At 69.1% G+C, this 57,671-nt stretch carries 44 protein-coding genes and 4 pseudogenes (2 of these 48 running past the window's edge); 31 read left to right on the top strand and 17 right to left on the bottom strand.

Annotated features, from left to right (window positions below; translation table 11 throughout):
- From nhaA to OG622_RS13120, 6 genes and pseudogenes are all read left to right on the top strand, one after another.
- Positions 1 to 1,080 carry the 3' portion of a Na+/H+ antiporter NhaA gene (gene nhaA / locus OG622_RS13145; protein ID WP_371575995.1) on the top strand. It extends 237 nt beyond the left edge of the window, so the window shows 1,080 of its 1,317 coding nt (coding positions 238-1,317); its start codon lies off the left edge, out of view; the stop codon is at positions 1,078 to 1,080.
- Between the two features lie 9 nt (positions 1,081 to 1,089).
- A complete protein-coding gene (locus OG622_RS13140; protein ID WP_371575994.1) occupies positions 1,090 to 1,422 on the top strand; it encodes a hypothetical protein in 333 nt (110 codons plus the stop codon).
- 124 nt (positions 1,423 to 1,546) lie between these two features.
- A complete protein-coding gene (locus OG622_RS13135) occupies positions 1,547 to 1,813 on the top strand; it encodes a hypothetical protein (RefSeq protein ID WP_371575992.1) in 267 nt (88 codons plus the stop codon).
- A 214-nt stretch (positions 1,814 to 2,027) separates the two neighbouring features.
- Positions 2,028 to 2,702: pseudogene (locus OG622_RS13130) on the top strand (PP2C family protein-serine/threonine phosphatase); the annotation flags it as partial.
- 34 nt (positions 2,703 to 2,736) lie between these two features.
- Entirely contained in the window at positions 2,737 to 3,270 is a 534-nt protein-coding gene (locus OG622_RS13125) for a MarR family winged helix-turn-helix transcriptional regulator (protein ID WP_371575990.1), read from the top strand.
- Positions 3,271 to 3,576: 306 nt separating this feature from the next.
- Entirely contained in the window at positions 3,577 to 4,248 is a 672-nt protein-coding gene (locus OG622_RS13120) for a hypothetical protein (RefSeq protein WP_371575988.1), read from the top strand.
- Between the two features lie 33 nt (positions 4,249 to 4,281).
- On the opposite strand, the gene OG622_RS13115 is transcribed toward OG622_RS13120, so the two are convergent.
- The 5 genes from OG622_RS13115 to OG622_RS13095 all read right to left on the bottom strand — a co-directional run bounded on the left by OG622_RS13115 (position 4,282) and on the right by OG622_RS13095 (position 10,434).
- Positions 4,282 to 5,040, bottom strand: a complete 759-nt coding sequence (locus tag OG622_RS13115) for a DUF4142 domain-containing protein (RefSeq protein WP_371575986.1) — start codon at positions 5,038 to 5,040, stop codon at positions 4,282 to 4,284.
- 946 nt (positions 5,041 to 5,986) lie between these two features.
- On the bottom strand, positions 5,987 to 6,241 hold the full coding sequence (locus OG622_RS13110) for a hypothetical protein (protein WP_371575984.1): 255 nt from the start codon (positions 6,239 to 6,241) through the stop codon (positions 5,987 to 5,989).
- Between the two features lie 494 nt (positions 6,242 to 6,735).
- Positions 6,736 to 7,989: a cation:proton antiporter gene (locus OG622_RS13105; RefSeq protein WP_371584085.1), complete on the bottom strand. Its 1,254-nt coding sequence runs from the start codon at positions 7,987 to 7,989 to the stop codon at positions 6,736 to 6,738.
- Positions 7,990 to 7,994: 5 nt separating this feature from the next.
- Positions 7,995 to 8,480 (bottom strand): cation:proton antiporter regulatory subunit, encoded by a 486-nt coding sequence (locus OG622_RS13100; protein ID WP_371575982.1) that lies wholly within the window; start codon positions 8,478 to 8,480, stop codon positions 7,995 to 7,997.
- A gap of 418 nt (positions 8,481 to 8,898) precedes the next feature.
- The gene (locus OG622_RS13095; RefSeq protein ID WP_371575981.1) at positions 8,899 to 10,434 is read right to left on the bottom strand and encodes an alanine/glycine:cation symporter family protein; all 1,536 of its coding nucleotides are present in this window, start codon (positions 10,432 to 10,434) and stop codon (positions 8,899 to 8,901) included.
- A 459-nt stretch (positions 10,435 to 10,893) separates the two neighbouring features.
- Here OG622_RS13095 and OG622_RS13090 point away from each other — a divergent pair, with 459 nt between their 5' ends.
- A complete protein-coding gene (locus OG622_RS13090; protein ID WP_371575979.1) occupies positions 10,894 to 11,466 on the top strand; it encodes a DM13 domain-containing protein in 573 nt (190 codons plus the stop codon).
- A gap of 153 nt (positions 11,467 to 11,619) precedes the next feature.
- Here OG622_RS13090 and OG622_RS13085 read toward each other — a convergent pair whose 3' ends face one another.
- Positions 11,620 to 11,856, bottom strand: a complete 237-nt coding sequence (locus tag OG622_RS13085) for a hypothetical protein (protein WP_371575978.1) — start codon at positions 11,854 to 11,856, stop codon at positions 11,620 to 11,622.
- Positions 11,857 to 12,190: 334 nt separating this feature from the next.
- Between OG622_RS13085 and OG622_RS13080 the strand changes: the two genes are divergently transcribed.
- From OG622_RS13080 to OG622_RS13060, 5 genes and pseudogenes are all read left to right on the top strand, one after another.
- Positions 12,191 to 13,405, top strand: coding sequence for a lactonase family protein (locus OG622_RS13080; RefSeq protein WP_371575976.1), 1,215 nt, complete (start codon positions 12,191 to 12,193; stop codon positions 13,403 to 13,405).
- A 625-nt stretch (positions 13,406 to 14,030) separates the two neighbouring features.
- A complete protein-coding gene (locus OG622_RS13075) occupies positions 14,031 to 14,198 on the top strand; it encodes a hypothetical protein (RefSeq protein WP_371575974.1) in 168 nt (55 codons plus the stop codon).
- 354 nt (positions 14,199 to 14,552) lie between these two features.
- Complete coding sequence (locus tag OG622_RS13070) at positions 14,553 to 15,869, top strand: cation:proton antiporter (protein WP_371575971.1); 1,317 nt, start codon at positions 14,553 to 14,555, stop codon at positions 15,867 to 15,869.
- Between the two features lie 126 nt (positions 15,870 to 15,995).
- On the top strand, positions 15,996 to 16,133 hold the full coding sequence (locus OG622_RS13065) for a hypothetical protein (RefSeq protein WP_371575970.1): 138 nt from the start codon (positions 15,996 to 15,998) through the stop codon (positions 16,131 to 16,133).
- Positions 16,134 to 16,169: 36 nt separating this feature from the next.
- A pseudogene (locus OG622_RS13060) lies at positions 16,170 to 17,209 on the top strand (IS630 family transposase).
- An 11-nt stretch (positions 17,210 to 17,220) separates the two neighbouring features.
- Here the strand turns inward: OG622_RS13060 and OG622_RS13055 are convergent.
- The 4 genes and pseudogenes from OG622_RS13055 to OG622_RS13040 form a co-directional block, all read right to left on the bottom strand.
- Positions 17,221 to 17,379: pseudogene (locus tag OG622_RS13055) on the bottom strand (transposase); the annotation flags it as partial.
- Between the two features lie 681 nt (positions 17,380 to 18,060).
- Positions 18,061 to 19,590 carry a helix-turn-helix domain-containing protein gene (locus tag OG622_RS13050; protein WP_371575968.1) on the bottom strand — a complete coding sequence of 510 codons (1,530 nt, stop codon included), beginning with the start codon at positions 19,588 to 19,590 and terminating at the stop codon, positions 18,061 to 18,063.
- Positions 19,591 to 19,731: 141 nt separating this feature from the next.
- Positions 19,732 to 19,929 carry a DUF4236 domain-containing protein gene (locus OG622_RS13045; RefSeq protein WP_371575966.1) on the bottom strand — a complete coding sequence of 66 codons (198 nt, stop codon included), beginning with the start codon at positions 19,927 to 19,929 and terminating at the stop codon, positions 19,732 to 19,734.
- A gap of 327 nt (positions 19,930 to 20,256) precedes the next feature.
- Positions 20,257 to 20,979, bottom strand: a complete 723-nt coding sequence (locus OG622_RS13040) for a VOC family protein (protein ID WP_371575964.1) — start codon at positions 20,977 to 20,979, stop codon at positions 20,257 to 20,259.
- 398 nt (positions 20,980 to 21,377) lie between these two features.
- Here OG622_RS13040 and acnA point away from each other — a divergent pair, with 398 nt between their 5' ends.
- The 7 genes from acnA to OG622_RS13005 all read left to right on the top strand — a co-directional run bounded on the left by acnA (position 21,378) and on the right by OG622_RS13005 (position 31,238).
- On the top strand, positions 21,378 to 24,095 hold the full coding sequence (acnA, locus tag OG622_RS13035; RefSeq protein WP_371575962.1) for an aconitate hydratase AcnA: 2,718 nt from the start codon (positions 21,378 to 21,380) through the stop codon (positions 24,093 to 24,095).
- A 178-nt stretch (positions 24,096 to 24,273) separates the two neighbouring features.
- On the top strand, positions 24,274 to 25,002 hold the full coding sequence (locus tag OG622_RS13030; RefSeq protein ID WP_371575960.1) for a response regulator transcription factor: 729 nt from the start codon (positions 24,274 to 24,276) through the stop codon (positions 25,000 to 25,002).
- 65 nt (positions 25,003 to 25,067) lie between these two features.
- Complete coding sequence (locus OG622_RS13025; protein WP_371584084.1) at positions 25,068 to 26,603, top strand: sensor histidine kinase; 1,536 nt, start codon at positions 25,068 to 25,070, stop codon at positions 26,601 to 26,603.
- 369 nt (positions 26,604 to 26,972) lie between these two features.
- Positions 26,973 to 27,464 carry a hypothetical protein gene (locus OG622_RS13020; protein ID WP_371575959.1) on the top strand — a complete coding sequence of 164 codons (492 nt, stop codon included), beginning with the start codon at positions 26,973 to 26,975 and terminating at the stop codon, positions 27,462 to 27,464.
- Entirely contained in the window at positions 27,461 to 27,736 is a 276-nt protein-coding gene (locus OG622_RS13015; RefSeq protein WP_371575957.1) for a hypothetical protein, read from the top strand. Before OG622_RS13020 ends, OG622_RS13015 begins: the two co-directional genes overlap by 4 nt.
- Before the next feature lie 330 nt (positions 27,737 to 28,066).
- Positions 28,067 to 29,140: a lytic polysaccharide monooxygenase gene (locus OG622_RS13010; RefSeq protein ID WP_371575955.1), complete on the top strand. Its 1,074-nt coding sequence runs from the start codon at positions 28,067 to 28,069 to the stop codon at positions 29,138 to 29,140.
- 352 nt (positions 29,141 to 29,492) lie between these two features.
- Positions 29,493 to 31,238 (top strand): recombinase family protein, encoded by a 1,746-nt coding sequence (locus OG622_RS13005; protein ID WP_371575953.1) that lies wholly within the window; start codon positions 29,493 to 29,495, stop codon positions 31,236 to 31,238.
- Between the two features lie 128 nt (positions 31,239 to 31,366).
- Here OG622_RS13005 and OG622_RS13000 read toward each other — a convergent pair.
- Positions 31,367 to 32,047: pseudogene (locus tag OG622_RS13000) on the bottom strand (discoidin domain-containing protein); the annotation flags it as partial.
- 472 nt (positions 32,048 to 32,519) lie between these two features.
- On the opposite strand from OG622_RS13000, the gene ngcE reads away from it, so the two are divergent.
- The 9 genes from ngcE to OG622_RS12955 all read left to right on the top strand — a co-directional run bounded on the left by ngcE (position 32,520) and on the right by OG622_RS12955 (position 45,016).
- Entirely contained in the window at positions 32,520 to 33,992 is a 1,473-nt protein-coding gene (gene ngcE, locus OG622_RS12995) for an N-acetylglucosamine/diacetylchitobiose ABC transporter substrate-binding protein (protein WP_371575951.1), read from the top strand.
- Between the two features lie 137 nt (positions 33,993 to 34,129).
- Positions 34,130 to 35,059 (top strand): carbohydrate ABC transporter permease, encoded by a 930-nt coding sequence (locus OG622_RS12990; RefSeq protein WP_371575949.1) that lies wholly within the window; start codon positions 34,130 to 34,132, stop codon positions 35,057 to 35,059.
- Positions 35,060 to 35,078: 19 nt separating this feature from the next.
- Positions 35,079 to 36,011, top strand: coding sequence for a carbohydrate ABC transporter permease (locus tag OG622_RS12985; protein WP_371575947.1), 933 nt, complete (start codon positions 35,079 to 35,081; stop codon positions 36,009 to 36,011).
- Between the two features lie 201 nt (positions 36,012 to 36,212).
- A complete protein-coding gene (locus tag OG622_RS12980) occupies positions 36,213 to 37,412 on the top strand; it encodes an ROK family protein (RefSeq protein WP_371575945.1) in 1,200 nt (399 codons plus the stop codon).
- A gap of 123 nt (positions 37,413 to 37,535) precedes the next feature.
- Positions 37,536 to 38,639 (top strand): sugar ABC transporter substrate-binding protein, encoded by a 1,104-nt coding sequence (locus OG622_RS12975; protein ID WP_371575943.1) that lies wholly within the window; start codon positions 37,536 to 37,538, stop codon positions 38,637 to 38,639.
- 315 nt (positions 38,640 to 38,954) lie between these two features.
- Positions 38,955 to 39,746 carry an ATP-binding cassette domain-containing protein gene (locus OG622_RS12970; RefSeq protein ID WP_371575941.1) on the top strand — a complete coding sequence of 264 codons (792 nt, stop codon included), beginning with the start codon at positions 38,955 to 38,957 and terminating at the stop codon, positions 39,744 to 39,746.
- Positions 39,743 to 41,083 (top strand): sugar ABC transporter permease, encoded by a 1,341-nt coding sequence (locus OG622_RS12965; protein WP_371575939.1) that lies wholly within the window; start codon positions 39,743 to 39,745, stop codon positions 41,081 to 41,083. Before OG622_RS12970 ends, OG622_RS12965 begins: the two co-directional genes overlap by 4 nt.
- Positions 41,084 to 41,419: 336 nt before the next feature.
- Positions 41,420 to 43,339: a 1-deoxy-D-xylulose-5-phosphate synthase gene (gene dxs / locus OG622_RS12960; RefSeq protein WP_371575937.1), complete on the top strand. Its 1,920-nt coding sequence runs from the start codon at positions 41,420 to 41,422 to the stop codon at positions 43,337 to 43,339.
- Positions 43,340 to 43,492: 153 nt separating this feature from the next.
- Positions 43,493 to 45,016 (top strand): amino acid permease, encoded by a 1,524-nt coding sequence (locus OG622_RS12955; RefSeq protein WP_371575935.1) that lies wholly within the window; start codon positions 43,493 to 43,495, stop codon positions 45,014 to 45,016.
- 136 nt (positions 45,017 to 45,152) lie between these two features.
- Here OG622_RS12955 and OG622_RS12950 read toward each other — a convergent pair whose 3' ends face one another.
- The 5 genes from OG622_RS12950 to OG622_RS12930 all read right to left on the bottom strand — a co-directional run bounded on the left by OG622_RS12950 (position 45,153) and on the right by OG622_RS12930 (position 53,049).
- A complete protein-coding gene (locus tag OG622_RS12950; RefSeq protein ID WP_371575933.1) occupies positions 45,153 to 45,527 on the bottom strand; it encodes an NTP pyrophosphohydrolase in 375 nt (124 codons plus the stop codon).
- A gap of 484 nt (positions 45,528 to 46,011) precedes the next feature.
- Positions 46,012 to 48,150, bottom strand: a complete 2,139-nt coding sequence (locus OG622_RS12945; RefSeq protein WP_371575932.1) for a 3-hydroxyacyl-CoA dehydrogenase NAD-binding domain-containing protein — start codon at positions 48,148 to 48,150, stop codon at positions 46,012 to 46,014.
- On the bottom strand, positions 48,147 to 49,373 hold the full coding sequence (locus tag OG622_RS12940) for an acetyl-CoA C-acyltransferase (protein WP_371575930.1): 1,227 nt from the start codon (positions 49,371 to 49,373) through the stop codon (positions 48,147 to 48,149). The genes OG622_RS12945 and OG622_RS12940 overlap by 4 nt, the downstream gene beginning before the upstream one ends.
- 239 nt (positions 49,374 to 49,612) lie before the next feature.
- The gene (locus OG622_RS12935; protein ID WP_371575928.1) at positions 49,613 to 50,668 is read right to left on the bottom strand and encodes a LacI family DNA-binding transcriptional regulator; all 1,056 of its coding nucleotides are present in this window, start codon (positions 50,666 to 50,668) and stop codon (positions 49,613 to 49,615) included.
- Positions 50,665 to 53,049: a glycoside hydrolase family 2 protein gene (locus OG622_RS12930; protein WP_371575926.1), complete on the bottom strand. Its 2,385-nt coding sequence runs from the start codon at positions 53,047 to 53,049 to the stop codon at positions 50,665 to 50,667. The genes OG622_RS12935 and OG622_RS12930 overlap by 4 nt, the downstream gene beginning before the upstream one ends.
- A 160-nt stretch (positions 53,050 to 53,209) precedes the next feature.
- Here OG622_RS12930 and OG622_RS12925 point away from each other — a divergent pair, with 160 nt between their 5' ends.
- From OG622_RS12925 to OG622_RS12915, 3 genes are read left to right on the top strand one after another with little or no spacing between them, the layout of a single operon-like run.
- Positions 53,210 to 54,526: an ABC transporter substrate-binding protein gene (locus OG622_RS12925; protein ID WP_371575924.1), complete on the top strand. Its 1,317-nt coding sequence runs from the start codon at positions 53,210 to 53,212 to the stop codon at positions 54,524 to 54,526.
- The gene (locus OG622_RS12920; RefSeq protein WP_371575922.1) at positions 54,526 to 55,497 is read left to right on the top strand and encodes a carbohydrate ABC transporter permease; all 972 of its coding nucleotides are present in this window, start codon (positions 54,526 to 54,528) and stop codon (positions 55,495 to 55,497) included. Before OG622_RS12925 ends, OG622_RS12920 begins: the two co-directional genes overlap by 1 nt.
- Entirely contained in the window at positions 55,494 to 56,351 is an 858-nt protein-coding gene (locus OG622_RS12915; protein WP_371575921.1) for a carbohydrate ABC transporter permease, read from the top strand. Before OG622_RS12920 ends, OG622_RS12915 begins: the two co-directional genes overlap by 4 nt.
- A gap of 36 nt (positions 56,352 to 56,387) precedes the next feature.
- On the opposite strand, the gene OG622_RS12910 is transcribed toward OG622_RS12915, so the two are convergent.
- Positions 56,388 to 57,671 carry the 3' portion of an HRDC domain-containing protein gene (locus OG622_RS12910; protein ID WP_371575919.1) on the bottom strand. It continues 18 nt past the right edge of the window, so 1,284 of the gene's 1,302 nt are visible here — the last part of the coding sequence; its start codon lies beyond the right edge, outside the window; its stop codon occupies positions 56,388 to 56,390.

The raw sequence follows: 57,671 nt of genomic DNA, 5'->3' as shown, positions 1-57,671 counted from the left end.
AGTGACGGGCTGCTGACCGTCTTCTTCCTGGTCGCCGGGATCGAGCTGAAGCGTGAACTGGTCGTCGGCGAACTGCGGACCCCGGCCACCGCCGCCCTGCCCGTGATCGCCGCCCTGTGCGGCATGGCGGTGCCCGCCGCCGTCTACCTGGCCACCACCGGGCTCGGCGGGGGGAGCGGTCAGGGCTGGGCGGTGCCGATGGCCACGGACATCGCCTTCGCACTCGCCGTCCTCGCGGTGCTCTCCACCCACCTGCCCTCGGCCTTGCGGGCCTTCCTGCTGACCCTCGCGGTGGTCGACGATCTGGGCGCGATCCTGGTGATCGCGGTCTTCTTCAGCAGTGACCTGAACTCGGCCGCGCTCGCCGGGGCCGTGGCCGGGCTGGTCGTGTTCTACGTGCTGCAGCGGTTCCGGGTACGCGGCTGGTGGTGGTACGTACCCCTCGGCGTGGTGACCTGGGCGCTGATGTACAACGGCGGCGTGCACGCCACGGTCGCCGGTGTGGCGATGGGCCTGATCCTGCGGACCGTCCGCGACGAGGGCGAGGACGCCTCGCCCGGGGAGCGGACCGAGCATCTGCTGAGGCCGGTCTCGGCCGGGGTGGCGGTGCCGCTGTTCGCGCTGTTCGCCGCCGGGGTGAGCGTGTCGGCCGGCGCGGTGGGTGAGGTGTTCACGCGTCCGGAGCCGCTGGGGGTGGTGCTCGGTCTGGTCGTGGGCAAGACGGTGGGGATTTTCGCGGCCACCTACCTGGCGGCCCGGTTCACCCGGGCCCGACTCAACCCAGACCTGGCGTGGGCGGACGTGTTCGCGTTGGCGGTGCTGGCAGGCATCGGCTTCACCGTCGCCCTGCTGATCGGCGAACTCTCCTTCCCCGACCCGGCCGACGCCGAGCACATCAAGGCCGCGGTGCTGCTCGGCTCACTGATCGCCGCGACGCTCGCGGCGGGGCTGGTCAAACGCCGCAACGGGATCTACCGCCGCCTGTGGGAGGACGAGACACGGGACGAGGACGCAGACGGCATCCCCGACATCTACCAGCACACAGCCCCCTGCCGCGACGGCGGCGAGGGCACAGCCTGAAGGACGGCCATGAGCGCACGGGATCTCGCCGAGCCCTGCCCCTTCGTGACCACGGACGACGACGCGACGAGCGAGGCCCGCCCGCCGCCCGAGCAGCCGCTGCCGGCCCTGCCGGTCCTCGACACCGACGGACAGCCGTACGCCTTGGTGCCCGGCTCCCAGCTCACCGGGCGCTCATCCCCGTCCACGTCGCCGAGGACCCGACACTCGCCCGAGTCTCAGGCGAACAGCATGATGCCGAACTCGCCGAACGGCTGGTCGGACTCACCGCGGCGGAACGGGCGCCACGTCGCCTGTACCCACCTTCCGTCGTCGGCCCCGACGCCCGCCCCTTGGAGGTAGCCGCCCTCATGGCCCGCACCCACAGCCCCCTGGTCGCCGTCGTCGAACGCGAGGGCATGAACGTGACGCGGCTCGGCATGGTCACTGCCGCCCGACGCATGCGGCACTTCCTCGAAGGCACGCCGTGAACCCGGCCGCGACGTCACTGATGCCGGTGGTCGTCGTCATCGCCGCACTGGTGATCAGGACCGCGATCGGCGAGATCCGCAGACCGGGCAGCGCACGGAAACAGTGGGCGTTCGTCGCCAGTGGCCGCGCCATGACCGCAGGGTTGGCCACGACATTGGTCATCGCCGTGATGGGCTGGCAGCAGGCCGGGGCCGCGATCCTTGCGTGGGCGCTGCTGGCGGGCGGTCTGGTCGCCTTCCTCCTGGATCCGCCTCGCACGTAGGGCCTGGTCTCTGGCCTATCGGCGTTGCGGGGGTGGATGCGGATGCTTCGGCGAGTGCGAGGAGCCGACGGGCCGGTGTGATGAAGGCTCACGATCTGCTGCCCGTCCGGAGTCGGGCGAGGCGTGATCGATGCGTACGGTCGGCCCGGAGTGCGGGCCGTACCGCGTCTCGGCCGGAGGGTCCATGCGAGCCACCGCTGGGCAGGGTGACGGCCGCACGGAGCCGGAGCTGGACGGGCGTGGTTCTCTCGCCGAGATCGCCCAGTGGGTGCTGCGGACCGTGCCCCTGACGACGGGTCCGCTGCAGGTGGCGGTGTCGGACACCTCCGCCGTCGCCGAGGCGCGGATCGGTGGCGATCTGTACGAGGTGGTCGCCTCGCCGCACGGCCTCCGGGCGATCGTCGGCGATGTGCAGGGCAAGGGACTGGCCGCGGTCGAGACGGCCGCCGTGGTGCTCGGCGCCTTCTGTGAGGCCGCCCACGACGAACCCGCCCCGGTGGGGCTCGGCGAGCGGCGGGAGCGCAGTGTGGGCCGGGAGTCGGAGAGGGAGAAGTTCGTCACGGCGGTCCTCGCCGAGTTCGGCTCCGACCGCGAGATCGTGTTCCTCAACTACGGCCATCCGGCCCCGACGCGCGTACGCCGGGACGGCACCGTCGACTTCCCAGAGCCGCCCTCCTACGCCTTACCGCTCGGGTTGGGTGCCCATGGAGGCGATGGCCCGAAACCGTACCCGGTGGCGTTCCAGCCCGGTGAGCAGCTGCTGCTGTGCACCGGCGGTGTCGCCGAGGCCCGCGACGAGCACGGCTCGTTCTGCCCGCTCGCCGACCGGGCAGACCTCCCGCTGCGCCACCACGGTCATGGAAAGGGAAAATCTGTTCCGGCCGATTGAGCGCACGGGTGCCTCGGCGCGTAGAAAGGGAGGCATGGCGGAGCGTAAGGCCCCTGTGGGGGACGTGGATGATGTCGATGCGGTGACTCGTGCGGTGCTGACCGCGTCGCGGTTGTTGGTGGCGGTCTCGGCGCGCTCCCTGGCCGAGGTCGAGGAGCGGGTGACGCTGCCGCAGTTCCGCATGCTGGTGGTGTTGTCCACCCGTGGTGCCACGAAACTGGTCGTCCTCGCGGACCTGCTCCAGGTGGCGCCGTCGACGGCCATGCGCATGGTCGACCGGCTGATCGCGGCCGGGCTCGCCGACCGTCAGGTCAACCCGGACAACCGCCGCGAGACCATGCTCCAGCTCACGGAGGAGGGGCGGCGCACCGTCGCGGACGTCACCGCCCGGCGTCGTGCCGAGATCGCGGCGATCGTCGAGCGGATCGCTCCGGACCAGCGGTCGGCGCTCGTCGGGGCGCTCACCGCGTTCAACGAGGCGGGCGGGGAGCCACCGGCTCCGGCGGCGGACGACGCGGAGCCGTATCCGCTGGGCTGGGTGGACACGGCGGTGGGGCGCGACGCCTGAGGGCGCGTCATCATCCCCGGCTCCTGCCGCCGTTCGACGTGTGTGGGCCGCCCCCGCCCCGCCCGATGACAGATTTTGCATAATGCAAGAGAGTCGTGAAGGGTGGCTGGGGGATGGCGGTGCGGGGTTTGGTTGCCGGAGCCCGGCAGCGTAGGCCGTTCCCGTATGTGCTGGTGAAGACGGTGCGGGCCGTTGCCCCTGGGCGCCACGATGGGGCGTCGCGATTCGCGGACAGTGGACGACCCGGGGGTGGAGTGGCGGATGCACAGACTGTGTCGGCAACCCTCCGTGGCGGAAGCGGGACTGATGTCCCATCTGAGGACTGCCGTGTGGGGGCCCGCCGAGTTCGTCGGCCTGCCGCCGTGGTGGCTCCTCGCCGAAGGACTGTTCGCGGGGCTCCTGGCGTCCGGCGCGATCGTCGGTGTGGGGACGTGGGGGGTGTGGACCGGGCGGCCGGCCCTCGCCAGTGGGGAGGCAGGGCTGGTCGCCGCCGCCGCGCTGGGCGTGTATCTGCTCGTCACCGGGGCCGGACGGGCGCTCGTCGGGATCGTCACGGTGCTCGGGGTGTGCCTGGCACTGCTGACTCCGCAGGCCGCCGCGGGACTGGTGCTGGAGCAACGCGGCCGGGTGCGGCCGGTGGTGGTGACCTCGGTCGAGGGCGGGCCGGGTGCGGGCACCCGGGACGGCCGCTACCTGTGCTCGGTGACCAGCTCCGAGGGCGTTCCTCTCAGTACGAGGATCTGGCGGGGCTGCGGGGGATCGACCCGGCCGGGGGACGGGCTCATGGTCGCCTACGACCCGGAGGGCAAGGTTGTGCCCCGCGGCGTGGATCTGGAGACGGAGCGTGGCCGACTGGCGGGCGTCGCTGCCCTGGCCTGCGCGCTGGTCGTCGGGTGCGCGGTCGCGGTCGTGCGCTCCTTCCGGCTGGGCCCCGCCCCTACGGCAACGGGGATCCGGCCTCGTCCTCCAGCCGATTGAGGACGAGGCCGGCGCGGTGAACCGGTGGCCGTGTCACTCCGCCGGCGACGGCGACGCGCCGGCTGTCGGACTGGCCGTCGGGGCGGCGGTCTGCACGTTGAGGTCCGGGCGAGGCGTCAGGACGACCATCGGGGCTCCCTGCTGGGGCACGGGCGGGGTGGCCTGCTCGCTGGGGATCTTCGGCGGGTTGGTCTGCTGGTAGTTGACCTGGTCGTGGTTCACGAGACCGGTCTTCTCCAGCACGGTGATGTGGTCGAGCACGGTGTCGTTGGCCAGGTCGGCGAGCTGGCGCACCATGGTGTTCCTCGTGCTGGCCCGGATCTTGGCGATGGTCGGGAAGATCTGACCGTGCGTGACGCGCATGATCTGCACCGCGGTGGAGTCGAACTCCTTGCCGGTGGCCGCGTCGACGGTCGCCACGAACTGCTGCTGTTGCGGGCTCGCCTGGTTGTTGAGGGTGATGTTCAGCTCGGGAGCGATCTTGCGGCACAGCTCGTCGAGGCCGGCGTGCCCGACGACCAGATGCTTGCCGGCCTCCTTCATCTCCGGCGTCGTACCACGCTCCATGGCCATCTCGCCGAGCGGGTACTCCCACAGCCCGGCGGCACGCACCTTGACGACGAAGTCCCGGTCGGCCTCCGTCAGCGGGCCGTACCGGGTGTTGGCGATGATCCGGTCCGAGCCCGTGGCCGCTTTCTCGACCCCCACCATGGCGGGGTAGGCGAGCGCGGCGACGGTCAGCAGGAGACCACCACTCACGAAGATCGTTCCGATGCTCCACGTACGACTCATGGCATCTCCTGGCTGCGGGTGGCCGCACGGCGAGTCCGACGTGGTGTGCCGGACTCGCCGTGCGGCTGGGTCGCCAGGAGATACGGACGGGACGGGCGAATGAATCATTGCGCTGGGTAAAATTTGCAGTGTGCTCGGGCTGGGCGCGTTGCGGCCAGAACGCGATCCGCTCCGACCTGCGAGAACGCGGAATGGCCGTCCCTCTACCCGTTCGAGCCCCTGTCGCCTCGAACGGGCCGTCCCGGGCTGATCCGCCGCCGGGTGTCCCGGTGCGCAGGGCGAGGTTGCCGCCGTGCTCGACCGTTTCCCGAGTGTCGGGTGACAGGCGTGGCCCGTCGCTGCGGTGGGGGTCGGGATACACCTTGACGCCGTGTTCCAAAGGGCAGGGACGGGCGTCGGCCTTGCAGGAGAAGAGGGTGTCGGAGCCGAAGGCGGCGACGAGGCCGTCGGCAGGAGCAGGGTTCGGTGTCAATTGGCGGCGGGTGCGGCCGAAGTGTTGACCCCTGAGGGGTGCGCCACCGTTTGGCCGTCGTGCTCGCTCTCACCGCACGCGCGTTGGGTGCAGCGACCTCGCTGTCGGCGGTCGGCGAATGGACCGCTGATGCGCCTGGGTTTGGGCTGGAACAGGTCGGTGCCGACCTCGATCCGCTTCTGCCCCAGGCGGGTCCTGCCCGCCGAGATCTCGTTCCGCCGACTGCTGGCCCGCCTCGACGGCGACGTGCTGGACCTGGCTATCGGGAGTGGGCTCGCAGACCGCCGCCCGAAGGCTACCGGGCTGCGCGGCTTCGCGGTGGACGGCACCCAGCGCGAGCGTGCCGACTACCTCCTCGCCCAGGACGCCCAATACACCGCGCCGGAGCCGAGAACTCCGGATGCTTCATGCGGGTCGGCTACGAGTACGCATTCGAAGGTAGAGATCATCTTGGCGTCCACGGGCAGCTCAGAATTAGGCCGTTTCGTGTCGATTGGCGCGCGCCCCAGCCATCAGGAGCAGCCATGCCGACGTCGCTACAACGAAGATCTCGATGAGTGGCGACAGGCTGCCTCGCTTGAGGAAGAAGATGAACGTCTCGGGTCCGTTCGTCAGCGCGACCAGGCCCAACAGTGTCAAGGAACCGATGGCGACTATTCCGAACAGCCGCTGTGCCCAGTAGCGAGCTACGGATCGGGCTATCGCGCGGTCCCGATGGTTCATCTTCATGCCTCCTCGCGCTCGATGAGTCAGATCCTGTCAGCTACGCGCGGTCACGGCTACAAGCCCTTACCGTGCAGTTATGGCCCCTATCCCGTGGGGCAAGTTCCCCACTGTCGCAGAGCATCAACTGGCTCGCCGGTGGCTGCAGTTCACAGCCAACATCGGGCGAGCACCCAACACGAACGACGCATACGGGCGGGCGGTCGAGGACCACCTGCGGTTCTGTGCAGCGGAAGGAACGGACCCGCTGCCGGCCCGCGCGGACACCATCGCTGCCTGGATCAGGCACATGCTGGACCGGACATCGCATCGGCCGTTGAAAGCTCCGCCTCGGACCGAAACGGGTTTGGCGAACGCAACCATCCAACAGCGCATGGTTGCTGTCCGGAGTGCTGGTGGGATCCATCTGCGTGGTCGCATCGATCTCTGTGAAATGACGGCCTGGAGTCCGCGGCCTGAGGCTCGGGCTTGTCTGCTGCAAGCAGTCCCACGCGCGATCGTCACGCGTGGCCGACGGCGTCCTGATCGCTGATGGTCTCGTACGCGTCCGCCGGCGGCGGTGTGGTGTCGTCGGGCTTCGGGGCGGGTCGTGGGCGGCGATGCCTGAGCAGACGTGTGGCCAGCGGTTCGGTGTAGCGGGCGGTGAGTGGGCCGAGGAGGACGAGGATCAGGACGTAGGCGGTGGCCAGCGGGCCGAGGGACCGTTCGATGCCGGCGGCGACGGCGAGTCCGGCGATCACGATGGAGAACTCGCCGCGCGCGACGAGGGCGCCGCCGGCTCGCCAGCGGCCCTTGGCGGCGATGCCGGCACGTTTGGCGGCCCAGTAGCCGGTGGCGATCTTCGTGCAGGCGGTGACGACGGCCAGGGCGAGGGCGGGCAGCAGGACGGGCGGGATGCTGGCGGGGTCGGTGTTCAAGCCGAAGAAGACGAAGAACACCGCGGCGAACAGGTCCCGCAGCGGGGCCAGGAGGCTGTGCGCGCCGTCGGCGACCTCGCCGGACAGGGCGATGCCGACGAGGAAGGAGCCCACGGCGGCGGACACGTTCAGCTGCTGGGCGAGTCCGGCGATCACCAGGGTCAGGCCCAGGACCACGAGGAGGAGCTTCTCGGGGTCGTCGCTGGAGACGAAGCGGGAGATGTGGCGGCCGTAGCGGACCGCGAGGACCAGGACGAGGGCAGCCGCGCCGAGGGCGATGGCGAGTGTGACGCTGCCTGCCGCCAGGCCGGCCCCGGCCAGCAGGGCGGTGAGGATGGGCAGGTAGACCGCCATGGAGAGGTCTTCGAGGACGAGGATGCTCAGGACGGTCGGGGTTTCGCGGTTGCCCAGGCGGCCGAGGTCGCCGAGGACCTTGGCGATGACGCCGGAGGAGGAGACCCAGGTGACGCCGGCCAGGACGACGGCGGCGACCGGCCCCCAGCCCAGCAGCAACGCCATGGCGGCGCCGGGCAGGGCGTTGAGGAGGGCGTCGACGAGACCGGCGGGGTAGTGGGTCTTGAGGTTGGAGACCAGGTCGCTGGCGGTGTACTCCAGGCCCAGCATGAGCAGCAGCAGGATGACGCCGATCTCGGCGCCGATGGCAACGAACTCCTCGCTGGACCCCAGCGGCAGCAGCCCGCCGTTGCCGAAGGCGAGTCCGGCCAGCAGGTACAGCGGAATCGGGGAGAACCGGAAGCGTCCGGCGAACCGGCCGAGCAGCCCGAGGGCCAGGATGATGCAGCCGAACTCGATCAGGAAGACCGCGGAGGAGTGCACGACGGTCACTCCCGCCCGAGTATCGCGGCGGCCGTCTCCACGCCTTCGCGGGTGCCGATGACGATGAGCGTGTCACCGCCAGCGAGCCGGAAGCCCGGTGTGGGGGAGGGAATGGCCTCGGCCCGGCGCAGCACGGCAACGATCGAGGCGCCGGTCTCGGTGCGCATCCGGGTCTCGCCCAGCAGGCGCCCGTTCCAGTGCGATGCGGCCGTCAGCTCGATGCGCTCGGCCACGAGCCCCAGGCCGGTGGTGGACAGCAGGTTCGGGTTGTGGTGGGCCGGCATCAGAGCGTCGATGAGGGCTTCCGCCTCCTCGGCGGTCAGCTGTACGGACAGGGCGCACGCGTCCGGGTCGTCCTCCCGGTACGCGCTGATCGTGCGCGGCCCGTCCCGGTGGGCGACCACGGACAGGCGGCGGTTCTCCCGCGTCGTCAGGTCGTAGCGGACACCGATTCCCGGCAACGGTGTGCTGCTCAGGCGTGGCGCGCCCATGCTCTCCCCCTTCTGTCGGCGGCGTTCCTCGCGGCTCGCGTGCGGAAGCCGCCCTGAAGAGTGACCGGATCCGGATTGTGAGGCTCATCTTATGATCCGCAGGTGTGCGTCGCTTCGGAGCGGCTGGAGCTGCTGAGCCATCAGCGATGGCCGATGCGGACCTGGCCCCTCAGTGGTTCAACGCGCTCTCCAAGCTCAGCGACGGCGCGCTGGACGTTGGTGAGGTGGAAGAGGCGGCCCGGCTGCTGGTCCTCAGCCACGGTCCGGGTAGGTGTTCTGGCCGGCCGGCGGTCCGCCGAACAGGCCCGTACAACGAGCGGGTCCGTACACAACCAAGGCGCGATGTGCACGGACCCTCCCCCAGCCTTCGGCCGGGGCCCCCATCTCGCTTCGCTCGGGAGCCGGGCCGCAGGGGCGGTCAGACGGTGGTCTTCACCGACTCCTGGTCATCGTCGCCATCGGTGATCTCACCGGCGTCGCGGGCGCGGACGAACTCCAGGAAGGAGTTGAGCTCGCGCTTGACGACGGGGGCGAGGAGGTACAGGCCGATGATGTTGATGACGGCGAGCATGAAGAGCACCGCGTCGGCCATGTCGATGAGGGTCTGCAGGGTCAGCAGCGAACCGGTGATCGCGAACAGGGTGTAGACGACCTTGTACGTCAGCTCGCTGGCCCTGCTGCGGCCGAAGAGGTACGTCCATGCCTTGAGGCCGTAGTAGCCCCACGTCAGCACGGTGGAGATGGCGAACAGCATCACCGCGACGGTGAGGATGTAGGGGAACCAGGGCAGGACCGTCTCGAAGGCGTCGGAGGTGATGGTGACGCCGCCGATGGAGTTGTCGGTGCGGGCCTCGGCCCAACTGGCCGGGTTGGCGATGACGATGGTGAGCGCGGTCATCGTGCAGATGACGACGGTGTCGATGAACGGCTCCAGCAGGGCGACCAGGCCCTCGCTGGCAGGGTGCTTGGTCTTCACCGCGGAGTGGGCGATCGGCGCGGAGCCCAGCCCCGCCTCGTTGGAGAACGCGGCCCGCTTGAAGCCGATGATCAGCGCGCCGAGTACGCCGCCGGCGACACCCTCCGGGTTGAAGGCGCCCTCGATGATCGTGCCGATCGCGGACGGGACGTCGGTGACGTGCACCAGGATGACGACCAGGCAGGCCGCGATGTAGATGCCGGCCATGGCGGGCACGAGCCTGCTGGTGACGTTGGCGATGGAGCGGATGCCGCCGAGCAACACGATGCCGACGAGCGCGGCGACGAGGATGCCGAAGAACAAGGCGCCGGCGGAGGAGCCGATCAGGCCGTCCTCGCCGCCCGTGACGGAGACCAGCTGCGCGTAGGACTGGTTGACCTGGAAGAGGTTGCCACCGAAGAGTCCGAAGAAGAGGATCATGAAGGAGGCGAGGACCGCGAGGACCTTGCCGAGCTTCTTGCCGTTGGCGCCGAATCGGTCGGCGAGGCCCTTGGGCAGGTAGTGCATCGGGCCGCCGGAGACCGTGCCGTCGGCGTGCACCTCGCGGTACTTCACGCCGAGGGTGACCTCGACGAACTTGGTGGCCATGCCGAGCAGGCCGCACAGGATCATCCAGAACGTCGCGCCGGGACCGCCGATGGAGACGGCGACGGCTACACCGGCGATGTTGCCGAGGCCGACCGTGCCGGAGACGGCGGCGGTCAGCGCCTGGAAGTGGTTGACCTCGCCGGCCGACCCCTTCTCGTCGTACTTCCCGCGCACCACGTCGACGGCGAGTCTGAACTTGCGGACCTGCACGAACCCGAACCAGCCGGTGAAGACCAGGCCGGCGACGACGAGCCAGGCGACGATGAGGGGCAGGTCCGTTCCGCCGACGGGAACGGCGTAGAAGACGACTTCCCCGAGCCACTTGGCTATGGGTTCGAAGAAGTCGCTGACGGCTTCGTCGACGGACTGGGTGACGGAGTCGAGTGACACGGTGGCTACCTCGATGGTGCGGGACCGGGGCACGGGGAGTGCCGTCGGTTGGCGGGCGGTCTCTGAACGAACGTCGTCGTCCGATCGGCGACGCTGGGCCTGCGATCCGCGCATGCGGATCGTGAACGCCCTGGTCGTGCTGCCGGTGCATGCCGACCGCTCCGCGCTGCGGCGACGAGCGACGCCACCTGCGGAGTTGCGCAGTTCTACCACGCCCTTTACTCACTCTTTAGTGACGCGGATCACGTAACCTGCGGTTACCGCCGAAACTGCCAGCGAGCGAGATCGGACCGTTATGCGGAGGTCGAGAACCGTTCACCGGACATCTACGGGATGGGCACGTGCAATGGGGCACGGCCGCGGCGACGTAAGTGTTCCGTCATCTCTCGCGGGTTTCATGGCGTCTTCCTGGCCCGTTGAATGGGGAGCGACGGAAAGTTCTCTGGAAACGGGGCGGGCATGGAACGTGTGCGGAAGCTGCTGGGCAGGCCGTTGGTCATCGGGGGCCTGGTGCTGGCGGTCGTCGGCGTCGGTCTCGGGCTGTACTGGTTCCAGCCGTGGAAGCTGTGGCAGGACGAGACCGTGGAGGAGGCGCTGCCCGGTGCCGTGGCCACGTCGGCCTCACCCACGGCCGGGCCCTCGGCATCCCCCTCCATGTCGCCCTCACCGGTTCCCGGGCCGCAGACGCTGGCGAGCGGTGAGCTGATCAGCCACGAGCACGCCACCTCGGGCACGGTGAAGCTCGTACGGCTGGCCGACGGCTCCCACGTCGTACGGCTGGAGAACCTCGACACCAGCAACGGCCCGGACCTGCGCGTGTGGCTGACCGACGCACAGGTGAAGGAGGGCACAGCCGGCTGGCGCGTCTTCGACGACGGCGAGTACGTCAACCTCGGCAAGCTCAAAGGCAACAAGGGCAGTCAGAACTACACCGTGCCCCCCGACGTCGACCCTTCCCGCTACACCAGCGTCAGCATCTGGTGCGACCGTTTCGACGTGTCCTTCGGCGCCGCCGAACTGGCCGACGCCTGACCGCGTTACTCGTCCGCGGGCTGTGCGGCGTGCCGGCGTGAATCAGCCGTGGAGCGGTACCGACTGCACGGCTGGGCACCGGCCCGGCTGTTCGCCGGGCCGGGCCTCTCCTATCCGGTCGCCTGGAGTCGGTTCGCTCGGTGTGCGCCGGTGTCACACGGTGGCCCTTTCCTCCTTCGCCGTCCGGGTTCCGCGGAGCGTGCGCACGGTGAGGACACCCGCGCCCACGATGACGACGACCGCCACCGCAAGCATGGCCAGGGCCGCGGTGCGGCCGAACCCCAGGAACGTGTCTTCCGTAACAGGGCTCGCGTCCCCAGCCGGCGCCGGCAGGGTCAGGTCCTGGCAGGCGGACGGGGCGGTGACGGGCCGGGCCGACGGCAGCCGCACATGCGGGGCTTACTGTCCGGCGTTCCGGTGGCCGACACACCGACCTGCGCCTCGATATTCTGCCGTCGTCACTCCTGGGCACCGGGCGGTGAGCCGCCGGATGGGCCCCCACTAGATAATTGCACAGCGCAAAACGGGGGGCGCCAGGGGCGTGACCGTCAGCGCCGGAGCCTCTGCGGTGCCCCGATGGGCCGCAGTGGTCGTCACGTAGTCGTCAGGGTTATTACGAGAACCTGACGCGGAGTCGGAATCCCTTCAGCCACAGGCCTCTCGTCAGCAACTCTGGCTCCGCCCACCACCGTTCGGGGTGGCGGAGGGGTCTGAGGAGCGACGTATGAGCAGGCACACCAGGCGCAGGTCCTCGCTACAGGTTCGGCTGACCGTCGGTGCAGCCGCGGTCCTCGCCGCGGCGGCGGCGGTAGCCACGGTGACCGTCGCCTCGGCGGGGGAGACCGGCCGCCGGTACGCGGGGTCGGGGGAAGCCGGCGCCGATCACGCCGTGTTCGTGCAGGGCAACGAACTCGACGGCAACACCATCCACGTCTTCAAGCGCGGCGACGACGGCACGCTGACCGCCGCGGGCCGATACGCCACCGGAGGCAAGGGCGGCGACCAGATCGACGCGCCGACCGACTCCCTCGCCTCCCAGGGCTCGCTCGTCTACGACGACCGGTCGGGGCGGCTGCTGGCGGTCAATGCGGGCAGCGGCACGGTGACCTCGTTCCGGGTCGAGGGCCAGAAGCTGACGGACCGGCAGATGGTGGCTTCCGGGGGCGACTTCCCGGCGTCGATCGCCGTCTCCGGCCAACTGGCGTACGTCATGAACGCGGGCGGAGAGGGAAATGTCCAGGGCTTCCGGATCACCGCCGACGGGCTGAAGCCGCTGCGGGGTTCGCAGCGCTCCCTCGGGCTGGACAACGAGAAGGTGCCGCTGTTCAGTAGCTCGCCCGGCCAGGTCGCGTTCACCCCGGACGGTCGTGCGCTCGTCGTCACCACCAAGTCCGCGAACACCGTCGAGGTCTTCCCCTTGCGGCCTGACGGGCGCCCTGCGCGGCGGCCGGTCGTCAACGACTCCGCCGGTGGGGTGCCGTTCGCCATCACCTTCGACCAGGGCGGCCGGATGCTGGTGGCCGAGGCGGAGAAGTCGACGGTCAGTACGTACAAGGTGCGTGCCGACGGCACACTGAAGGTCGTACAGAGGCCGCTGGCCAACGGCCAGGAGACGCTGTGCTGGCTGGAGCGTGCCGGTGACTTCTTCTATGGGGGCAACACCGGCAACTCCACGGTCAGCGGCTACCGCATGGACAAGCGCGGTCGCCTCGCGCTCACCAACGACGTCGGCGTGGCGACGCCGCCGTCGGCCCTGTCCCAGGGCGTCATCGACCTGGCCGTGACCGAGGACGAGAAGTTCCTGTACGTGCAGAACGCCGTCTCCGGCACGGTCGACGGCTTCCGCGTCGGCAGGAACGGCTCCCTCACCAAGGTCACGACCGCGACGGGACTACCCGCCTTCGCCGAGTCCGGCATGGAGGGCATCGCCGCGGTGTAAAGGGAAGGCGGCCACCGCGGTGCGGCGCCCCGGAGTTCCTCCGGGGCGCTGCGTTGCGTCAGAGGAGGCGACACCCGACAGGGCCGTCGCCCGGTCCGGGGTGGCCGACCCGCCGTGTGTGGGTACGGTCCTCCTGGGTGCACCGGCCCCCCGTTTTGCTGGAGTCGCTTCATGTTCGGTCCCTTCACCAGGCGCACAGCCGTACGTCCGCTTGCGGCCGCCGGTGTGTCGCTCACTCTCTGCGGCGCGGTGATGTGGGTGCTGCCTGGGCCCGGTCTTCCCGTTCTGCTTCTCGGCATCCTGTGTCTTGCGGCTGCCGGAGTGGTCGCAAGAGCGCGCGGCGGGCACGACGGGTGAGATGACGGGACGCCGCGCGGACCCGGCGGTCGATGTGGCAGACCCGGCTCCCTCCAAGCCCGCACGGCAACGCATGCCTGGGCTCACCCCTGTTCGACGAGCTTGGCTTCGAGGTCGCGCAGGTCCTTGGCGAAGTTGGCGAGTTGGCGCGGACCTGGCGGGCCAGGAGCGGGGCGGCGAGACGCTAGAAGCCCGGCCTCGCCGCCGCGGACGTGGATGCGGGGCGGCGGTGCCGTCCGAGTGGGGTTCGAAGGTGTAGGTGACGTGCATGGGTCTCGGTCTCACCGACCGGCGCCGTGCCGAGATCACCACGATCGTCGGCCGGAAGCCGGTGAAGGGCTTCCGCCAAGCCGGCAGCCGCTCGCGCGTCGGCTCGTGGGCCGCTCTCGGCATTCTCGCTGACCGCTCGGACGCGGTCAGGCGAGAGGGACCGTAGCTCTGTCCGGGTTCGGCCTGCGGCCCCTCCCTCCGGACCGTTGCAGGGTTGTCCCGTCTCATGGCTCTCCTGTGTGGTCCGCGGCCGGAAACAGCAATGATCTCTGGGACCCGACCACGCCCGGGGCGGCAGTCGCTCCTTCACACACCAGCCGCGTGGGCGTTTCTCTGGTGAAATGCGGCGTTATGTATGCATGGTCCGTTCCGTAGTGCCGTGTTGATGAATTGGGTACGCGGGGCGGGGCCGATGTCGCGTCGGCCTTCTACGGGCGTGGGATCGGGAGCGAAGCAGGCCGCGGTTTCGTGCGGCGCGCGGGTTCGTTCGGTGGCGTGGCGGAAGGACGGGCGCAGCGTAGTGACGATCGCCGATGGGGTATTCGCGTGGTTGGGGGTGGGAGCGCTGCTGGCGGCGGTGCTGCCGCGGTTGGTGGCTGGACGGCCGTTGTCGCTGCCGCTGGTGTTCCTGGTGGGCGGCATCGGTGTGTATCTACTGCCGCTGCAGCTGCCGGTGATCGATCCGGTGGATGACCGGCTGCTGGCGGAGCACGTCACCGAGATCTGCGTGATCATCGCGCTGATGGGCGCCGGGCTGGCGCTCAACCGGCCTGTCGGCCGACGTCGTTGGGCCACGACCTGGCGGTTGCTGGGCGTCACGATGCCGTTGACCGTCGTGGGCACGGCTCTCGTGGCGTGGTGGCTGCTGGACTGGCCGCCGGCCGCCTCCCTGCTGCTGGCGGCGGTGCTGGCGCCGACCGATCCGGTGCTCGCCTCGGAGGTGCGGGTGGGGGAGCCCACGGAGGACCCGCACGATGAGGACGAGGTGCGGTTCGCTCTCACCAGCGAGGCGGGCCTCAACGACGGGCTCGCCTTCCCGTTGACATACGCGGCTGTGGCGCTGGCCGCCGCAGCGGGCAGCGGCTGGTCGGCCGACTGGGTCGGCGCGTGGGCGCTGGAGGACGTCGCGTTCAAGTGCACGGTCGGGGTGCTGTGCGGGCTGCTGGTCGGCCGGCTGCTGGGCTGGCTGTTCTTCCTTACCCGCTCGCCCGTCCTGCGGCTGTCCGAACACCGCGAGGGCTTCGTCGCGCTGGGCGCCACGTTCTTGTCGTACGGGGTGACCGAGCTGGCGGGAGGCTACGGGTTCCTCGCGGTGTTCACGACCGCGTGCGCCATCCGGGCGGCCGAGCGCGCCCACGGCTTCCACAACGTCCTGCACGACTTCGTGGAGCAGATCGAGCGCCTGTTCACCGCGGCGGTGCTGTTTCTGCTGGGCGCCTTCATCGCACTGGGCGGCCTCGCCTCCCTGACCTGGCAGGGAGCCGTCACCGCGCTGGTACTGCTGGTGGTGATCCGGCCGCTGTCCGGATGGGCAGGGCTGCTCGGGGGCCGTCCGAAGGATCGGGAGCGCTGGGTGATCGCCGGCTACGGCATCCGCGGCATCGGTTCGTTGTACTACCTCGCCTACGCACTGGGACAGCATGACTTCCCGGTGCCGGAGCGGGAACTGTGGGCGGTGGTGACGTTCACCGTACTGGCCTCGGTCGTGCTGCACGGCGTCACGGCGGGACCGGTCGTGGCCCGGCTCGACCGGCTACGGACTGCCACACCCCCGCGACCAGAGGGCACAGACGGAAACGGAGGAACGGACAGCACCGGACCCGGCCCGGCAACATGATCGTCTCGACAGGAGCTCAGGCCGTGGGGCCTTGACCAGCGTTTCCTCGGGTCGCGGTACCACCGCAGTCCTGCCTACCGACGCCTACGCGGCGAGAGCGGACGGCATCGACTACGCGCCGACGCCGTGTCTGTCGGACTGGCCGACCATGCCCTCTTCACCACCGGGGACATCGAGCACCTGCCCTACGAGGACGCAGGCTTCGAGACCGTGGTGTGCGACTCCGCCTTGTGGATCAGTCGTGTTATTGATCCGAAACGGTAAGCGTTCTGGGTTGTTGAATGCTGCGTGAGTGAACTGGTGGGGGACGCACGGCAGTTGTCGCCGTCGGCGCAGGAAGCGTTGCGGCTGCGGGCGGTGGCCGCGCTGGTGGAGGGCCGGGGCCGCGAGGATGTCGCGGCGGTGTTCAAGGTCTCGCTCAAGGCGGTGGACGGCTGGTGGGCGAAGTGGCAGGCCGGTGGGCGTGAGGCGCTGAGGGCGCGTCCGCGTGGGCGGCGCGTGGGTGAGCATCAGGTGCTGTCCGGGGTCGAGCAGGCGGCGGTGCGGCAGGCGATTTTGGATCATCTGCCGTGTGACCTGGGTCTTCGTGGTCAGTTGTGGACGCGTGGCCAGGTGGGTGAGCTGATCGCGAAGCTGTATCGGGTGCGGATGACCGAGCCCGGGGTGGGCAAGTACCTGCGGCGCTGGGGACTGTCGTTCCAGCGGCCCGACAAGCGCGCGGTCGGGCAGAACCCGGAGGCGGTGCGGACCTGGCTGGAGGTGACATGGCCGGCGATCCGGGCGACGGCGAGGGCCGGGAACGGTGAGGTGCTGTTCGCCGACCAGGTCGGTATCCGTTCCGATCAGGTCACCGGTCGCACCTGGGGCGAGAAGGGCCGTACCCCCGTCGTGCGCCGCACCGGCAACCGGTTCTCCGTGAATGCGATGTCCGCGATCAGCACGAGGGGCCGGATGCACTTCATGGTGTTCACCGAGACCTTCGACGCGAAGGTCATGTGCCGCTTCCTCGACCGGCTCATCGGCCACTTCGACCGCAAGATCCACCTCGTGGTGGACGGTCACTCCGCACACCGCTCCCGCGCGGTCCGCACATGGCTGGCCGACCACGCCGACAGGATCGAGCTGCACTTCCTGCCCTCGTACTCGCCCGAACTGAACCCCGACGAACTCGTCAACGCCGACCTCAAACGCAGCCTGCCCATGAGCAGCAGGGCCCGCGGCCAGGCCCGACTCGCAGCCGAGACCCGAAGGTTCTTCCACCGCCGCCAGCGCCAGCCCCACATCGTCCGCGGCTACTTCGGCGGCCCCACGTCCGCTACACCCTCGAAGAAAACCCTTGAGTTTCTGATCAATAGAGGGGTGCGTCGAATACGTCGCGCTGTTCAACTTTGGCCGGCTGCCCCGTCGGGCGGCGTTCGAGGCGGGCCGTTCTCTAGGCCGTCAATGTCGGCTCAATCAGGGCCCATCGGGCGTCGGACAGGTCGCTGGGGTACGGCTTGCGCTCGTTCACGGCGCAGCGTGATCATGAATACGACGGAGGAGCGGGTTCCGCTGGAACTCGGGCGATTCTGGGGTCTTTAAAATCAGACGGGTTTTCGGGTGTAAAGCCACACGAGACGGACAGTCGAGTGCTCGGCCCTGCAGAGTGTGAATAGCTCCTACCTGTTGAAGACGCCCAAAGCGGGACATGGGTAAAACTCGCATACCGAAAAACGTTATGTGAACGCCCGGGGGAGCGTCGGAGGGTTGCTGCGTGAGTCGATTCATGGTGATCGCGGTGCGGTGCGAGAGTCAGTACAAGCAACACCCATCCAACTGGTGACTTCAGGCCGACGGCCGAAGGGCATTGTCGAATCGGCAAGGGGCGCCGCCTCGGCACCGTAACGACTACCGGGGTGGCTTGCCGGGTCTTCGGCGTCGGTGCCGAGGGTCGACCAGACGTGGTCGGCGTGACGCGACCGACATCGGACGTTGCGAGGCCACTTTGGCGACAACCCTCCGTGAAGGCTGACGGATGCTCAGGCAACTCTGACGTATTGTCAACCATTCAAGATCATCTTGCACGTGCGTTGCACAAGGTGCCGAAAAACAACAGTGATCAGTGAAGGGTCGTGAAGGTGAGTATCAGCAGGTCAGCTGGCATGTTGAGGTGTCGTGCCCCTTGCTTCAAGGGGCACGGCACCAGCGCCGCTCAGATGTCCCGGAAGATCTCGATCTGCGCCCCCACCGTGTTCAGGCGCTCCGCGAGGTCCTCGTAGCCGCGGTTGATGACGTAGACGTTGCGGAGGACGGACGTGCCGTCGGCGGCCATCATCGCCAGAAGGACGACGACGGCGGGGCGCAGCGCGGGCGGGCACATCATCTCGGCGGCGCGCCAGCGGGTGGGGCCCTCGACCAGGACGCGGTGGGGGTCCAGCAACTGGAGGCGGCCGCCGAGGCGGTTGAGGTCCGTCAGGTAGATCGCACGGTTGTCGTAGACCCAGTCGTGGATGAGCGTCTGGCCCTGCGCGGCGGCGGCGATTGCCGCGAAGAACGGGACGTTGTCGATGTTCAGGCCGGGGAACGGCATGGGGTGGATCTTGTCGATCGGTGCCTGGAGTTTCGAGGGGCGGACGGTGAGGTCGACCAGGCGCGTACGGCCGTTGTCGGCGAAGTACTCCGGTGAGCGGTCGTGGTCGAGGCCCATCTCCTCCAGGACTGCCAGCTCGATCTCCAGGAACTCGATCGGCACCCGGCGCACGGTCAGTTCGGACTCGGTGACGACCGCGGCGGCCAGCAGGCTCATCGCCTCGACCGGGTCCTCGGAGGGCGAGTAGTCGACGTCCACGTCGAGGCGCGGCACCCCGTGCACGGTGAGCGTGGTGGTGCCGATGCCCTCCACCCGTACGCCGAGCGCCTCCAGGAAGAAGCAGAGGTCCTGGACCATGTAGTTCGAGGAGGCGTTGCGGATGACGGTCACGCCGTCGTGGCGGGCGGCGGCGAGCAGCGCGTTCTCGGTCACCGTGTCGCCGCGCTCGGTCAGCACGATCGGCCGGCCGGGAGTGACGGACCGGTCCACCTCGGCGTGGTACAGCCCCTCGGTGGCCGTGATGTCGAGGCCGAACCGGCGCAGCGCGATCATGTGCGGCTCGATGGTCCGCGTCCCGAGATCGCAACCGCCCGCGTAGGGCAGCTTGAAGTGGTCCACGCGGTGCAGCAGCGGGCCGAGGAACATGATGATCGAGCGGGTGCGGCGGGCCGCCTCCTCGTCGATCGCGTCGAGGTTCAGTTCGGCCGGCGGCACGATCTCCAGGTCGACACCGCCGTTGATCCACCGGGTGCGTACGCCGATGGAGCCGAGCACCTCCAGAAGGCGGTACACCTCCTCGATGCGGGCCACCCGGCGCAGCACTGTGCGCCCCCTGTTCAACAAGGTGGCGCACAGCAGCGCGACGCACGCGTTCTTGCTGGTCTTCACGTCGATCGACCCCGACAGCCGGCGCCCGCCGACCACCCGCAGATGCATCGGCCCCGCGTAACCCAGCGAGACGATCTCACTGTCCAGGGCTTCACCGATTCGGGCGATCATCTCAAGGCTGATGTTTTGATTACCGCGCTCGATACGATTCACCGCGCTCTGACTGGTGCCGAGCGCCTCCGCCAGCTGCGATTGAGTCCAGCCTCGATGCTGCCTTGCGTCACGGATGAGCTTGCCGATGCGTTCGAGGTAGTCGTCTGCCATGGGCCCGAGGTTATCTCAGATATGAGATGGCACCTCTTGGGGGGTCCGTTGGGGGTGGTGATGATGGCCCGTTCAGGTGACGGGGTGTCAGCCGTGGGACTCGGACGCCTTCGTCGGCGGTGGGCGGGCCGCCGGTGAGGCTCAGTGGCGCCTGGCCCCGCGTGTGCGGCGCCAGCCGAAGGGACCGGGCAGGTCCATCGAGGTCGTACGGCGTCCCGTGCTGCTGTGGGTGTGCCGGGGGCCGTTGCGGCCACCGGTGGTGAGGGACCAGGAACGCTTGTTGATGTTCAGTCGCACACCCGGCAGGATGCGGAAACTCTTGCGGAACGTGAGCGGCATGTGTGCCTCCTTCCGATGCACACCGGGTACCCCTTTCGGCGCTTCGCATCCCTACCGCCTGTCGACAACTGCGGCTTCCGTGCGGGGTATTGGCGGCGAGCCGGGGTCGGAGGCCCGGGTGTGTCGGGCGGCAGCGGAGTGTAAGGGGCAAGGCCGGGGCGGGGGCTGGGCGGCGGAAGCGGTCTGGTCACCGCCCGGATCGGGAGGTCTCGCCCGGATCGGGAGGCCCTGCCCGGCACGGTCACGTGCCGCCCGCGTGGGTCACGCCCCGCCCGGATCGCGGGAGCGCCCCGCCCGGATCCGTGGCATCGGCCCCGGCCGTTCGCGTCAGCGGGGTGGCAGTACGCAGAACTCGTGGCCGTCGGGGTCGGCCATCACCACCCAGTCGACCTCGCCCTGGCCGATGTCGATCCGCGTCGCACCGAGGGAGACGAGACGGTCGACCTCCGCCCGCTGATCGCCGTCGGAGGGCGGGGCGAGGTCGAAGTGCAGGCGGTACTTCCCGGGCTTCGGAGCCAGCGGCGGACCGCCCCAGGTGATCTTCGGACCGCCGTGCGGTGAGCGGATCGCGGTCTCCTCGTCCTGGTCCCAGACCAGGGGCCAGCCCAGCGCCCGGCTCCAGAAGTACCCGGCCGCCTGCGAGCCGTCGCTCGCGAGCGCCCCGATGAATCCGCAGTCCGCGAGGAAGTTGTTGCCCGGCTCGATCACACAGAACTCGTTGCCCTCGGGGTCGGCGAGGACCACATGCTCCTCGTCCGGGAGCTGGCCGATGTCGATGTGCCGGCCGCCGAGTTCGAGCACCCTCGCCACGACCCTCCGCTGGTCGTCGAGGGACTTGCTGGTCAGGTCGAAGTGCATCTGGTTCGCGACGGTCTTCTTCTCCTGGCTCGGCAGGAAACGGAGCCGGAACCCGGTGTCGTCGTTCGGCGCGAGCGCGATGCCGTCGTAGGGGTCGTCGGCCGTCTCCCAGTCCAGGACGCCGGCCCAGAAGCGCGCGAGACCGACAGGGTCGTTCGCGTCGAAGGAGAGCGCGTGGAGGTGAGAAGTCATGCCCGGGGATCTCCGATCCGCTGACTCACAGCCGCGGAGGGGCTCGTCCAGCCGCAGACGGGACCTGTCCAGCCGCGGACGGGGCTCGTCCCCCTGCCCATGAGGGCCACAATGCTAGGAAGCCCGGGAACGTCCGTGCAACGCAAATAAAACAGCCCCGGCGCCGTGCCCGGTCGCTCGGCGAACCCTCGGAGATTGGCGTACGCCACATCGGGCCGGGCATGACCAGCCCGCGCCCATGTACTACTGTTATCTCGACATCGAGATATCTGCCGAGGCGCACTGCGGCCGCCCACCCCGGTAAGGGGTACCTAACTTAGCCTTACCTTAGCGGATCGGCCAAGAGGGCCTGGCGGCAGGATGCGGTGGTACGCGCACATGGAATGAAGGAGACTGTCGTGTCGGCGAACAGCTTCGACGCCCGCAGCACGCTGCAGGTGGGCGACGAGTCGTACGAGATCTTCCGGCTGGACAAGGTGGAGGGCTCGGCTCGCCTGCCCTACAGCCTCAAGGTCCTGCTGGAGAACCTGCTCCGCACGGAGGACGGCGCGAACATCACCGCCGACCACATCCGGGCCATCGGCGGCTGGGACTCGCAGGCGCAGCCCAGCCAGGAGATCCAGTTCACGCCGGCCCGCGTGATCATGCAGGACTTCACCGGCGTGCCCTGTGTCGTGGACCTCGCCACCATGCGTGAGGCCGTCAAGGCCCTCGGCGGAGACCCGGCGAAGGTCAACCCGCTCTCCCCGGCCGAGATGGTCATCGACCACTCCGTCATCGCCGACAAGTTCGGCACGCCGGAGGCCTTCGGCCAGAACGTCGAGCTGGAGTACGGCCGCAACAAGGAGCGCTACCAGTTCCTGCGCTGGGGCCAGACCGCCTTCGACGACTTCAAGGTCGTCCCGCCCGGCACCGGCATCGTCCACCAGGTCAACATCGAGCACCTCGCCCGTACGGTCATGGTCCGCAACGGCCAGGCGTACCCCGACACCCTGGTCGGCACCGACTCCCACACCACCATGGTCAACGGCCTCGGTGTGCTGGGCTGGGGCGTCGGCGGTATCGAGGCCGAGGCCGCGATGCTGGGCCAGCCCGTCTCGATGCTCATCCCGCGCGTCGTCGGCTTCAAGCTCACCGGTGAGCTGACGCCCGGCACCACCGCCACCGACCTCGTGCTGACCATCACGGAGATGCTCCGCAAGCACGGCGTGGTCGGCAAGTTCGTCGAGTTCTACGGCGAGGGCGTGGCCGCCACCTCCCTCGCGAACCGCGCCACCATCGGCAACATGTCGCCGGAGTTCGGTTCCACGGCCGCGATCTTCCCGATCGACGGCGAGACCATCAAGTACCTGAAGCTGACGGGCCGCGACGCCCAGCAGCTCGCGCTCGTCGAGGCGTACGCCAAGGAGCAGGGCCTCTGGCTGGACCCGGCCGCCGAGCCCGACTTCTCCGAGAAGCTGGAGCTCGACCTCTCGACGGTCGTCCCCTCCATCGCCGGCCCGAAGCGCCCGCAGGACCGTATCGTCCTCGCGAACGCCGCCGAGCAGTTCAAGGTCGACGTCCGCAACTACGTCGACTCCGTGGACGAGGCGGGCCAGGAGTCCTTCCCGGCCTCCGACTCCCCGGCCGTCGCCCCGAACGGCGCCCCGTCCAACCCGGTCACGGTGACCGCCCCCGACGGCTCGACCTACGAGATCGACCACGGCGCGGTGACGGTCGCGGCCATCACCTCCTGCACCAACACCTCGAACCCGTACGTCATGGTCGCCGCCGCGCTCGTCGCGAAGAAGGCCGTGGAGAAGGGCCTGACCCGTAAGCCGTGGGTCAAGACCACCCTTGCCCCGGGCTCCAAGGTCGTCACCGACTACTTCGACAAGGCGGGGCTCACCCCCTACCTCGACAAGGTCGGCTTCAACCTCGTCGGCTACGGCTGCACCACCTGCATCGGCAACTCCGGCCCGCTGCCGGACGAGGTCTCCAAGGCCGTCAACGACCATGACCTGGCCGTGACTTCGGTGCTCTCCGGCAACCGTAACTTCGAGGGCCGGATCAACCCCGACGTCAAGATGAACTACCTGGCGTCCCCGCCGCTCGTCGTCGCGTACGCCCTCGCGGGTTCCATGAAGGTGGACATCACGCGCGATGCCCTCGGTGTGGACCAGGAGGGCAAGCCGGTCTTCCTGGCCGACATCTGGCCCTCCGAGGCCGAGGTCAACGACGTCGTGGCGAACGCCATCGGCGAGGACATGTTCAGCAAGTCCTACAAGGACGTCTTCGCGGGCGACGCGCAGTGGCAGGCCCTGTCGATCCCGAGCGGCAACACCTTCGAGTGGGACCCGCAGTCCACCTACGTGCGCAAGCCCCCGTACTTCGAGGGCATGACGATGGAGACCACCCCGGTCTCGGACATCGCCGGCGCCCGCGTCCTCGCCAAGCTCGGCGACTCGGTCACCACCGACCACATCTCCCCGGCCGGCGCGATCAAGGCCGACACCCCCGGAGGCAAGTACCTCACGGAGCACGGTGTCGAGCGCCGTGACTTCAACTCGTACGGTTCCCGCCGTGGCAACCACGAGGTGATGATCCGCGGTACGTTCGCCAACATCCGCCTGCGCAACCAGATCGCGCCGGGTACGGAAGGCGGCTACACCCGCGACTTCACCCAGCCCGACGCGCCCGTCGCGTTCATCTACGACGCCTCGCGCAACTACATCGAGCAGGGCATCCCGCTGGTCATCCTTTCCGGCAAGGAGTACGGCTCCGGCTCGTCCCGTGACTGGGCCGCCAAGGGCACCGCCCTCCTCGGCGTCAAGGCCGTCATCGCCGAGTCGTACGAGCGCATCCACCGCTCGAACCTCATCGGCATGGGTGTCCTGCCGCTCCAGTACCCGGAGGGCGCCACCGCCGAGTCCCTCGGCCTCACCGGCGAGGAGACCTTCTCCTTCACCGGCGTCGAGGAGCTGAACAACGGCACCACCCCGCGCACGGTCAAGGTGACCACCGACACGGGCGTCGACTTCGACGCGGTCGTCCGCATCGACACCCCCGGTGAGGCCGACTACTACCGCAACGGCGGCATCATGCAGTACGTGCTGCGCAGCCTGATCCGCAAGTAAGCGGCTCGGTACGGCAGTTGAGGGCCGCATCCCCGGAGGACGGGGGTGCGGCCCTTCGCCGTCGCCGGCGGAGCTCGGGCGACTCCGCCGGGGCAAGCCGTGCCCGCCGGCCGGGTCGCACGGCTCCGGCTCAGCCGGAACACAGGGTTCCCTCAGGCAACCGCGACAGGCTCAGGACATGGCCGGCACCTCCCCGACCCGAAACAACCGGGTCCGTGTCCTGATCGTCGACGACGAACCCGGGCTCACCGAACTGCTGTCCGTGGCCGTCACGGAGGCGGGCTGGCGCGCCTACCCGGCGGCCGACGGATACAGCGCGCTGCGGGTCGCGCGCGACTGCGCCCCGCACGCCGTCGTCCTCGACGGGATGCTGCCCGACCTCGACGGCCTCCAGGTGCTGCGGCGGCTGCGCTACGAGAACCCGAGGCTGCCCGTCCTCATGCTCACCGCCAGGGACGGGCTGGAACACCGTATCGACGGACTCTCGGCGGGCGCCGACGACTACGTGACCAAGCCGTTCTCCCTGGAGGAGGTCGTCCTGCGGCTGCGCGGCCTGCTGCGCCGGTCCGGCGCCGAGGAGACCAGGTCGTCGGACGACGGCGACCTCGTGCTCGGTGACCTCGTGTTCAGCGCGGAGACGCGCGAGGTGCGCCGCGACGGTACGCCGGTCCAGCTGACGGCCAAGGAGTTCGACCTGCTCGGCCTGCTGCTCGGCCACCCGCGCCAGGTGTTGAGCAAGGCCCAGATCCTGGACCACGTGTGGAGCAGTTCCTTCGACGGTGGCGGCAACCTGGTGGAGGTCTACATCTCCAGCCTCCGCCGAAAGATCGACAAGGGCAGGGCACCGATGATCCACACGGTGCGCGGACTCGGATACGCGATCCGGGCGGGGGAGGACGGAAGATGACGACGCGTTCGCGGACCTTGGGCACCGGAATCGGGCGGGCCTTGTGGAGCGCCGCCCGGCTGCTCATGCCGAGCGGAATCCGGCGGCCCCTGCGGAGCCGTTCCCTCCGTACCCGCCTCCTCCTCTTCATCTCCGCCACGCTGGTCGCGGTGTGCGCCACGATGACGCTGGCCACGGTCGTCGCGCAGCGCGCCTCGCTGCTCGGCGCCCTCGACGAGCGGGTCACCGACGCCGCCGAGCGCAGCCTGGGCGGGGTGGGTGTCGGCCCGCGCAACCACACCGACCTGGCGTTCCTCAGGGAGCAGGGTCAGGCCGTCGGCACGCTCGCCGCGCGGCTCGACGGCGCAGGGAACATCACCGCCGCCGAGGTCGTCGGCGCGAGCGGCGACCCGGAGGCGCTCAGCGCCGAGCAGCGGGCCGCCCTCGACGGCATCGCGGCCGACGGCTCCACGCACACCCGGACCGTCCCCGGCCTCGGCACGTACCGGATCACCGCCCTCAGCGAGGACGGGCTGCACGTCCTCACGGGCCTGCCCATGGACGACGTCCAGGACATGATCGGCGGCCTGGTGGTGGTGGAGGCGCTGGTCGCGGGCGTCGGACTCACCGTGGCGGCCTGCGTCTGCGCGGTCGTCATCCGGCGCCAGCTGCGCCCCCTCGGCCGGGTCGCCGCCACCGCCGTAGAGGTCTCCCGCTCCCCGCTCGACCGGGGCGAGGTCACCGGCCTGACCCGGGTGCCCGACCGCGACACCGACCCCGGCAGCGAGGCCGGCCAGGTCGGCGCCGCCCTCAACCGCATGATCGACCACGTCGAGGCCTCCCTCGCCCAGCGTCAGCGCAGTGAGGAACGCATGCGCCGCTTCCTCGCCGACGCCAGCCACGAACTCCGTACGCCGCTCGCCTCCATCGCCGGATACGCGGAGCTGATGAACCGCGGGACCGACCGGATCGAGCCGACGCTGGCGTGGCGGCGGGTGTCGGCCGAGTCGGCCCGGATGACAGGCCTGGTCGAGGACCTGCTTCTCCTGGCCCGGCTGGACGACGGCCGTCCCCTGGAATCCGCCGAGGTGGACCTCGCGGCCCTCGTGGCGGAGGCGGTGTGGGACGCGCGGGCGGCGGGCGAGGACCACAACTGGCAGCTCGCGCTGCTCCTGGACGCCCCGGCCCTGGTCACCGGCGACGAGGCGCGCCTCCACCAGGTGGTGGCCAACCTCTTGGCCAACGCCCGTGTGCACACACCCCCGGGCACGACGGTCACGGCATCCGTGGAGAGCGCCGCCGACCGCTGTGTGATCCGCGTGCGCGACGACGGCCCCGGCATCCCGCCGGCCCTCCTCCCCGCCGTCTTCGAACGCTTCACCCGCGCCGACGGCTCCCGCGTCCGCGCCAACCCCCACGCGGGCGGCTCCGGCCTCGGCCTGGCCATCGTCGCCGCGATCGTCTCCGCCCACGGCGGCCGCCTCGACGTCACCAGCGAGCCGGGCCACACCGAGTTCACCATCGAACTCCCCCCGACCGGCACCACGGAACTCCCGACCATCGATACGGTCTCGGCGCCTTCTGTCCCCTCCGCCCGGTCGGTGCCGTCCATCTCGGTGTAGTCCGCCAGAAGGTCGGGGGCCAACGGCGCACGGCCACGCCCCACTTGACCGTAGGCGGCGGCGGATCAGTGTCGGCCCGTGACCATCAGGAACGTGCCCCCCGACCCCGAGGCCCGACGTGACCGGAATCGCCGAACTCCTCCGGGAGCTACGCCGCCTCACCGCGAACCGGCTCCAGCAGGTCGGCGACGCGGCCTAAGCCATGCGGAAGCGGCTGCCGAGCGGGTGAGCCGGGGTGGCGCGAGCAGGTGTCACGAACATCGCCCGTGCGCCGTCGAAGGGTGGGCGGCTTCCGTGGCGAAGCATTCCGCCGGCCTGCGGGTGACAGCATCTGGCGGCGGAGCGGCCGGAGGGCGAAGACTCGCACTCATGGATGCACCGATGCGGCGCAGCGCCCCGCTCCCGTTCGTCGACGAGCACACGATCCTCATCGAGGCGCACGCCGAGGAGGTCTGGTGGGCCCTCGCCGAGGCGCTCGACTGGGCCTTCTCCCGCCCCGCCGCGGTCCGATACGCCAAGCTCGTGGGCTGCGCCGACCACACGGCGTCCGGACCGCGTCCGCCCGTCGAGGCCGCGACGACGTTCCCCGGCTTCCGCACGGCGACCGCGATCCCGGCCGGCGAACTGACCCTCCTGGGCCGCCACCGCTTCTCCTCGTACACCCTGACCTTCCGCCTCGACGAGGCAGAGCCGGGCCGCACTCGCCTCCGCGCCGAAACCCGAGCCACCTTCCCGGGCCCGGCCGGCGGCCTCTACCGGCTACTCACCCTGGGCACCGGCATGCACGCGAAGCTCACCGGCCACCTGCTCACCAACGTGCGTCGGCGCGCCGAACGGTCCCTGAGAACATCATCGGCATGACGACCCGGACCCGCATCGACCGAGTCCTGGGCGACCACCACTCCGCCGAGTTCGGTGATCCCACCCACCTCCACCCCCGACGCCGATGCCGACGCCGCGTACGTCACCCACGGCGATGGCGCCCCACGGTCGCCGCGGGTCCCGTCGTGCCGACCGCGCCGAACGTGACCGAGCCCCGCCGGCTCCTCGTCGGCACCACCGGGGCGCGGCTCCTGGTGCGCTCGGCCGCACAGCCTCCGCGACCGATCTCCCGGCTCGCCTGGCTCCCCTGACTTCAGGATTGCCTCAGCTTCGACCCGCAAGGTCGTCCCGTACTGCGGTGCTTCCGGTGTACGAGCGTGTCCCGTCATAGCGGGGGCCGCACCCACCCGGGTGCGGCCCCCGCGCATCGGTACGTGTCAGCCGTTTACAAGCGTGGCGCTCCGCGCTAGCTTCCGAAGTAGGTGGGGGTGGGAGCGCTCCCATATGGGGCGTGGCGGACCGGAACCCGTCATCCCCCGGACCCGCTTCCACCCCGCACCACGCATCCGCACACAGGCACCTCCGCATCGGCACGCGCACGTTCCCCCACCTCCAAGCCGTACACGCAAGGAGAGTCTGTCATGCACGTGACAACCCCACGATTAAGGCTGCCCCGGCGCCACAGCGCACTCCTGCTCGTCCTGCTCGCTCTCGTGACCACGATTCCGGCGCTCGGCCTGGTCCTCTCGGCCGGCAGCGGCAAAGCGGAGGCGCACGGCACTCCGATGAAGCCCGGCAGCCGCACCTTCCTGTGCTGGCAGGACGGGCTGACCGACACCGGGGAGATCAAACCGATCAACCCGGCCTGTCGCTCCGCACAGCAGGTGAGCGGGACGACCCCGTTCTACAACTGGTTCTCGGTGCTCCGCTCGGACGGTGCCGGCCGCACCCGCGGCTTCGTCCCGGACGGCCAGCTGTGCAGTGGTGGCAACACCAACTTCACCGGGTTCAACACGCCCAGCGCCGACTGGCCGTTGACCCATCTGACCTCCGGCGCGTCCGTCGACTTCTCGTACAACGCGTGGGCGGCGCACCCGGGTTGGTTCTACGTCTACATCACCAAGGACGGCTTCGACCCGACGAAGACGCTCACCTGGAACGACATCGAGGCGCAGCCGTTCCTGAGTGTCGACCACCCGCCGCTGAACGGCAGTCCGGGCACGGTCGAGGCCAACTACTCCTGGCGGGGGCAGCTCCCCGCGAACAAGTCGGGCCGCCACCTCATCTACATGGTGTGGCAGCGCTCCGACAGCCAGGAGACCTTCTACTCCTGCTCCGACGTCGTCTTCGACGGCGGCAACGGTGAGGTGACCGGCATCAAGGAGCCCGGCAACCCCACCGAGCCGGTGCCGGGTGAGTGCGCCGCGACCCGTCGTACGACGGGCAGTTGGACCGGCGGCTACCAGTCCGAGGTCGTCGTCACCAACACCGGCGACGTGCCGATGCTCGGCTGGATGGTCAACTGGACCCTGCCGACCGGGCAGAAAGTCGACAGCCTCTGGAGCGGCAGCGCGACCTACAGCGGGCAGGACGTGATGGTGCACAACGCCAACTGGAACGGGGAGCTGGATCCCGGCGAAACCGCCACGTTCGGCTATGTGGTGCAGGGGTCGGGAGGTGATCCCGCGACGACACTGCCCTGCCGGGTGGGCTGAGCCGGACCCGAGCCATGGAACGGACCCGAGCCATGGAACGGACCTGATCCGCAGAACCGGCCCGATCCGCATGACCGGCTCTGTGCGGGGGCGGGCGTCCTTGCTCGGGGCGGACCGGGTGAGCGGGCGGTGCGTGCCCACCCGGTCCGCGAGCCGCGACCCGGTACGGGGGAGACCGGGCGCGGGGGATGCGGCTGAGGGGACCAGGCGACAGGACAACGTTGTCGAGTGGTCTGGTAGTAGGTGTCCAGCTTCTCCGCCAGCCCAGCGCGGCCACCGTACAGGTTGGCCAGGCCCTTGTTGTCCTGCGGTGCGGTGAAGGCGTAGCCCCCACGGGGCATACAATCGGGACATGAAACTAGGGAGGGTCACCGGCATGAGCATTCACGCCGGTGTGTACACCCGCCAGTCTGCCAGGCGGGCCAACGGGTCAGAGGTCTCCACGGAGGACCAGCTCAAGGAGGGCGTGGCCAGGGCCAAGTCTCTTGGAGCCGACCACATCGCCACGTATGAGGACCAGGGGATCTCAGCGTTCTCCGGCGTGGAACGGCCCGACTTTGAGCGCATGGTGGCCGACTGTCGGGCCGGACGTATCAACGTGATCATCGTCTACTACGTGTCCCGGCTCTCCCGCCAGGATGTGGCCGACGCCCTACCGGTTGTCCATGAGCTGCTGAACATGGGCGTGACCATCGTGAGCGTCACGGAGGGCACGTTCAAGAGGGACAACATCATGGACCTCATCCACCTCATTTTCAGGCTGGATGCGGCACACCAGGAGTCCAAGAACAAGTCCGTGGCCGTCAAGCGGGCCAAGGCCACCGCCAAGGAACTGGGTGGCTGGTCCGGCCCCGCCCCGTACGGCTTTGAGACCTATGAGGAGGTAGTCATCCGGGTCGGAGAGGACGGCAAGCCCCGCTCCCTGGTGATCAAGAAACTCCGCCCGAACGATGAAGAGTGCGCCATCGTCGCCTCCCGCATCTTCGGCCCCGTCGTCCGACACATGGACAAGCCATACGACCCCGGGTACATGAAGTTCCACCCCGGCTCGATCTCCGGCGTCACCACCCTCCTCAACCTGGACCCAGACCTCCCCACCCGGGGTGCGAAGGTAGGGAAAGAACGCTCCGCCTCCCAGTGGGACCGGAAGACAGTCACGCGCATCCTCATGGACCCCAGGTTCATCGGCCTGGCTGCAGAGCCGGTCTACGACAAGGAGGGCCGGGGCCGGAAAGTTACCGGGTACCGGGTCCTCCGGAACGAGGACGGCCACCCCACTCGGCTCTGGCCCTCGCGCCTGGACCCGGCCGACTTCTGGCGTGTCCAGGAGTGGCTGCAGGGCCGCCGGGTCGGCAAGGGGAACAACCGGGCGGACTCCCTCCTGTCTGGCCTGGGCATCATGCGCTGCCCGTGTGGCGCCACGTGGAAACAGACCCGCTACCCGGCCACCAAGGCGCACCCGGAGGGCCAGCGTGCCTACCGGTGCAACATCGGCCAGCGCAAGACGGACGTCCACCCCGGGACGCCGACCATTGCCATGGACACTTTGGACGATTACGTGGCCAACCGGATCTTCGCCCTCCTGCGGGCCGCTGAGGACGATGAGGACGCCCTCCCCATCCTCGATGAGGTCACCAGGCGGTACGCACGGACCCAGGAGACCCCCGAGACGGCTGGGGAGCGCCAGGTCCTCCTCACGGAGCGCGCTGAGGTCGTGTCGGGCCTGGAGGAGTTGTACGACGAACGGGACGCCGGAGGGTTCCGTACAGAGATCGGGCGGCGGAGGTTCCTCTCCCAGGAGACGAAGCTGGCGGACCGATTGGAGGGCCTGGACAAGCGGTTGGAGGCCCTGGAGGAGACCAGCCGGCCTAAGCTCCCGCTCCATGTCTGGCAAGCCTGGGGACAGGACCCCACGGGGCCGGGGAGCTGGTGGGCACGCCAGACCCTGAAGGAACAACGGGAGTTTGTGAAGTTGTGGATCAAGAGCATCACGGTACGCCCGCTGACCAGGCCCAGGGTGGCGGAGCCGTTGCACCAGCGGGTGATCATTGAGTGGCACAAGCCCACGGAGGAGTCGGAGTTGGACACGGCGACATGAGTTGCCGATCGCTGGTAACGGGCCAGGCATGTACGACACCGTGAGAGTCGCTGAGGGCCTCACAGAGGTCCGGGCCAGCCAGGTCTCGATGAAGTCTGGGTCGTCATCAACACCTCGCCAGGACGCCACGGCGTGGGCGCCTGCCCGCCGCCCGTGGAGAACTGCACATCGGCGAGCTGGGTGATCATCGACGCGCCGTTGTTCCTGGTGATGTCGAGCCGGAAGTGCCGGTACTCGGCCGCCGCGTCGCCGGGGATGTCGTACGACTTCGTCCGGAACCGCTCTTCGAAGGTCTCGCCGGAGCGGGTGTCGAGGGTCTTCCACTCCTTGCCGTCGGTGGAGCCCTGGAGGGTCCAGTCCTTCGGGTCACGCGTCTCGGCGTCATTTGCCGAGGTCAGCGCGTAGGTCACCACCTTGGCCGGCCTGTCGAGGTCGAACTCCGCCCAGCCGGTGGGCTGGAAGGTGAGCCACTTGGTGCCGGGCTCGCCGTCGACGAGGTTCTCCTTCACCTCCCCGCCGCTCACGTTCTCGCCGCTGGCCCGGACGTCGGTGACGTGGTCGGTGATGTTGCCCGGGATGCCGGTGGTGTAGCCGCCGTCGACGCCGGACGCCCGCGGGGAACCGTCCGGTGCCGTGTCGACCGTGCTGAGCCAGTCCGGAGCCGGATCGTCCGGTTCGAACGAGGAGCTGAACTCCCGCTCCCCGGCCGCCGGTCGGTCCGGCATCGCGACGGCCGCGCCCTGCGAGGCCACCACCAGAACGAACGCGGCGGCGCCCAGCGCCGCCGTGGAACCCCGTCTGTGCCGCATCGGCGAGCACCCTCCCTACGTCCAGCAGACTGTTTCCGATCAAGAGGTGATCGAAAACGGACAACGTTGTCGACCGCGTAACGCAGGGACCAGTAGGGGTCGAAGTGATCTGTGGTGTCAAGGGTGTTGAGTGCGCCATCCGGGGCGAATGGCGGGGATTTTCCGGCCAGGTGGCGCAAGGTCGCTCATATTTCCGAGAGGTCTCAACTCGGAAAAGACCGATGGCCAACCTTGCATTCGATCTTGCCCCCTTGGCGGGAAGTGGACTATACCTGTCGGCGTCCGCATAGTCGTCGCACAGCCGCGGGCAGGCCCTACCTGGGGGGAATTACCGGTGGTCGCGGACGTGTCCGCGCGCCCACCGCCGTCTTGCCCCTGTTGAATCCTCACGCACGACCCCAGCTTGAACCGACCGCGGTGCCGGGAGGATCCGGTTCACCGCCTGAGTCCTGGAGAAGGCGAGGACTTGAGCATGGGATCCACTACCGCTGAGAACGACAACGGCCCCGAGGGGGTCGGCACCACCGACCCCGAAGGCGTCGGCCGCCGCGATCTGATCAAGCGTTCTGCCGCGCTGGGCCTGATCACCGTCCCGACGATGAGCTTCCTGTCCGCGTGTGCCAGCGGGGGCGGAGACGACAACACCTCCAAGGACAGCCAGGGCGAGACCTCCGAGTCGAACCCCTTCGGCGTCAAGAAGGGCAGCAAGCTCGACGTCGTCATCTTCAAGGGCGGCTACGGCGACTCCTACGCCAAGGCCTGGGAGGCCGCCTTCCAGAAGAAGTGGGGGGTCACCTCCACCCACACCGGCACCCAGGAGATCACCGGCAAGCTCCAGCCGCGGTTCAACGCGGGCAACCCGCCGGACATCGTCGACGACTCCGGCGCCCAGAAGATCAAGATCGACGTCCTCTACAAGAACGACCAGCTCCTCGACCTCGCCGAGATCCTGGACGCCCCCTCGATCGACGATCCGAGCAAGAAGGTCCGCGACACGCTGATCACCGGCACGCTCGACGCGGGCATGCAGGAGGGCAAGGTCGTCGCCCTGAACTACATCTACACGGTGTGGGGCCTGTGGTACTCCGGCAAGCTCTTCAAGGAGAACGGCTGGGAGGAGCCCAAGACCTGGGCCGACTTCCTCACCATCTGCAAGGAGGCCAAGGCCAAGGGCATCGGCGGCCTCGCCCACCAGGGCAAGTACCCGTACTACATCAACGTCGCCATCATGGACCTGATCGCCAAGACGGGCGGCCTGGAGGCCATGAAGGCGATCGACAACCTCGACCCGAAGGCGTTCGTCGGCTCCGACGCCGCGAAGGCCGGTGTCGAGGCGATCTACGAGGTCGTCGAGAAGGGCTATCTGATGCCCGGCACGAACGGCCTGACCCACACGGAGTCCCAGGCCCGCTGGAACCAGTACAAGGCCGTGTTCATCACCTCCGGTTCCTGGCTGGAGAACGAGCAGCTGAAGCAGACGCCGGACGACTTCGAGATGACGTTCATGCCGATGCCGGTGCTGCCGGACAGCGTGATGCCGTTCGAGGCGATCCGGGCCGGCTCCGGGGAGCCGTTCATCATCCCGGCCAAGGCGAAGAACCTGCCGGCGGCCAAGGAGTTCATGCGGATGATGCTCTCCAAGGAGTGGTCGACGCTGTTCGCCAAGGAGGCGAACTCCCTGACGATCGTGAAGGACGGCGTCGACACCGGGGTCTCCCTGCGGCCGGGTACGCAGTCGACGGTGGAAGTGTCCAAGGCCGCCGGTGACGACACGTTCCGGTACCTGTACACGGAGTGGTACAGCGAGATGGACACGGCGATCCAGAACGCTTCGAACGAATTGATGGCGAAGCGGATTCAGCCGGCCGAGTGGTTGAAGCGGGCGCAGGCCGCGGTGGACAAGCAGGCCAAGGACCCGGATTCCAAGAAGAACCGTCGGGACTAGTGGGGCGTCGGAGCGCCGTGGGAGCTGCGCGCTGTGGTGAGCTGCGGGTTCGCCGTGATGTGTCGCGCAGTTCCCCGCGCCCCTGAAAAACTGGGGTGCGCCTTTCGTCTCATGGAACCCGAGGCAGGGAAACGCCAATGCGTAAAGGGCAGAACCGGTTCGTCGCGGGGTTTCTTCTGGCCCCCGTGGCGCTTTATGTGACGTTCGTGATCTGGCCGTACATCCAGACGTTCGGCTATTCGCTGACGGACTGGAAGGGGCAGTCGCAGACGTTCTCCTTCATCGGCCTGGACAACTACACGGCGCTGTTCCAGGACGACATCTTCCTCCAGGCGATCTGGCACAACATCCTGTTCCTGGTGTTCATCCCGGTGATCACCATCCTGCTCGCGCTGTTCTTCGCGTTCATGCTGAACGCGGGCGGACGTGGCCGGGCCGGCGGGGTCTCGGGGGTCACCGGGTCGGGGTTCTACAAGATCGTCTATTTCTTCCCGCAGGTGCTGTCGCTGGCGATCCTCGCGGTGCTGTTCGGGGCCGTGTACCGCAGTGACAGCGGCGGCATGCTCAACGGCCTCCTGCTGAAGCTGGGGCTGGTCGACGAGAGCAGCCCCGTCGAATGGCTGAACGAGCCGAACTTCGTGCTCTGGGCGCTCATCCTGGTCGTCGTCTGGCACGGCGTCGGCTTCTACCTCGTGCTGTTCTCCGCCGCCATGCAGGCCATCCCGAGGGACATCTACGAGGCCGCGCTGATCGACGGCGCCGGCCGCGCCCACACGTTCTTCCGCATCACCCTGCCGCTGCTGTGGGACTCCGTGCAGACCGCCTGGGTCTACCTCGGCATCGCGGCGATGGACATGTTCATCCTGGTCTCGACCATGACCGCGGGCGAGTACGGGGGCGGCCCCGACCACCACAGCGAGGTCATGGCGACCGTGATGATGCGGAACTTCCTGCTGTACGGAAGGAGCGGCTACGCCTGCGCGATGGGCGTCGTGATGCTGCTCCTCACCCTGATCGTGTCGGTGGTCATGCTGCGCGCCACCCGTCGCGAGCGCGTCGAGTTCTGAGCGGGAGAGACGACACACCATGAGTGCACCCCTCAAGACCGCCTCGCGCGGCGACTCGGTCCCCACCGGCCCGACGGTGGACAAGGGCCGGACCGGATCCGGCGACGAGCGCGGCGAAGGCGTCGTCCTGAACGTCTTCTCGCACGGCTTCCTCGCCCTGTGGGCCCTGCTGATCGTGCTGCCGCTGCTGTGGCTGGTGCTCAGCTCCTTCAAGACCGACGCCCAGATCGCCGGCTCGGCCTTCGGCTGGCCCGAGAACTGGTCCCTGGACGTCTTCTCCCGCGCCTGGGACAAGGGCATCGGGGACTACTTCGTCAACACGGTCATCGTGCTGGTCTTCTCCGTGCCGCTGACCATGCTGTTCGGCTCGATGGCCGCGTACGTCCTGGCCCGCTACCCCTTCCGGGGCAACCGGCTGCTGTACTACTTCTTCGTCGCCGGCGCGATGTTCCCCGTGTTCCTGGCCCTGGTGCCGCTGTTCTTCATGGTCAAACGGCTGGACATGCTGAACACCTACCAGGGGCTGATCCTGGTGTATGTCGCCTACTCGCTGCCGTTCACCGTGTTCTTCATGCACGCGTTCTTCCGGACGCTGCCCCACGCGGTCTTCGAGGCGGCCATCCTCGACGGGGCCTCGCACACCCGGACGTTCTTCCAGGTCATGCTGCCGATGGCCAAGCCCGGGCTGATCAGTGTGGGGATCTTCAACACGCTGGGTCAGTGGAACCAGTTCATCCTGCCGACGGTCCTCATGCAGCCGCAGAGCGGCGACGATCCCGAGCGGTACGTCCTCACCCAGGGCCTCATCCAGCTGCAGCAGCAGCAGGGCTACGCCTCCGACCTGCCCGTCCTCTTCGCCGGTGTCACCATCGCCATGATCCCCATGCTTGTGGTCTACCTCTCCTTCCAGCGCCAGGTCCAGGCGGGCCTCACCTCGGCGACCCTCAAGTAGCCCCTTCCGGGACCTCAAGTAGCCGCAGAGTGACATTTAGTGGTCATTCAGCGGTCCCAGTTTCCGTCAAGGACTTGACTGCGGTAACCCGTTCAGCGGAGCTTGGAGTTCACAACTTGTAAGTGACCCGGGTTTCGAGGTGTGACCTGGGTCACGGGCGGCGTGCGGGCCGCCCGGCCTGGGACGGGAGTGGATGAGTCGATGGAGACTCCGGGGTCGCAGTCGTCGCTGCACCGAGCAAATCTCGAGCGCGTCGTACGTGCGGTGCGGCTCGCCGGGTCGCTCACGCAGGCGGAGATCGCCAGGGCGACCGGTCTGTCCGCGGCCACGGTCTCCAACATCGTGCGCGAGCTGAAGGAGGGCGGAACCGTCGAGGTCACGCCCACATCGGCGGGCGGCCGCAGGGCGCGCGCGGTCTCGCTCAGCGGGGATGCCGGGATCGTGATCGGCGTGGACTTCGGGCACACGCATTTGCGCGTCGCGATAGGGAATCTCGCCCATCAGGTGCTCGCCGAGGAGGCCGAGCCGCTGGATGTGGACGCCTCCTCGGCCCAGGGGTTCGACCGGGCGGAGCAGCTGGTCACCCGTTTGATCGAGGCCACCGGTGTGGATCGGACGAAGATCGCCGGCGTGGGCCTCGGCGTGCCCGGCCCGATCGACGTGGAGTCCGGGTCGCTCGGCTCCACCGCCATTCTGCCCGGCTGGACCGGTACCAAGCCCGCCGCCGAGATGCGCGACCGCCTCGGTGTGACGGTGCACGTGGACAACGACGCCAACCTCGGCGCCCTCGGTGAGCTGGTCTGGGGCAGCGGCCGGGGTGTTCGGGACCTGGCGTACATCAAGGTGTCCAGCGGCGTGGGTGCCGGACTGGTGATCGACGGCAAGATCTACAGAGGCCCGGGTGGCACAGCGGGAGAAATCGGGCATATTACTCTTGATGAATCCGGCCCTGTCTGCCGCTGCGGCAACCGCGGCTGCCTGGAGACCTTCGCCGCCGCGCGCTATGTGCTGCCGCTCCTCCAGTCCAGCCACGGCACCGGCCTGACCATGGAAGGGGTCGTGCGGTTGGCGAGGGACGGGGACCCGGGCTGCCGTCGGGTGATCGCCGACGTCGGCCGACACATCGGAAGTGGAGTCGCCAATCTCTGCAATCTGTTGAACCCGAGCCGCGTGGTCCTCGGTGGCGATCTCGCCGAGGCCGGAGAGCTGGTTCTGGGTCCCATAAGGGAGTCGGTCGGCCGGTACGCGATCCCGAGTGCCGCACGTCAACTCTCAGTGCTGCCAGGGGCGCTTGGTGGCCGTGCCGAGGTCCTCGGGGCCCTGGCTCTGGCCCTCAGCGAGATGGGTGATTCGACCCTTTTGGACGGAACCCTCTCCGCAGCGACCCCTGTCTTCACTTAGAGAACGAAACACGCCGTTGCCAACCCGTTAAGGATTTACTTCTTGACGTCGCACGTGTGGCCGAGTTGACTTCCAGCCACCTCGGCCGCAGTGCTGCGGCCCTGTCAGGGAGGCACAACCCAAATGAACGCAACGATGCGTAGAGTCGCGATCGGCGCCACCGCGATCTCGCTGGCGCTGTCCGTGGCGGCCTGTGGCAAGGCCGGCGACGACAACGACTCGGACAGCGGTAGCGACAGCGGCTCGGACAGCAAGTCGATCGGCCTGCTCCTGCCCGACAACGTCACCGCGCGCTACGAGAAGTTCGACCGGCCGTACTTCGAGGACAAGGTCAAGGAGCTCTGCTCCGACTGTGACGTCCAGTACGCGAACGCCGCCGCCGACCCCGCCAAACAGGCGCAGCAGATGACCAGCATGGTGACCAAGGGTGTCAAGGTCATCGTGATCTCCGCCCAGGACTCCGCCGCGATCAAGTCCTCCATCCAGTCCGCGGTGGACAAGGGCGTCAAGGTCGTCGCCTACGACCGTCTCGCCCAGGGCCCGGTCTCGGCCTACGTCTCCTTCGACAACGTCAAGGTCGGCGAGCTCCAGGGCCAGGCCCTGCTCGACGCGCTCGGCGACAAGGCGACCCCCAAGGCCAAGGTCGTCATGATCAACGGCGACGACGCCGACCCGAACGCCGGCCAGTTCAAGGAAGGCGCCCACAAGGCCCTCGACGGCAAGGTCGACATCGCCTACGAGCAGACCGGCCTGTGGAAGGACACCGTCGCCGCCCAGAAGATGTCCGCGGCGATCACCCAGCTGGGCGCCAAGAACATCGCGGGCGTCTACGCCGCCAACGACGGCATGGCCGGTGGCATCGCCAACACCCTCAAGGGTGCGAAGATCAGCAACATCCCGCTGACCGGTCAGGACGCCGAGCTCGCCGCCATCCAGCGGCTCGTCGCCGGCACCCAGTCCTCCACGGTCTACAAGGCCTACAAGCCGGAGGCCGACACGGCCGCCGAGCTCGCGGTCAACCTGCTGGAGGGCAAGGACATCAAGTCCCTGGCCGACACCACGGTGACCAGCGGCTCCGGCGACAAGGTCCAGGCGAAGCTGCTGACCCCGGTCTCCGTCACCAAGGAGAACATCAACGACACGGTGGTCAAGGACGGCCTGTACACGGTCGCCGACATCTGCACCCCCGAGTACGCCAAGGCCTGCGAGTCCGCCGGTCTGAAGTAACCACTCCGGCCCGCTGAGCCTGTCCGGCGCCCGCCCCACCTCATACCCCGCTTCCGGGGCGGGCGTCGGACGGAACCGCTGTCCGGGCGCTCCGCTGGTGGTGTCGCGACGGGGCCGTCGGTTGTCGGTCGTCCGTCGCACCTTCGTGGCTGGTCGCGCGTTTCCCCGCGTCCCTACGGGGCGCTGCCGAGCGCGGCGGGTAATTCACATGTTCACTTTGTAAGCCTTGTGCGACGGCCCCCATGTCGAGGGGCCCGCACATCCTCCGCGCCTGGTCTCAAGCGCGGCATCCCCGCCGGTCAGGCGGCGAAGGAGATGGTTCACGTGTCCGCTACGCCCGTGTTGGCGTTGCGCGGAGTCTCCAAGCGATTCGGTGCGGTGCAGGCACTCACCGACGTCGATCTGGAGGTTCACGCCGGAGAAGTGGTCGCCCTGGTGGGCGACAACGGCGCAGGAAAGTCCACCCTGGTCAAGACGATCGCGGGTGTCCACCCCATCGATGAGGGCGTCATCGAGTGGCAGGGCGGCCCGGTGAAGATCAACAGGCCGCACGACGCCCAGGGACTCGGCGTCGCGACGGTCTACCAGGACCTCGCGCTCTGCGACAACCTCGATGTCGTCGGCAACCTCTACCTCGGGCGCGAACTGCTGCGCCGGGGTGTCATCGACGAGGTGTCGATGGAGAAGAACTCCCGCGAGCTGCTGTCCACGCTCTCGATCCGCATCCCGAGCGTCCGCATCCCGATCGCGAGCCTTTCCGGCGGTCAGCGCCAGGTCGTGGCCATCGCCCGCGCCCTGATCGGTGACCCCCAGCTCGTCATCCTCGACGAGCCCACCGCCGCCCTCGGCGTCGAGCAGACCGCGCAGGTCCTCGACCTGGTCGAGCGGCTGCGCGAGCGCAACCTCGCCGTCATCCTCATCAGCCACAACATGGCCGACGTCAAGGCGGTCGCGGACACCGTCGCCGTCCTGCGTCTGGGCAGGAACAACGGTTCCTTCTCCGTGAAGGACACCAGCCACGAAGAGATCATCGCCGCGATCACGGGTGCCACGGACAACGCCGTGACCCGTCGCGCGGGGCGGCGCACCACGGAGGCGGCAAAGTGAGCGACACGTCCAAGACCGTGAAGAGTGATTCCGCGAAGACCGTCGAGGGCGCGGCGGAGGGCCAGACCACGGTCGCTCCCGCCGACGACCCCACGGCGGCCCCGGTCACCGTCGTCGATCCGCGTCTGCTGATCCGCGAAGAGGGCCTCAAGGGCTACGTCACCGAGTTCAAGCGCAAGGTGAAGGGCGGCGAGCTGGGCTCGCTGCCGGTGGTCATCGGCCTGATCGTCATCTGGACGATCTTCCAGCTGCAGAACGACCGCTTCCTGAGCGCCGACAACCTTTCGAGCATCAGCTACTACCTCTCGGCCACCGGCATGCTCGCCATCGGCCTGGTGTTCGTGCTGCTGCTCGGCGAGATCGACCTGTCCGTGGGCTCGGTCAGCGGTCTGGCCTCCACCGTGTTCGCCGTGTTCGCGGTGAGCAACGGCATGAATGCCTGGCTGGCGCTGGTCCTCGCGATCCTCACCGGTATCGTCATCGGCGCGCTGCAGGGCTGGTTCTTCGCCAGGATCGGAGTGCCGGCGTTCGTCGTCACCCTGGCCGGCTTCCTCGGCTGGAACGGCCTGATGCTGTGGCTGCTGGGTGACAGCGGCACGATCAACATCCCGTCCGACACGGGTCCGGTCCACCTGCTCGGCCAGAGCTCCTTCTTCATGGACCAGGCCATCATCGGCGCGTACCTCCTGGCCGGTGTCGCCGTCGTCCTCTCTCTCGTCGGCAACCTCAGCGAGCAGCGCCGCCGCCGGGCCGCGGGCGTGCCGTTCCGGCCGACCAGCGAGATCCTGCTGCGCGTCGGCGCGCTCGCCGTCGCGTCCTTCGCCGCCGCCGTCGTGCTCAACGACGCGTCCGGTGTGTCCAACGCGCTGGTGATCTTCCTCGTGGCGCTGGTGATCGTGGACTTCGTGCTGCGTCGTACGACCTACGGCCGCAAGGTCTTCGCGGTCGGCGGCGGCATCGAGGCCGCCCGCCGTGCCGGTATCAACGTGCCGATGGTCCGGATCTCCGTGTTCGCCATCTCCGGTGGCTTCGCGGCGATCGGCGGCATGTTCTTCGCCGGGCAGACCGCGAGCGCGACGCTGTCCGCCGGCAGCGGCAACACGCTGATGCTCGCGATCGCCGCGGCCGTCATCGGCGGTACCAGCCTCTTCGGTGGGCGTGGGTCGGTGTGGTCGGCGCTGCTCGGCATGCTGGTCATCCAGTCGATCCAGACGGGACTCGACCTGCTGAACATGAACCAGTCGATCCAGTACATGATCACGGGTGCGGTTCTGCTGGGTGCGGTCGTCATCGACTCCGTCTCCCGCAAGAGCCAGAAGGCGGCGGGTCGCGCGTAGCGGTCTGACGGAGGGGCGCTGTTGGGGTGCCGTCCGTCGTCGGCCGCGGGTTGTCCGTGGCAGATCGCGCCCGCGCGGCGGAGCCGCATATGTAACAGCCCCGCGCTCCTTCACGGCGCGGCAGTGACCCCTTGCGAACAAGTGCTCGGCACCAATCCTGGTGCCGGGCACTTCTCTTTGTTGTCGGACGTTTCGTACGGGTACGTCTGCGCAGGATGGTTTACGGCTGTTTGCGTGACGTGGGAGTCGACCGCCCGGCGGTCGGCTGTCCGCGCGGAAGATTAGACTTCGACGAGCCCGATAACGCTCGAACAGCACTATCGCAAGGAGGCACGGGTGCCGCTGCTGACCCGCATCAGGGGACCGCGCGATCTGGACCGGCTCAGCCTGGAGGAGTTGGACCGGCTGGCGGAGGAGATCCGGACCTTCCTCGTGGAGGCGGTGTCGAAGACCGGCGGCCACCTCGGCCCGAACCTCGGCGTGGTCGAGCTCACCATCGCCCTGCACCGGGTCTTCGACTCGCCCAAGGACAAGGTGCTCTGGGACACGGGCCACCAGTCCTACGTCCACAAGCTCCTCACCGGTCGTCAGGACTTCTCCCGGCTGAAGATGAAGGGCGGCCTCTCCGGCTACCCCTCGCAGGCCGAGTCCGAGCACGACGTCATCGAGAACAGCCACGCCTCCACGGTGCTGGGCTGGGCCGACGGCCTCGCCAAGGCCAACCAGGTGCTGAAACGCGACGACCACGTGGTCGCGGTCATCGGCGACGGCGCGCTCACCGGCGGTATGGCCTGGGAGGCGCTCAACAACATCGCGGACGCCAAGGACAGGCCCCTGGTCATCGTCGTCAACGACAACGAGCGCTCGTACGCGCCGACCATCGGCGGGCTCGCCAACCACCTGGCCACCCTGCGCACGACCGACGGCTACGAGCGGTTCCTGGCCCGCGGCAAGGACCTGCTGGAGCGGACGCCCGTCGTCGGCCGGCCCCTCTACGAGACGCTGCACGGCGCCAAGAAGGGGCTGAAGGACTTCATCGCCCCGCAGGGCATGTTCGAGGATCTGGGACTCAAGTACGTCGGGCCGATCGACGGGCACGACATCGAGGCGCTGGAGTCCGCGCTCGCCCGCGCCAAGCGGTTCGGCGGGCCGGTCATCGTGCACTGCCTCACCGAGAAGGGCCGCGGCTACCAGCCCGCCCTCCAGGACGAGGCGGACCGCTTCCACGCCGTCGGCAAGATCCACCCGGACACGGGTCTGCCGATCGCCTCCTCCGGCGCCGACTGGACCTCCGTCTTCGGCGAGGAGATGGTCAAACTCGGCAAGGAGCGCGAGGACATCGTCGCCATCACGGCGGCCATGCTCCAGCCGGTCGGCCTCGACAAGTTCGCCAAGGCCTTCCCCGACCGCGTGTACGACGTAGGTATCGCCGAGCAGCACGCCGCCGTCTCGGCGGCGGGCCTCGCCACGGGCGGGGTGCACCCCGTCTTCGCGGTGTACGCCACCTTCCTCAACCGTGCCTTCGACCAGGTGCTGATGGATGTCGCCCTGCACAAGTGCGGGGTGACGTTCGTGCTCGACCGCGCCGGTGTCACCGGCACCGACGGGGCCTCGCACAACGGCATGTGGGACATGTCGATCCTCCAGGTCGTGCCCGGGCTCAGGCTCGCCGCGCCGCGTGACGCCGACCAGGTCCGCGCCCAGCTGCGCGAGGCCGTCGAGGTCACCGACGCGCCGACCGTGGTGCGCTTCTCCAAGGGCGCCGTCGGCCCCGCCGTACCCGCCCTGCGCCGCGTCGGCGGCATGGACGTGCTGCGTGAGCCGGGCACCGACACCCCGGACGTCCTCCTCGTCTCCGTCGGCGCCCTCGCGCCGATGTGCCTGGAGATCGCGGGCCTGCTCGACAAGCAGGGCATCACCACGACCGTCGTCGACCCGCGCTGGGTCAAGCCGGTCGACGAACACATGGCGCCGCTCGCCGACAAGCACCGCGTGGTCGTCACCGTCGAGGACAACTCCCGGGTCGGCGGCGTCGGCTCGGCCGTCGCCCAGGCGCTGCGTGACGCCGGGGTCGACATCCCGCTGCGCGACTTCGGCATCCCGCCGCGCTTCCTCGACCACGCCACCCGCGCCGAGGTCCTGGCCGAGATCGGGCTCACCGCGCCCGACATCGCCCGCCAGGTCACCGGGCTGGTCTCCAAGATCGACGGCCGGTTCGGCGACGCCGCCGCGGAGGTGGAGCCCGCGCGCGACTGATCTGTCCGGTCGGGCCGTTCGGGCCGGTTTCGCCATCCTTTACGGTGGTGAGACCGGCCCATTCGCGTGAAACCGCTCGCGCCGGGGCAGACGCTCCCCCAGTCTCGGCTTCGCTCGATCATGTCGAGGACGACAAGCGTGGGAGGTCCGCCTGTGAGCAGCACACTCTTTCGGACGAAGAAGGTCGAGCAGTCCATCCGCGATACCGAGGAACCGGAACACGCGCTCAAGAAATCCTTGTCCGCGCTGGATCTGACGGTCTTCGGCGTCGGTGTCATCATCGGCACCGGCATCTTCGTCCTCACCGGCACGGTGGCCAAGAACAACGCCGGTCCCGCCGTGGCCCTCGCCTTCGTCGTGGCCGGCGTCGTCTGCGCGCTCGCGGCCCTCTGCTACGCGGAGTTCGCGTCCACGGTCCCGGTCGCCGGGTCCGCGTACACCTTCTCGTACGCCTCCCTCGGGGAGTTGCCCGCCTGGATCATCGGCTGGGACCTGGTCCTGGAGTTCGCGCTGGGGACGGCGGTGGTGGCCGTCGGCTGGTCCGGCTACATCCATTCGCTGCTGACCAACGCGGGCTGGGAGCTGCCTGCGGCGCTCAGCACGAGGGACGGGGCCGACGGCTTCGGCTTCGACATCCTGGCCGCCGCGCTCGTCCTGATCCTCACCGCCGTCCTCGTGATCGGCACCAAGCTCTCCGCGCGCGTCACCTCCGTGGTCGTCGCCATCAAGGTGACGGTCGTCCTGACCGTGATCATCGCGGGCGCCTTCTTCGTCAAGGGCGCCAACTACGACCCGTTCGTCCCGAAGGCGCAGGCGGTGCCCGCGGGCGAAAGCCTCCAATCGCCGCTCATCCAGCTGATGTTCGGCTGGGCGCCCTCCAACTTCGGTGTGATGGGCATCTTCACGGCCGCCTCCGTCGTCTTCTTCGCGTTCATCGGCTTCGACGTCGTCGCCACGGCAGCCGAGGAGACGAAGAACCCGCAGCGGGACATGCCCCGGGGCATCCTCGGCTCCCTCGTCATCTGCACCACGCTGTACGTGGCGGTGTCGATCGTCGTCACCGGCATGCAGCACTACACCAGGCTGTCGGTGACCGCGCCGCTCGCCGACGCCTTCAAGGCCACCGGACACCCGTGGTTCGCGGGCTTCATCAGCTTCGGCGCCGCCGTCGGCCTGACGACCGTGTGCATGATCCTGCTGCTCGGCCAGACCCGGGTGTTCTTCGCGATGAGCCGTGACGGGCTGCTGCCGCGCTTCTTCTCCCGCGTCCACCCCCGGTTCAAGACCCCGCACCGGCCGACCATCCTGCTCGGTGTGGTCATCGCGATCCTCGCGGGCTTCACCCCGCTGAGCGAGCTGGCCGAGCTGGTGAACATCGGCACGCTGTTCGCCTTCGTGGTCGTCGCGATCGGCGTGGTCATCCTCCGCCGGACCCGCCCCGACCTGCCCCGGGCGTTCCGCACCCCCTGGGTGCCGTTCGTCCCGGTCCTGTCGGTGTGCGCCTCGCTGTGGCTGATGCTCAACCTGCCCACCGAGACCTGGCTCCGCTTCGCCGGCTGGATGATCCTCGGCTTCCTCGTCTACTTCGTCTACGGTCGCTCGCACAGCCGCCTCGGACGCCAGGAGGGGACCGCCGCGGGCGGCGGCGTCAAGCCGCCGGGCGGCGACGCCCCGTAGCCGACCTCGGCAAGCCGTTCCACTCGCAGGCCCCGTACGTCCCGCTTCCCGCTTCACGCGGGTCTGCGGGGCCGGACGGCGTGCCGGACCGGGCCGACACGCCCTCGCTCCGCCGGGCGGGCGGACGGACGACCGTTCAGGACTCCCCGCGCACCGCCCGCGGCCCGGTCACCTCGGCGCCCAACTCGCCCACCCTGCGCCGCAGTTCGCGGTCGGCGGTGACGACGAGACAGGGGCGGTCGTGGGCCTCCTCGGCGACCAGTTCCACGATGCGGTCGTCGCCGCTGCGGGGTGCCGCTTCGACGCGTACGCCGGGTACCGGTGTCACTCCGCGGGCGGCACCCTCGACGACCATCACGAGTTCGACGGGCTCGTCCCGGCCGGGAACCCCGTCCCGGGCCAGCCGGTCGCGCAGGCGTTCCGCCGCGCCACGTCGGTCGCGCCACCAGCCGTCGGGCACGGAGCCGACGACGTTCGCGGCGTCGACGATCACGAGCAAGGGGTCGTCCATGGGGTCAGGGTCGCATGCCCGACGGCCACGCCGTGCCGGTGAACGTTCATCCTGCGTGTACGTCATCCGGTACCGGACCGGCGGGCCCGTCACCGAGTGGCGTTCGCTGGGCGATCCGCACAAGGACCGGGCGAAGGCCACGCGCCTCGACACCGACCGGGGGAGTGAGCGCCGGCGGCAGTGTCCATGTCCTCGCCCGCAACGCGGGCGTCGGCGTCATGCTGCGTTGATCCGCGCCTTCGGGATGCTCGCCGAGGAGTTCCCCGACCGGCAGCAGCGCGGCTACGGCAACGACGGCGAGGCCGGCGGACGGCGGGCCCTGATCACCGCACTCGGCCCCGTGGGCCGGGCCCTGCTCATGGGCGGCTTCTCCCCGAGGTCACGAGCAGGCCGACCTCGCCGTCGGCCGGACAGGACAGGAGGGCCTCCGCCCGAAAGCGGAGGCCCTCCTCATACCCGTACGGCCGTCATGCCCGTACGACCGTCACGCGGGGACCGAAGCCGTCCCGGTCTCCAGGAACTTCTTGCCGTTGACGCGCTCGCTGACGCCCTCGCGGTCCAGGTACGGCGTGATGCCGCCCAGGTGGAAGGGCCAGCCGGCGCCGGTGATCAGGCAGAGGTCGATGTCCTGCGCCTCGGCGACGACACCCTCGTCGAGCATGAGCCCGATCTCCTGGGCGACGGCGTCGAGGACGCGGGCCCGCACCTGCTCCTCGGACAGGACGACATCGCCCTGCTTGAGGAGCGCGGCGACCTCGGGGTCCAGCTCCGGCTTGAAGCCGTTCTCCGCGGAGTAGACGTAGAAGCCGCGCTTGCCGGCCTTGACGACGGCGGCGAGGTTGGGAGAGACCGTGAAGCGGTCCGGGAAGGCCCGGTTGAGGGTCTCCGAGACGTGCAGACCGATGGCCGGGCCCACCAGCTCCAGGAGCACCAGCGGCGACATCGGCAGACCCAGCGGCTCGACCGCCTTCTCGGCGACCTCGACCGACGTGCCCTCGTCGATGACGTTCTGGATCTCGCCCATGAAGCGGGTGAGGATGCGGTTCACGACGAACGCCGGGGCGTCCTTCACCAGGACCGCGGTCTTCTTCAGCTTCTTGGCGACGGCGAAGGCCGTGGCGAGGGAGGCGTCGTCCGTGGTCTCGCCCCGGACGATCTCCAGGAGCGGCAGGATCGCGACCGGGTTGAAGAAGTGGAAGCCGACGACCCGCTCGGGGTTCTTCAGCTTCGACGCCATCTCGGTCACCGACAGCGAGGAGGTGTTGGTGGCGAGGATCGCGTGCGCCGGGGCGACCGCCTCGACCTCCGCGAACACCTGCTGCTTGACGCCGATCTCCTCGAAGACGGCCTCGATGATGAAGTCCGCGTCCGCGAAGCCCTCGGCCTTGTCCAGGACACCGGTGACCAGCGCCTTGAGGCGGTTGGCCTTGTCCTGGTTGATCCGGCTCTTGAGCAGCAGCTTGTCGATCTCGGCGTGGACGTAGCCCACACCCTTGTCGACGCGCTCCTGGTCGATGTCGGTCAGTACGACCGGCACCTCCAGGCGGCGCAGGAAGAGCAGCGCGAGCTGGGAGGCCATCAGACCGGCGCCGACGACACCGACCTTGGTGACCGGACGGGCCAGCGACTTGTCCGGCGCACCGGCGGGACGCTTGCCGCGCTTCTGCACCAGGTTGAAGGCGTAGATACCGGAGCGCAGCTCGCCACCCATGATCAGGTCGGCGAGGGCGACGTCCTCGGCGTCGAAGCCCTGCTGGAGGTCGCCGTTCTTGGCGGCCTCGATGATGTCCAGCGCGCGGTACGCGGCCGGGGCCGCCCCGTGCACCTTGCTGTCCGCGATGGACCGGCCCTTGGCGACGGCCTGGTCCCAGGCCTCACCGCGGTCGATGACGGGACGCTCGACGGTGACGTCGCCCTTGAGGACGTTCGCCGTCCAGATCAGCGACTGCTCCAGGAAGTCGGCGCCCTCGAAGATCGCGTCCGCGATGCCGAGGTCGAAGACCTGCTGGCCCTTGAGCTGCTTGTTCTGGTTGAGGCTGTTCTCGATGATCACCGAGACGGCCTTGTCGGCACCGATCAGGTTCGGCAGCAGCGCGCAGCCGCCCCAGCCCGGGACCAGACCGAGGAAGACCTCGGGGAGGGAGAAGGCCGGGATGGCCTTCGAGACGGTCCGGTAGGCGCAGTGCAGACCGACCTCGACGCCACCGCCCATCGCGGCACCGTTGTAGTACGCGAAGGTCGGGACGGCGAGCGCGGACAGCCGCTTGAAGACCTCGTGACCGCCCTTGCCGATGGCGAGCGCGTGCTCGTGCTCCTTCAGCAGTTCGACGCCCTTGAGGTCGGCGCCGACGGCGAAGATGAACGGCTTGCCGGTGACACCGACACCGATGATCTCGCCGGCCGAGGCCTCCTTCTCGACCTGGTCGAGGGCGGTGTTCAGGTTCGCCAGCGACGCCGGGCCGAAGGTGGTCGGCTTGGTGTGGTCGAGGCCGTTGTCCAGCGTGATGAGCGCGAAGCGCCCGGCGCCGAACGGCAGGTCGAGGTGGCGTACGTGCGCGGACGTCACGACCTCGTCGGGGAACAGCTCGGCCGCACCCTTCAAAAGCTCAGCGGTGGTGCTCACTTGCTGCCTCCGGCGGACTCGAAGTGCGGGTTCTCCCAGATGACCGTCGCGCCCATGCCGAAGCCGACGCACATGGTGGTGAGGCCGTAGCGGACCTCGGGCTGCTCCTCGAACTGACGGGCGAGCTGCGTCATGAGACGCACACCCGAGGAGGCCAGCGGGTGGCCGAACGCGATCGCGCCGCCGTACTGGTTGACGCGCGCGTCGTCGTCGGCGATGCCGTAGTGCTCCAGGAAGGCCAGCACCTGGACTGCGAAGGCCTCGTTGATCTCGAACAGACCGATGTCGTCGATGGACAGCCCCGCCTGGGCGAGCGCCTTCTCCGTCGCCGGGATCGGGCCGTAGCCCATGACCTCCGGCTCGACACCCGCGAAGGAGTACGCGACGAGGCGCATCTTCACCGGGAGGTTGTTCGCGCGGGCGAAGTCCTCGGAGGCGATGAGCGAGGCGGTCGCGCCGTCGTTCAGACCGGCCGCGTTACCGGCGGTGACCCGCCCGTGGACGCGGAAGGGGGTCTTGAGGCCCGACAGGTTCTCCAGGGTCGTCCCCGGCCGCATCGGCTCGTCGGCGGTGACCAGGCCCCAGCCCGTCTCGCCGGCCTCGGGGTTGGTCCGTCGCACCGAGATCGGCACCAGGTCGGCCTGGATCTTGCCGTTGGCGTAGGCCTTGGCGGCCTTCTCCTGCGAGCGCACGGCGTACTCGTCGGCGCGCTGCTTGGTGATCGTCGGGTACCGGTCGTGCAGGTTCTCGGCCGTCATGCCCATGAACAGGGCGGACTCGTCGACCAGCTTCTCGCTGACGAACCGGGGGTTCGGGTCCACGCCCTCGCCCATCGGGTGGCGGCCCATGTGCTCGACACCACCGGCGATGGCGATGTCGTACGCGCCGAAGGCGACGGAACCGGCGACCGAGGTGACGGCGGTCAGGGCGCCGGCGCACATGCGGTCGATGGAGTAACCGGGGACCGACTGCGGCAGACCGGCGAGGATGCCCGCCGTACGGCCGATGGTGAGCCCCTGGTCACCGATCTGCGTGGTCGCGGCGATGGCGACCTCGTCGATCTTCGCGGGCTCCAGACCGGGGTTGCGGCGCAGCAGCTCCCGGATCGCCTTCACGACGAGGTCGTCGGCGCGGGTCTCGTGGTAGATGCCCTTCGGGCCCGCCTTGCCGAACGGGGTGCGGACGCCGTCGACGAAGACGACATCCTTGACGGTACGAGGCACGATGGCTCTCCTCCAGAGGTGCGGGACGGCACTGCTGCGATGCGCAACCGCTGAGCGGGCGCTCAGCCCCCATGCTACTTACGAGTAACAGTGCTGCACACCCCTGGACGGGGGAGCGGCGAAGGTCACACGGGTTCCTCATGTTACCGCCGGTTACAGCAATGTGCCTCGGAGGCGCGAGGAACCGCGCGACCAGCCCGAACGAACCTGCCGTCCCGTCCCGCGGTCCCGTACGGCGCTCAAGGCGCGGGCGCGGTGGATCCCCGGGGAACCAGCACGGGTGTGGCCACCGGATGAGAAGCCCCGTCTCCGGCGATCACGTCGAACAACGTCCGCGCCACATCCGCCCCGAACCCATGCACGTCATGACTCATCGCGGAGAGCGTCGGCCGCGTCAGCCGGCAGAGCTGCGAGTCGTCCCAGGCGAGCAACGAGACATCCTCAGGAACGCGCACCCCCATCTCCGCCGCCACGGAGAGCCCCGCCACCGCCATGATGTCGTTGTCGTACACGATCGCGGTCGGCCGGTCCCCGTCGGCGCCGGTCAACAACGCTCGCGTCGCCCGCGCCCCCGCCTCTCCGGAGAAGTCGGTCGCCACCTGCCAGACCCGGGCCGACACCAGCGAAGCGGCGGCCTTCTCGAACGCCGCCGTACGAAGGGCCGAGTGCCCCAACGAGACCGCGCCTCCCACCCGCGCGATCCGCCGGTGCCCCAGCGCCGCCAGATACCGCACCGCCTCCGTCACGGCGGTCGCGTCGTCCGTCCACACGGACGTGAGCCCTCCGGTCAGCGACGGATGGCCGACGGCCACCACCGGCATCCCCAGTCGCCCCACCGCGGTCACTCTCGGATCATCCGCGCGGAAATCGACGAGAATCGACCCACTGACCTGCCGCCCCCGCCACCACGCGTCCTGAAGCCCCACCTCCTCCTCCAGATTGCGCACGAGGCGCAGCAGCAGCGAGCAGGACCTCTCGGTCAGCACGCTCTCCACCCCGGAGATGAACTCCATGTAGAACGGTTCGAGCCCCAGCAGCTTCGCCGGCCGGCAGATCGCCAGCCCCACGACGTCCACCCGCTGACTCGACAGCGACCGAGCCGCCAGATTCGGCGCCCACCCCAGCTCGCGCGCCGCCGCGAAGATCCGGTCCCGCGTGGCGTCGGCCAGCCCCGGCTTCCGGTTGAACGCGAGCGACACCGCCCCCTTGGACACCCCGGCAAGCGCCGCGACGTCCTTGATGGTCACGCGAGGGACAGGGGGCGGGGCCGGGGGCGGCGTCGGTGAGACACTCATCGCGCGGACTCCACGCAGTACAGAGCCCGCCGCACGTCCTCCACGCTCGGCACGTCCTCCCACCCCCGGACCCCGATGGTCACCCGCTCGCCCGGCAACAACGTGACCAGCCCGGTGTCCGCCCGAGCCGCCGCCCCCAGGCGGTCCGCCTGGAACAGCAGATCCCGCACCAGCGTCCGAGCCGTCACGGTCACCGAATCCGGCCCGACCTCGACGTCGAACTCCGGCCGCGGATACGGCACCTCACGATCCGGCACCGGAAAGTACACCGCCCGCAGCCCCTCGCCGTCGGCCACGAGAAACTCCTTCGCCCCCACGGGCTCCACCTCGCGCGGCACCCGAACGCCGGCGACCGTACGCGCGGCGGCCGACACGCTCACCGTCGTCTCGGCGACGACGCTCCCCTCCACGGACATCCGCCGCAGCCGCACACCCGCCGGGTCCCACGCCTCGCCCGCCTGATTGACGGCGGCCAGCACCAGCCCCTCGCCCCGCACCTGAAGCGACAGCAACCGGTCCGCGTACAGCCGCCGCAGCTCGTGGTAGAGCGGCTTCTCCCTGCCGTCCCCGTCGATCGCGGCCCAGGAGGTCACCGGCCAGCAGTCGTTGAGCTGCCACACGATCGTGCCCGCGCACACCGGCCAGTGCGAGCGCCAGTGCTCGATCCCGGCGGCGACCGCCCGCGCCTGGTTGACCTGCGTCAGATAGTGCCAGCGGTCGAAGTCCCCCTCGGGCAGGTCGAAATGACGCGTGAGCCCCCGCTCCAGCTTCCCGTTGCCGTCCTCCGCCTTCTGGTGGTGCAGCATCCCGGGCGAGTCGGAGGCGAGGGCCTCACCCGGCAGCGCCCGCCGCAGCGTCGCGTACGCGGGCGGCGCCTGCCATCCGAACTCGGCGACGAACCGGGGCACGTTCGCCCGGTACTCCGCGTAGTCCTCCCGGTTCCACACCTCCCAGGAGTGGTGCGTACCGTGCGCGGGGTCGTTCGGATGCCGCTCCCAGGACCCCGACCAGGGACTGCCCGCCGCGTACGGCCGCGTCGGGTCCAACTCCGCGACGACGCGCGGCAGCAGCCCCAGGTAGTACCCCTCGCCCCACGACTCCCCGGCGAGCCGCTTCTCCCAGCCCCAGTCCCTGAACCCCCACAGGTTCTCGTTGTTGCCGTTCCACAGCACCAGCGACGGATGCGGCATCAGCCGTACGACGTTCTCCCGCGCCTCGGCCTCCACCTCGCCCCGCAGCGGCTGTTCCTCCGGGTAGGCCGCGCATGCGAAGGGGAAGTCCTGCCAGACCAGCAGCCCCAACTCGTCGCAGACGTCGTAGAAGTCCTCGCTCTCGTAGATCCCGCCGCCCCAGATCCGTACGAGGTCGACACCGGCCTCGGCCGCCCGCGTGAGCCGTGCGCGATACCGCTCGGGTGTGATCCGGGACGGAAACACGTCGTCCGGGATCCAGTTCACCCCGCGCGCGAACAGCCGCTCCCCGTTGACGACGAGGGTGAACCCGGTGCCGTGCTCATCGGCGCTCCGGTCCAGTTCCACGGCCCGGAACCCGACCCGCCGCCGCCACAGATCGAGTGCGCCGCTCTCGCTGTGCAGAGTCAACTCGACGTCGTACAGGGGTTGTTCACCGTAGCCGCGCGGCCACCACAGCTCCACGCCCGGGACCTCCAGCCGTACGGCCCCGCTCGTCCCCTCGACCTCCGCGACCGCGCTGACACCCCCCACCCGGGCCTCCAGCCACAGCCCCGCCTCCACGGCCGCCCGCTCCACGTCGACGAGCAGCTCCACGTGCCCGGTCGTGCCGTCGACGGTCACCAGGGGCCGTACCCGCGCGATACGGGCCGTCGACCACCTCTCCAGCCGGACGGGCCGCCAGATCCCGGCCGTCACGAGCGTCGGCCCCCAGTCCCAGCCGAAGGAGCAGGCCATCTTCCTGATGTACTGGAAGGGTTCGGGATAGGTGTTCGGCCGGTCGCCGAGCCGCTCGCGCACCGCCTCGGCCTCGGCGTACGCGGAGGCGAAGCTCACGCGGAGCCGTCCGCTCATGCCGGTGATGTCGAAGCGGTACGAGCGGTGCATGTTCCGTACGGAGCCCAGGAGCCGGCCGTCGAGCCGGATCTCGGCGGCGGTGTCGAGCCCGTCGAAGACCAGATCGGTCTGGTCGTGCCCGCCGGCCGCGCCGACGCCCGGCAGCTCGACCTCGTACGTCCACTCCCGGCGTCCCACCCACGCCACCTCGGTCTCGTTCCGCCCGAGGAAGGGGTCCGGGATCAGCCCCGCCGCCAGCAGATCGGTGTGCACGCACCCGGGTACCTCGGCGGGAAGGGGATCTCCCCCATGTCGCAGGATCCAGCCCTCGGTGAGCGGTGTGGCATCCAGCATGCGCACTCCCTAAACCGGTCCAGTTCAGCCCATCGACAGTAGCGCGAAATCTTTCGGCAGCCTTGGCGAAATAGGGACTTTACCGGTTCAGTACCGACTGCCAGAGTGCCGAATCAGCCAACCCACTCGTGCTCGTCCGTCCCGAACGGAGCTGGTGCACATGAACCACCGAAGGACACTCACCGGAACACTGGTCGCAGCCGCCCTCCTCGCCTCGGGCTGCACCGGCAGCGGAGGCAGCTCGAAGGGCGCCGACGCCAAGGCCCCTGACGACCCGGCACAGGTCTCCGGCACCATCAAGGTCCTCACCCACCGCACCGACATCGTGCAGGACGGCACGATGAAGAAATACGCGGACACCTTCAACAAGACCTATCCGAAGGTCAAGGTGGAGTTCGAGGCCCTCACGGACTACGAGGCCGAAGTCAAGATCCGTATGAACACGGAGAACTACGGCGACGTCCTGATGATCCCGGGCGTCATCAAGAAGAACGACTACCCCAAGTTCTTCGCCTCGCTCGGCACCGAGGAGGAGCTGGGCAAGAAGTACCGCTTCACCGACTTCACCACCGTCGACGGCAAGGTCTACGGTCAGACCACGAACGGCGGCACCCCCGGCTTCGTCTACAACAAGAAGGTCTGGGCCGAGGCCGGCGTCACCGACTGGCCCACCTCACCGAGCGAGTTCCTCACCGCCCTGAAGGCCATCAAGTCCAAGACGGACGCGGTGCCGTACTACACCAACTTCGCCGCCCAGTGGCCGCTCACCTCCTGGACCTACGTCGACGGCTCGGTCAGCTGCGACAACGCGGCCACCACCCGGCTCGCCGAGGGCGACCCCTGGGCCCAGGGCGAGGACCTGCGCGTCGGCGACACCCTCCTCTACGACATCGTCAAGCAGGGCCTCATCGAGAAGGACCCGACGACCACCAACTGGGAGGGTTCCAAGCCCCGCCTGGCGAAGGGCGAGATCGCCACCGCCTGGCTCGGCTCCTGGGCGGTCCTCCAGTTCCGCCAGGCCGCCGAGAAGGCGGGCGCGAACCCTGACGACATCGGCTTCATGCCGTTCCCCGCCCAGGTCGACGGCACGTTCTGCGCGGTCCTCAGCCCCGACTACAGCCAGGCCGTGAACATCAACTCCGACCACAAGGAGGCGGCCCGCGCCTGGATCGACTGGTTCTCCACCGAGTCCGGCTACGCCGACGACAACCTGCTGCCCTCGATCCGCAAGGACGCCCCTCTCCCCGAGGCCCTGAAGCCGTACGAGGACGCCGGGGTGAAGCTCATCGAGCTGGACGACGCCAAGGGCGGCCTGGTCAAGGAGATCGACAGCGCCTCCGAGGTCGGCCTGTACGGCCCCGCCTACCGCCAGGACCTGGTCGACCTCGCCCGCGGCGCCAAGGACGGCAGCCTCGACGACTTCCTCGCCGACCTCAGTGAGCGCTGGACCGAGGCACAGAAGTCCGTGGGGTCCTGATGCCCCACACGCGTACGACGGATCCCTCGCACGCGGTGAAGAAGGTGGCGCGGCCCTCGACGGCCGCGCCCCGGCCCCCCGCGCCCCGGCGCGCCCCACGCAAGGTGCGCCTGTGGCGGAAGCTCACTCCCTGGCTCTTCCTGGCCGCCCCGCTGGTTCTGCTGATCACCTTCACGTACGCCCCGGTCGCCAACATGCTGGCGTACAGCTTCACCGACTGGGACGGGGTCAGTCCCGAACTGAGCTATATCGGCGCCGACAACTACATCGAGATCTTCACCCGCCCCGAGCTGTTCCAGGTGTTCTTCGTCAGCGGCTACTACCTGGCCGCCTCCGCGATCCAGATAGGCGTCGCCCTCTACTTCGCGACGATCCTCAGCTTCAACATCCGCTTCCGGAACCTCTTCAAGGGCATTCTCTTCTTCCCGTACCTGATCAACGGGGTCGCGATCGGCTTCGTCTTCCTCTACTTCTTCCAGGACGGCGGCACCCTCGACTCGGTCCTGGCGCTCTTCGGCCACGAGTCCGACCGCGCCTGGCTCGGTACCTCGACCTCCGCGAACATCTCCCTCGCGAGCGTCTCCGTCTGGCGCTACACAGGACTGAACTTCGTGCTCTTCCTCGGTGCGATCCAGTCGATCCCGGGGGAGCTGTACGAGGCCGCCGAACTCGACGGCGCCAACCGCTGGCACCAGTTCCGGTACATCATCGCGCCCGGCATCCGCCCGGTCCTGAGCCTGAGCGTGATCCTCTCGATCTCCGGTTCCCTGTCGGTCTTCGAGATCCCGTACATCATGACGGGCGGCGCCACCGGCACCGAGACCTTCGTGATCCAGACGGTCAAGCTCGCCTTCCAGTTCAACAAGACGGGTCTCGCGTCCGCCGCCGCGGTCGTCCTGCTGCTGATCATCCTGGCGGTGACGTGGCTGCAACGCCGACTGGTCCCCGACGACAGGGTGGACCTCGTATGACGACACTGACGAACCCAACCCCGGTGGTCCGCAGGCGAGTTGCCCGCACCCTCACCTATCTGTCCCTGGTCGGCGCGTCGGTCGTGGTCCTCCTGCCGCTCCTCGTGGTCCTGCTGACCTCGCTCAAGACCGAGCGGCAGATGGCGGAGGACAGCGGCGCCCTCACGATGCCCGACAGCTTCCTGAACCTGGACAACTACGCGACGGCCTTCCGCGACGGCGAGATGCTCACCGCCTTCGGCAACACGGCCTTCATCCTCTTGTTCGCCGTTTCCGGAACGGTCCTCATCGGCTCGATGGCGGCCTACGCGATCGACCGCTTCACCTTCCGCTTCCGGAAACTGGTCGTCGCGCTCTTCCTCGTCGCCACCCTCGTCCCCGGCGTCACCACCCAGGTCGCGACCTTCCAGATCGTCGACAGCTTCGGCATGTTCGACACCCGCTGGGCCCCGATCGCCCTCTACATGGGCACCGACATCGTCTCGATCTACATCTTCCTGCAGTTCGTGCGATCGATCCCGATCTCCCTGGACGAGTCCGCCCGCCTGGACGGCGCCAACGCCTTCACGATCTACCGGAAGATCATCTTCCCGCTTCTGAGACCCGCGATCGCCACGGTCGTCATCGTCAAGGGGATCACCGTCTACAACGACTTCTACATCCCCTTCCTCTACATGCCCTCCGACGACCTGGGCGTGATCTCCACGTCCCTCTTCCGTTTCCAGGGCCCTTTCGGCGCCCACTGGGAAACGATCTCGGCAGGAGCTGTCCTGGTGATCCTGCCGACCCTGATCGTCTTCCTGGCGTTGCAGAGATTCATCTACAACGGCTTCATGAGGGGAGCGACGAAGTAACCGCCGGATACGGCAGGCGCCCAGGCCCTCAGGCCCTCAGGCCTCTTTGGGCCTGACCACCGCGGACATCGCCCCCACCAGCACCGGCGTCACCAGCTCCACCTGCCATGCCCGCGCCCCGTACCCCGCCAGCGCCGCACTCACGGATTCCGCGTCCAGGGACTTCGGCGGCTCCCAGCACAACCGTCGCACCGTGTCCGGGGTGATCAGGTTCTCCTGAGGCATGTTGATCTGCTCGGCCAGCGCGCTCACCCCGGCCCGAGCCGCGGAAAGGCGGGCGGCCGCGGCCGGATCCTTGTCGGCCCAGGCCTTCGGCGGGGGCGGCCCGGTCATGGCCTGCCCGTGCGCCGGCAGCGCCGAGTCCGGCAGCGCCCTGGCCCGGTCCACGGTGGCCTGCCACTGCTCCAGCTGCCGCCGCCCCATCCGGTGTCCGAACCCGTTCAACGCGGCCAGCGCCTGCGCGTCGACCGGCAGAGCCAGGGACGCCTCGACGATCGCCGCGTCGCTCAGCACCTTGCCCGGCGACACGTCCCGCCGTTGCGCGATCCGGTCCCGCGCCTCCCACATCTCCCGTACGACCGCCATCTGCCGCCGGCGCCGCACCTTGTGCATCCCGGACGTACGCCGCCAGGGATCCCTGCGCGGCTCGGCGGGCGGCGCGGAGGCGATCGCGTCGAACTCCTGCCGGGCCCACTCCAGCTTCCCCTGCCGGTCCAGCTCCTTCTCCAGGGCGTCCCGCAGGTCCACCAGGAGCTCCACGTCGAGCGCGGCGTACCGGAGCCACGGTTCGGGCAGCGGGCGGGTCGACCAGTCGACCGCGGAGTGGCCCTTTTCGAGGACATAGCCGAGAACACCCTCGACCATCGCGCCGAGGCCGACCCGGGGGAACCCGGCGAGCCGGCCGGCCAGCTCGGTGTCGAAGATCCGGGTCGGGACCATGTCTATCTCGCGCAGACAGGGCAGGTCCTGGGTGGCCGCGTGGAGCACCCACTCGACGCCGGAGAGCGCCTCGCCGAGGCCGGAGAGGTCGGGGCAGGCGACGGGATCGATGAGCGCGGTGCCCGCGCCCTCGCGGCGCAGCTGCACCAGATAGGCCCGCTGGCCGTAGCGGTAACCGGACGCGCGTTCGGCGTCCACGGCCACGGGGCCGGAGCCGGCGGCGAACGCGGCGATCACCGCGGCGAGCGAGGGCTCGTCGGCGATCACGGCCGGAATGCCGTCACGCGGCTCCAGCAAAGGGATCGGCGCCCCCGCTTCAGAGGATCCGCCCTCGTCCGGAGGGGCGCCTCCGGTGGTTCGCAGGGTCCTGTCTGCTGCGGT

The sequence above is a fragment of the Streptomyces sp. NBC_01314 genome (assembly GCF_041435215.1).
Classification (GTDB): domain Bacteria; phylum Actinomycetota; class Actinomycetes; order Streptomycetales; family Streptomycetaceae; genus Streptomyces.
The sequence above is the reverse complement of the archived record's forward strand: the minus strand, read 5'-3'. Positions and strand labels throughout refer to the sequence as shown.

Coding starts and splice junctions, on each gene's coding strand:
- OG622_RS13140 (WP_371575994.1), top strand. CDS start 1,090: ATGAGCGCACGGGATCTCGCCGAGCCCTGCCCCTTCGTGACCACGGAC.
- OG622_RS13125 (WP_371575990.1), top strand. CDS start 2,737: ATGGCGGAGCGTAAGGCCCCTGTGGGGGACGTGGATGATGTCGATGCG.
- OG622_RS13120 (WP_371575988.1), top strand. CDS start 3,577: ATGTCCCATCTGAGGACTGCCGTGTGGGGGCCCGCCGAGTTCGTCGGC.
- OG622_RS13115 (WP_371575986.1), bottom strand. CDS start 5,040: ATGAGTCGTACGTGGAGCATCGGAACGATCTTCGTGAGTGGTGGTCTC.
- OG622_RS13110 (WP_371575984.1), bottom strand. CDS start 6,241: ATGAAGATGAACCATCGGGACCGCGCGATAGCCCGATCCGTAGCTCGC.
- OG622_RS13100 (WP_371575982.1), bottom strand. CDS start 8,480: ATGGGCGCGCCACGCCTGAGCAGCACACCGTTGCCGGGAATCGGTGTC.
- OG622_RS13090 (WP_371575979.1), top strand. CDS start 10,894: ATGGAACGTGTGCGGAAGCTGCTGGGCAGGCCGTTGGTCATCGGGGGC.
- OG622_RS13080 (WP_371575976.1), top strand. CDS start 12,191: ATGAGCAGGCACACCAGGCGCAGGTCCTCGCTACAGGTTCGGCTGACC.
- OG622_RS13075 (WP_371575974.1), top strand. CDS start 14,031: ATGGGTCTCGGTCTCACCGACCGGCGCCGTGCCGAGATCACCACGATC.
- OG622_RS13050 (WP_371575968.1), bottom strand. CDS start 19,590: ATGGCAGACGACTACCTCGAACGCATCGGCAAGCTCATCCGTGACGCA.
- OG622_RS13045 (WP_371575966.1), bottom strand. CDS start 19,929: ATGCCGCTCACGTTCCGCAAGAGTTTCCGCATCCTGCCGGGTGTGCGA.
- OG622_RS13040 (WP_371575964.1), bottom strand. CDS start 20,979: ATGACTTCTCACCTCCACGCGCTCTCCTTCGACGCGAACGACCCTGTC.
- OG622_RS13030 (WP_371575960.1), top strand. CDS start 24,274: ATGGCCGGCACCTCCCCGACCCGAAACAACCGGGTCCGTGTCCTGATC.
- OG622_RS13025 (WP_371584084.1), top strand. CDS start 25,068: ATGCCGAGCGGAATCCGGCGGCCCCTGCGGAGCCGTTCCCTCCGTACC.
- OG622_RS13020 (WP_371575959.1), top strand. CDS start 26,973: ATGGATGCACCGATGCGGCGCAGCGCCCCGCTCCCGTTCGTCGACGAG.
- OG622_RS13015 (WP_371575957.1), top strand. CDS start 27,461: ATGACGACCCGGACCCGCATCGACCGAGTCCTGGGCGACCACCACTCC.
- OG622_RS13010 (WP_371575955.1), top strand. CDS start 28,067: ATGCACGTGACAACCCCACGATTAAGGCTGCCCCGGCGCCACAGCGCA.
- OG622_RS13005 (WP_371575953.1), top strand. CDS start 29,493: ATGAAACTAGGGAGGGTCACCGGCATGAGCATTCACGCCGGTGTGTAC.
- ngcE (WP_371575951.1), top strand. CDS start 32,520: ATGGGATCCACTACCGCTGAGAACGACAACGGCCCCGAGGGGGTCGGC.
- OG622_RS12990 (WP_371575949.1), top strand. CDS start 34,130: ATGCGTAAAGGGCAGAACCGGTTCGTCGCGGGGTTTCTTCTGGCCCCC.
- OG622_RS12985 (WP_371575947.1), top strand. CDS start 35,079: ATGAGTGCACCCCTCAAGACCGCCTCGCGCGGCGACTCGGTCCCCACC.
- OG622_RS12980 (WP_371575945.1), top strand. CDS start 36,213: ATGGAGACTCCGGGGTCGCAGTCGTCGCTGCACCGAGCAAATCTCGAG.
- OG622_RS12975 (WP_371575943.1), top strand. CDS start 37,536: ATGAACGCAACGATGCGTAGAGTCGCGATCGGCGCCACCGCGATCTCG.
- OG622_RS12970 (WP_371575941.1), top strand. CDS start 38,955: ATGGTTCACGTGTCCGCTACGCCCGTGTTGGCGTTGCGCGGAGTCTCC.
- OG622_RS12950 (WP_371575933.1), bottom strand. CDS start 45,527: ATGGACGACCCCTTGCTCGTGATCGTCGACGCCGCGAACGTCGTCGGC.
- OG622_RS12935 (WP_371575928.1), bottom strand. CDS start 50,668: ATGAGTGTCTCACCGACGCCGCCCCCGGCCCCGCCCCCTGTCCCTCGC.
- OG622_RS12930 (WP_371575926.1), bottom strand. CDS start 53,049: ATGCTGGATGCCACACCGCTCACCGAGGGCTGGATCCTGCGACATGGG.
- OG622_RS12925 (WP_371575924.1), top strand. CDS start 53,210: ATGAACCACCGAAGGACACTCACCGGAACACTGGTCGCAGCCGCCCTC.
- OG622_RS12920 (WP_371575922.1), top strand. CDS start 54,526: ATGCCCCACACGCGTACGACGGATCCCTCGCACGCGGTGAAGAAGGTG.
- OG622_RS12915 (WP_371575921.1), top strand. CDS start 55,494: ATGACGACACTGACGAACCCAACCCCGGTGGTCCGCAGGCGAGTTGCC.